This is a genomic window from Paenarthrobacter sp. NPDC056912, from assembly GCF_042786555.1.
In the GTDB taxonomy this organism is placed as follows: domain Bacteria; phylum Actinomycetota; class Actinomycetes; order Actinomycetales; family Micrococcaceae; genus Arthrobacter.
The window spans coordinates 179,302-235,882 of sequence record NZ_JBHUCD010000004.1; the positions used below are offsets into that span (position 1 = coordinate 179,302).

Below are 56,581 nucleotides of genomic sequence, written 5' to 3' on the forward strand. Positions count from 1 at the left end.
CCAAACCGTGGGGTTCCCTGCCGCTGGGCCCTTGCCCCCGTTTTTGTTTTTGGGGCAACCCCCCCCTCCGGCCTTTGGGGTGCCCCCCCCGGTGGGCCCCACCCCACAACTGCCAGCTACTTCGGGGAGTCCAGGTCCCCGGTGATGTAGCGCTGGATGGTCGGTGCCACCCAGTGGACCACCTCGTCCTGGCTGGCGGAGGCCAAGGGCTCTAGCCGGATTACGTACCGGGCAAGGATGAGGCCCACCGTCTGGGACGCCACCAGGTTGCCACGCAGTAGTACCTCGTCGCCGCTGCCGGGCACGCCCGCCATGACCCGGGACAGGATGGCCCTCGAGACGACTTCGCGCATCATCCCGCTCTTCGCCTTTGACCCGATGGTGCCTCGGGCGAACGCCACCAAACCGTGCTGCGCCGGACTCTCCCACAAGCGCAGGACAGCACGGACAATGGCTTCGGCCCTCACCGACGGATCCATGGTTTCGACGCCGGCCAGGACCTCCGCAGGGTCGGCAGGCAACTCGACGCTTGCGGCAAACAGATCGTCCTTGCCCTGGAAGAAATGGTGCACCATGGCTGGGTCCACTGAAGCCTCCCGGGCCACCTGCCGGAGGCTTGTCCCTTCGAACCCCTGCTCGGCGAACAACCTCCGGGCGGACACGAGGATGGCCTCCCGGGAATGGTCACGTGCGCTCCTGCGGCCCCGCCGCAGCGGCTCCAGGCTCACCGGGTTTGCCGCCGCAGGGTCAGGGAGGCCAGGACAAGGACCCCCACTACGATCCCGCCCATAGTCAGCGTGTTCTGCCACAAGGCCGCCGTCGCAGTGGCGTTGCCGGCGATTTCCTTCAAGGCCTCCACGGAGAACGTCAGGGGCAGGACGCCCGAGATCGCGTCGAGGACATCGTTCATGTCGTCCCTGGCAACGAACAGCCCGCACAACAGGATCTGCGGCACCACCACCACGGGCATGAACTGCACTGCCTGGAACTCTGTGCGGGCAAAGGCCGAGCACAGGAGCCCCAGGGCGACGCCCAGAACTGCGTTGATGACGGCGATCATCATGACAAGTCCGGGAGCTCCCTCGATGTCGAGGTCAAATATCCAGTACGCCACTGCGGTGGCCACCAAGGACTGCAGGGCCGCCATGATGGAGAAGGCCAGGGCGTAGCCGAACAGCAGGTCGGCTTTGTGGATGGGCGTTGTCAGGAGGCGTTCGAGCGTCCCGGAGGTTCGCTCCCGCAGCATGGTGATGGAGGTGACCAGGAACATCACCACGAAGGGGAAAATGGCCAGCATCATCAGGCCGACCCTGTCGAAGGTGCGGGGAAAACCTGGCGGCAATGTCTCGTTCTCGAAGAGGAAATAGACGGCTGCGAGCAGCAGTGCCGGGACCACGAGGATCAGCGCCACGCTACGGTGGTCGTGCCGCAATTGCTCCAGGACCCGGGTGGCGGTGGCCAGTGTCATTCGGAGGTTCATGATGCCACCGGGCTTTCGGCGTCGCCGCGATCGGCGGCTTTGATGATGGTCAGGAAGGCCCGCTCCAGATCGTCGCTGCGTCCGCGTTCTGCGAGTTCCGCGGGGGAGAGCTGTGCCAGCAACAGCCCGTCCCGCAGAAGCAGCAGCGAAGAACAATGTGACGCTTCCTCCATGACATGGCTTGAAACCAGGAGGGTCGTTCCAGCAGCCGCCATCGCGGCGAACCTGTCCCACAGTTCGGCGCGCAGTACGGGATCGAGTCCCACAGTGGGTTCGTCCAGGACCAGCAGTTGTGGACGGGCCACCAGCGCACAGGCCAAGGAGACCCGGCTGAATTGCCCACCTGAAAGGTCGGCTGCCTTCTGTCTGGCGAACGCTTTAAGCCCGACGGCGTCAATCGCCTCCGCTGTGTCCGCCGCCGTCGCGCCGTGCATGGCGCCGAAGTAGCGTACGTTTGCTTCGACGCTGAGGTCCGGGTAGACGCTGGCACCCTGGGTGACGTATCCGACGTCGTGCCGTAGCGGGGCGCTGCCAGCTGGCTTGCCCAGGACGTTGATGGTTCCTTGGGTGATCCGCTGGACGCCTACTACGGCACGCATGAGCGTTGTCTTACCGCTTCCTGATGGCCCCAGCAGCCCTGTGATCCGGCCGGCGTCCACGGTGAAGTCCAAGCCTCGAAGGATCGTGCTCCGTCCGCGGGAAATGTGAAGTCCGGTGGCCTCGATGGCCTTTGAAGGAAGGGACATATCGGCCTCCGAGGGCTCCAATAATTCACCAAGTGATGAATTAAAAATAGGACTGCCGACGGGGCCGGTCAAGGGCGCAGCGCAAATTTAGCGGGCGGCAAATCCTTGAAAACGTGTCTGCTATCACATAGGTTCTTCCCAAGCCGTGTCGTTGGGGCGCGGGTGGTTTAGGGGGAATCATGAGTACGTCCTTGATGGGTGCCAACCGCATCCGAACCATCCGTGAGCTCGGCAGTCACCATCGCTTCCCAGTCGCAGGCTGTCCCGTTCGGCTGGAGGGAACGGGGAACTAGTCCTCGGACAGAGTCTGCGGCCGGCCGGCCGCTGAGCCACGCCATCGCAGGATGACCAGCCCGTAGCGGCCAGGGGCTTCCGGACGCGACGGCGTGGCTCTTCTCTGTGGGAGCGGCTGTTGGAGTGGGTCCGTTCGAGCCGCATGGCCGCCAGCCGGTAGATTAGTAGACAGTTGTTTTAGCCACATCTGCCATAGAAACGGATACGTACCCGTGGTCCTTCGCCTTTCCCAGTTGTTCCTGCGCACCCTGCGTGAAGATCCCGTCGACGCCGAGGTCGCCAGCCACAAGCTCCTGGTGCGCGCCGGCTACATCCGCCGGGCAGCGCCCGGCATCTACACATGGCTCCCGCTGGGACTGAGCGTCCTTCGCAAGGTCGAGGAAATCATCCGCCAGGAAATGTCCGCCATCGGGGCCCAGGAAGTCCACTTCCCGGCTCTTCTTCCCCGCGAACCCTACGAGGCCACCAACCGCTGGACCGAGTACGGCGAAGGCCTGTTCCGCCTCCAAGACCGCAAGGGTGCAGATTACCTCCTTGCACCCACCCACGAGGAAATGTTCACGCTCCTGGTCAAGGACCTGTACTCGTCGTACAAGGACCTGCCGCTGAGCCTGTACCAGATCCAGAACAAGTACCGCGACGAAGCCCGTCCCCGGGCGGGTCTCCTCCGTGGCCGTGAGTTCATCATGAAGGATTCCTACTCCTTCGACGTTGATGACGCCGGACTGGACGCCAGCTACGCCGCCCACCGCGGTGCCTACCTGAGGATCTTCGAACGCCTGGGCTTGGAAGTGATTCCCGTGGCCGCGACTGCGGGCGCCATGGGCGGGTCCAAGAGCGAGGAATTCTTGTTCCCCACGGACATCGGCGAGGACACATTTGTCCGGTCTGCCGGTGGCTACTACGCCAACGTGGAAGCGGTCACCACGGTTGTTCCGGCGGACATCGACTACGCGAATGCACCGGCAGCCCAGGTACTGGACACGCCGAACACACCCACGATCGACACCTTGGTGGACGCCGCCAACCAGCTGGCTGCCCGCAGCGAGTCCGACGGCGGCGCCTGGACTGGCGCCGATACCCTCAAGAACGTGGTGCTCGCCGTAACGCTGCCCACCGGTGAGCGCCAGATCGTAGTCATTGGCGTGCCGGGCGATCGCGCCGTGGACCTCAAGCGCGTGGAAGCCAACATCGGCTCCCACCTGCCGATCGCCGGTGAAATCGGCCTCGAAGCTGCCAACGAAGAGGACCTCAAGAAGCTGCCGTGGCTGGTCAAGGGCTACATCGGCCCCGGACTGTCGCTGGACCAGCCTGTCCTTGGGCTCGAAGGATCATCCAAGCTCCTCTTCCTTGTGGATCCCCGGGTCGTTTCCGGTACCACATGGGTCACCGGCGCCAACGCTGAGGGCAAGCACGTCTTCGGGCTGGTCGCGGGCCGCGACTTCACGTGGGACGGCGTCATCGAGAGCACCGAAGTACGTGCGGGCGATCCCGCGCCGGACGGCTCCGGACCTCTCGAAACCGCACGTGGCATCGAAATGGGCCACATCTTCCAGCTGGGCCGCAAATACGCGGAAGCCTTGGACTTGAAGGTGCTGGACCAGAACGGCAAGCAGGTAGTGGTCACCATGGGCTCCTACGGTGTGGGCGTTACGCGCGCTGTCGCGGCCTTGGCCGAAGCCAACCACGATGACCGTGGCCTGGTGTGGCCCCGCACGGTTGCCCCGGCAGACGTGCATGTGGTGGCGGTGGGGCGTGGAGACGAGATTTTCGAGGCCGCCGAGAAACTGTCTGCGGAACTTGAGGCTGCCGGTCTCGATGTCATCTTCGATGACCGCCCCAAGGTCTCGCCCGGCGTCAAGTTCGGCGACGCTGAGCTCCTTGGCGTCCCCACCATCCTGGCCGTTGGCCGCGGACTCGTGGACGGCGTCGTTGAAATCAAGGACCGCCGTAGCGGTGAAGCCGAGAACATCGCGGTGGACAAGGCTGTCGATTACGTGGTCAACGCCGTCCGTAGCCGGTGATTTCCGGCTTCGAATCGATCCAGCTCACCACGCTCATCCTGATTGTGGTGACTGGGTTCGCAGCCGGTTGGGTTGACGCCGTGGTGGGGGGCGGGGGACTGATCCAGCTCCCCGCCCTGCTGCTGGTTCCGGGCATCACGCCCGTCCAGGCATTGGCCACCAACAAAATGGGTTCCATTTTTGGCACCACAACCAGCGCTGTCACGTACTACCGCCGGGTGGGGCCGGATCTCAAGACGGCCATTCCCATGGCGGTCATTGCACTGGCAGGGAGCTTCTGCGGAGCGATCCTGGCGGCTTCCCTCCCGGCGAGCGTCTTCAAACCGATCATCGTCGTGGCCTTGATTGCTGTCGCCGTTTTCACTGCCCTGCGGCCCAATGCCGGTGAGCTGACGGCCCTGCGTCATGACGGCCATAAGCACTACATAGTGGCGTGCCTCATTGGCGCGGTCATCGGCTTCTACGACGGACTCATTGGACCGGGGACGGGCTCGTTCCTGATCATCGCGTTGGTCTCTGCGATGGGCTACGCCTTCCTGGAGGCCAGCGCCAAGGCCAAGATCGTCAATATGGCTACGAACGCCGGCGCGTTGCTGTTCTTCCTTCCCCACGGATCTTTGCTGTGGGGAGTAGGACTGGTCCTGGGCGCAGCCAATATGGCCGGGGGCTACCTGGGCGCCAGAACTGCTGTGTCCAAGGGGAGCCGGTTCGTCCGCATCGTTTTCCTGATCGTGGTGGCTGCCCTGATCATCAAGCTCAGCGTGGACGTCTGGAACGACAACTTCGCTGCGTAGGACAGACTTGCGGGCAAAGCCCGGCTGCTGTTACGCCGCATCGCCGGGATCGGGGAGTTCGTGCGCCGGCGGGAGCCCGTCAAGTGTGCTTCCGGCCAGTGTGCTGGCAACCCAGAGGGAACGGGCGAGGTCCCCGCTGTGTCCGGGTTTTCCGGCATACCAGAGCGCGTTGTCCACTTCACGGGCAATGCTCCATTGCCGCGCGGCTTCAGGATCCAGATTGGCGGCAAGGCTGAAGTCATGGCAGCGCTCCCGCAGGCCAGCGGCCGGATTGTTCCGCGGCAGTTCCGTGATGCGGTTCCACAGAATCGGTGCAACGGCGAACTCGGCCTCTCCAATCTGGGGTTGGGGGTCAATGGCCAGGTAGCGGCCGCGTAGTGCTTGATCCTCACCTGAAGTGGCGAGGATGTTCATGAAATGAAGGTCGGTGTGGACCAGCACGTCCTTGCCGGAGCGGCGTCCTACCGCCCCGCGCGTTTGGCACACTTCCAAGGCAGCCTCAAGCAGCCAACGGGGGAAGGGCCGGTCTTGGCGCTCCCATTCCGCGGGCAGCTCATCGCTCCATCGCTCAGCGGTTGCGGCAACATGCTCGAACCCCCGCCACTCCGGGCGATCGTCGGGAGTGATGGAGAGTTCACGCATGATGGATCCCCACACGTCGCGTGCTTCATCCATAGGGGCATCCTGCAGCCACCGGGACGAGTCCAGGCGTTCCAGGAGCATGGAGCAACTCACGGAATCGGCGGCCAGGAGGCGGACAGCCCCACGGCCGTCCCAGAGTGTGAGGGCGTGCCGTTCAACGAGTGCTTCCTCGTGGGGGAACGCGATCTTCAGGGCGGCTGGACTGCCGTCTCGCAGGACAGGCACCACCAAGGCTCCATGACCGTTCCAGGGCTCCGCACCGGGGGCAAGGTCCACGTAGAGATCCCAGCGCTCCAAGGCTTCTGAAATGAGTCCCGGGAGGCTGGCCAACCAGTCTCGGCCCGCGGAGTCGCGGTTGTAGCGGGCATGAAGGTCGCCCGGAATGGGAATCATCGCGTGAAGGGTCACACGTTCAGCCTAACTCTGCCCCTGCGCTGGTCCCTTGGAAAACGCCGCATGCACCCAGACGGCTTCCCCTGGACAACGTTTGCGGCCAAGGCGAATGCTCCGCCGGTCATCCCGGGCCAACACTGGCAGGCGGCCTTCAGCAGGTGGACCAGGAAGGCCTACCGGGCGCTGGGTGTCGTGCTGGGTGACGGTGCAGGCATCGGCGGCAAAGCGTCGGCGTCGAGTACCAAACCGGGCAGTTCCGGCAGCGCGGCACCCCAGTCCAAGGTCCGTTGGCTCGCGGACAGCAGGCTCCCGATAGCCCAGTCGCGGGTTTCGCCGGTGGAGAGGGCAATGAGGTCGCCGAGAACCGGCAAGGAGTCCTTTTCCAGTGCACCCAAGGAAGCTGCAGGATCCTGTGCGAACTGTGCAGGAAGCCGATAGCCCGCCTCCCTGGTGGGTACGTCGCCGCAGTTCGCGCGAGTCAGCGATTCCGCCTGCAGGAGCAGCTGTTCATGGACCAGCAGGTCCTTCGCTGCAGAGGCCGCGGCGGCATCGCCCAGCCGTTTGAGCGCCACCTGGTAGACGTACACGGTTTCCTGTTCGGAGCGGACCATCGCGGCCAAGGCGGCATCTGTGGTGGCGGACATGGTTTCCGGAGTGGGGCTGACCGAAGGACAAGGGGCCGACGACGGCGTTGCTTCCGGGACTGAAGCGACCGACGACGGCGATTGGATCGGCAGCTGCCACGCCGTGGCCAGCCTCCCGGACTGCAGCAGCTGCGCGGATCCGGCTGCTGCGAGCAGGCGGGCGATCCCGCCGTCGGCCTTCCTGGCGTCGTCCAGGCGTTTCCGGCCGCTCGCCGCCAGATCGGAGACAAGCGAAGCGCGCGTCGTTTTCGCAGCGGGGGTGCGCTCCCCGGAGGAGGACGAAACGGGGCCGGAGGGGGCAGGAGTTGAACCGTCGGGCTCCACGAGGGCTCTTGCATGGGTTGTCAGCAATGTCACAGCTTCTCCGAGGGCCTGTGTGCCGGCGTCCCGGTTGGCGGCTTCTGCCAAAGCGGCAGCGGATTCGTGCAGCAGCAGGGCATCGCCAAGCGCCTCGGCTCGGGCGGTTTCGGAGAAGGGGACTGGTGCGGGATTCGCGGAATCACGCGGAATAAGCACCACTCCGGTTCCGGCTACCAGCAGCGCCACCACGGAAACCAGCAGGACCCTGCCCCATGCTGGTGTTCGCTGTTTTTCGCTTCTCTGCCCGTTCACAACACACCATGGTGTCACGTGGGCGGCGAACTCCGTGCACCAAGTTCCCGTGAAAATCGTTAGGCTAGTAGTCACAACAACATCTATCGGGAGGCGGCGGGCAACGTGAGTGACTCGGAAGCCACGACTTCATCAGACCGTACAGAATCAAACTCAACGGCCACCATCCACAACCCGGAAGAGAGCAGGCTCAAGGCGCTGCTTGAACCGGCTGTCCTTGCCAGCAGGCTTTACCTCGAGGATGTTTCCATCCACGTTGCCGGTTCACACCGCACCGTCCACGTCGTCGTGGACCTTCCGCAGGAGGAGACAGGCGGCGTTAGCCTCGACGCTATCGCGGAGGTCTCGCGGGGACTGTCCGACATCCTGGACAACGATCCCCATGACGACGGCCGTCCCTATGACCTTGAAGTTTCCTCTCCGGGGGTTGGCCGCCCCCTGACTGAACCACGCCACTGGCACCGTGCCCGCGGACGCATGGTCAGGGTCAACGTCATCCAGGGCGATAACCTGCTGGGCCGGATCGCCTCGGTCGATGATGACGCGGTCACGCTCATTCCCGAGCACGAGGTCAAGAAGGGCATGAAGCCCAAGCAAGGCGACCCCATCACTATTCCTTTCGACAGGATCCGCCAAGGAAAAGTCGAGATTGAATTCAGCCACCTCCACGAGGCTGCGCTGGAAGACGAGCACAACGGACCTTCTGAGGAGGCCTAATGGATATTGACATGAGCGCACTGAGACTCCTGGAGCGTGAGCGTGAAATCCCGCTGGATCTCCTGATTCCCACCATCGAGCAAGCTTTGCTGGTGGCCTACCACAAGACGCCCGGCGCCTTCGAGAAGGCCCGGGCAGAGCTGGACCGCAAGAGCGGGCATGTGACCATCTGGGCCACGGAAATCGACGACGACGGCGAACCCATCGGTGAGTTCGAGGACACTCCGGCCGGGTTCGGCCGCATTGCGGCCAGCACGGCACGGCAGATCATCCTTCAACGCCTCCGCGACGTCGAGGACGATAATGTCCTGGGCGAGTTCAAGGGCCGAGAAGGCGAACTGGTTGCCGGCATGATCCAGCAGGGCAACAACCCGCACATGATCCAGGTCAACCTGGGAGCGGTGGAGGCACTTTTGCCGCCGCCCGAGCAGGTTCCCGGTGAAAAGTACATCCACGGAAGCCGCTTGCGTGCATTCGTGGTGGATGTCCACCGCGGGGCCAAGGGACCGTCCATCACGCTGTCCCGATCGCACCCCGGCCTGGTCCGTAAGCTGTTCGAAATGGAAGTTCCCGAGATCGCGGATCATTCCGTCGAGATCGTCGCGTTGGCCCGCGAGGCCGGCCACCGGACCAAGATCGCTGTCAAGGCGAACACCCCGGGCGTTAACGCCAAGGGCGCCTGCATCGGTGAAATGGGTTCGCGTGTCCGTGCAGTCATGACGGAACTCAACGACGAAAAGATTGACATCGTGGACTTCAGCGATGACCCGGCGACCTTCATTGCCAACTCCCTGTCGCCGTCGCGTGTGAATTCAGTCACAATCACTGACGAGGCGACTCGTTCGGCCCGTGTCGTGGTGCCCGATTACCAGCTTTCGCTGGCCATCGGCAAGGAAGGCCAGAATGCGCGGCTCGCGGCCAAGCTGACCGGCTGGCGGATCGATATCGTCTCGGATGCCGCTCCAGCCAAGACTGACTAGGGGTTCAACCGGCGGCTCCGGCCGCCGGTTCCCGGCCGCACTGGCGGCAGACCTGGTTTCGGGAGTCCGGGGCCGGGGGGCTAGACTAGATGGAACCGGGCTTACGTCCGGTATCCGCGCGCTTTGACGTGCCCCAGCTGCATCTGCAGGACCGGGGCTGTCGGGCGCCAGTAGCGTAAGGCAGGTTGGACACATCGTGGCTGAACTGCTTGATCATGGCCATGGGCCTGTTCGCACGTGCATCGGATGCCGGAAGCAAGGCTCCCGGTCCGAGCTTGTCCGGCTGGTCGCCCAAGGCAGCGGTTCGTCCGCTGTCATTGTCGACGTTCGACGCCGGATGGCCGGCAGGGGTGCGTGGCTGCACCCCAGCGAAAAGTGCTTGGCATTGGCGATCAAGCGGCGAGCTTTCGGAAGGGCCCTTGCGGGCGCTACTGAAACAAGCGCCGTGGAACATCACCTGATGCCCGGCACGCCACTTGTGGAGGCCAAGGCCGCCACGGGAAAACCGTCCAAACCTGAAAGCGGGTCAGAAAACTGATGGAAACCCGATGAGTTCCCAGCGATGAGTGCGTAACGATGACAACTTTGTTGCGCTCTGCAATGGGCCTTTCAGCCGCGCATGCGGCAGGGGCCCGCATTAAGAAGTAGACGGTTCGTGCCTGGCTCGGTGCGGACCGAGACAGGAGAAATGTGGCCAAGGTCCGCGTACATGAGCTCGCCAAAGAGCTCGGTATTACTTCCAAAGATGCAGTAACCAAACTGCAGGAATTGGGCGAATTCGTTCGCTCCGCCTCGTCAACCATCGAGGCCCCCGTCGTGAAGAAGCTTCGCGACGCCTACCCGGGTGCCGGCGCTGCAAAGTCCGCCGCGCCCGCAGCCGTTCCCGCGGCATCCCGTCCGGCTGCCCCCGCTGCATCCCGTCCGGCCGCTCCGGCTCCCGGCCCCGCAGCGCCGAAGGCTCCGGCACCTGCAGCCCCCGCTCCGGCAGCTCCGGCTCCCGCAGCACAGGCACCGGCAGCCCCCGCTGCTGCCGCCGCATCCACGCCGGTTTCCGCGAAGCCCGGTGCCCGTCCTGCTCCCAAGGCAGAGACTCCGGCTCCTGCGCGTCAAGGCGGCCAGGCTCCGCGTCCCGGCGGCCCCCGTCCGGGCAACAACCCGTTTGCTACGTCGCAGGGGATGCCCCGCGGCCGTGGTGGCGACGGAGACCGTCCGCCGCGCCCGGGTAACAACCCGTTTGCACCGTCCCAGGGCATGCCCCGAGGCGAACGCCGCAACGACGGCGAACGTCCCGGTGGTCCCCGTCCCGCAGCTGGTGCCGGTGGTCCCCGTCCCGCAGCAGGTACCGGTGGTCCCCGTCCGGGCGCTCCGCGTCCCGGCGCACCCCGTCCGGGCGCTCCGCGTCCCGCCGGTGGTCCCGGTGGCGGAAACCGTCCTACTCCGGGCATGATGCCCAACCGCACTGAGCGTCCTGCTCCGGGTGCTGCAGGCCGTCCCGGTGGCGCAGGCCGTCCCGGCGGCGGACCGGGTCGTCCCGGTGGCGCGCCAGGTGCAGGTACCGGTGGCGGAGCTCCCGCCGGCGGTGGCTTCGGCAAGGGTGGCCGCGGTCGCGGTGGAACCCAGGGTGCCTTCGGCAAGGGCGGCGCCGGTCGTGGCAAGCAGCGCAAGTCGAAGCGTGCAAAGCGCCAGGAACTGGAGCAGATGAGTGCTCCGTCGCTGGGCGGCGTATCAGTACCCCGCGGCGATGGCGAGACCATCATCCGCTTGCGTCGCGGCTCGTCCATCACGGACTTTGCCGAGAAGATCGATGCGAACCCCGCGTCGCTCGTTACCGTGCTGTTCCACCTTGGTGAGATGGCCACGGCTACGCAGTCACTCGACGAAGACACCTTTGGTTTGCTTGGCGCCGAACTTGGCTACAAGCTCCAGGTTGTTTCGCCGGAAGACGAAGAGCGGGAACTGCTCGACCAGTTCGACATCAATATCCAGGACGAACTCGACGCCGAAGGCGATGACGTCCTTGAGCCGCGTCCGCCGGTTGTCACCGTCATGGGTCACGTTGACCACGGTAAGACCCGCCTGCTCGACGCCATCCGCAACTCCAACGTTGTGGCCGGCGAGCACGGTGGTATCACCCAGCACATCGGTGCTTACCAGATCAGCCACGTCCACGAGGACAAGGCCCGCGACATCACCTTCATTGACACCCCCGGTCACGAGGCCTTCACGGCCATGCGTGCACGTGGTGCCAAGGTCACTGACATCGCAATCCTGGTTGTTGCAGCCGACGACGGCGTTATGCCCCAGACGGTGGAAGCACTCAACCACGCACAGGCAGCCAACGTGCCGATCGTGGTCGCAGTGAACAAGATCGACAAGGAAGGCGCCAACCCTGACAAGGTCAAGGGCCAGCTGACCGAGTACGGCCTGGTTCCCGAAGAATACGGTGGCGACACCATGTTCGTTGAGGTCTCTGCACGCCAGAACCTCAACATCGACGAACTGATCGATGCCGTCCTGCTGACGGCGGACGCCGCACTGGATCTGCGCGCCAACCCGGACAAGGACGCTCGAGGCATCGCCATCGAAGCGAACCTGGACAAGGGCCGCGGTTCCGTGGCTACCGTCCTGGTGCAGTCCGGTACCTTGGCCGTGGGCGACACGATCGTGGCCGGTACGGCTCACGGCCGCGTCCGCGCCATGTTCGACGAAAACGGCGAGGCACTCGATGTCGCACTGCCGTCACGTCCGGTCCAGGTCCTCGGCCTGTCCAACGTGCCGCGTGCAGGCGACACCTTCCTGGTGACCCCTGACGAGCGTACGGCCCGCCAGATCGCTGAGAAGCGTGAAGCTGCCGACCGCAACGCCGCACTGGCCAAGCGTCGCAAGCGCATCAGCCTGGAAGACTTCGACCAGGCCGTTGCCGAAGGCAAGATCGATACCCTCAACCTCATCCTCAAGGGTGACGTGTCCGGTGCCGTGGAAGCCCTCGAAGACGCCTTGCTCAAGATCGACGTCGGAGACGACGACGTTCAGCTCCGTGTCATCCACCGCGGTGTGGGTGCCATCACGCAGAACGACGTCAACCTCGCCACGGTGGACAACGCCATCATCATTGGCTTCAACGTCAAGCCTGCTGAGCGCGTTGCTGAACTGGCTGACCGTGAAGGCGTGGACATGCGCTTTTACTCGGTCATCTACGCAGCAATCGATGACATCGAGATGGCCCTCAAGGGCATGCTCAAGCCGGAATACGAGGAAGTCCAGCTCGGTACCGCCGAGGTCCGCGAAGTCTTCCGTTCTTCCAAGTTCGGTAACATCGCCGGCTCGATCGTCCGTTCAGGCATCATCCGCCGTAACACCAAGGCACGTGTCAGCCGCGACGGCAAGGTCATCGGTGACAACCTCACCGTTGAGACGCTCAAGCGCTTCAAGGATGACGCCACCGAAGTCCGTACCGACTTCGAGTGTGGTATCGGTCTTGGCTCCTTCAATGACATCAACGAAGGCGACATCATCGAGACCTTCGAAATGCGCGAAAAGCCGCGCGTCTAGGTTCCGTTTGGAACGGGTCCGTCGGGTCACCCCGGCGGACCCGTTCCGTACCCGTTTCTACTTTCCAGGAGGAAGTCATGGCTGATCCCGCACGCGCTGCCAAGCTGGCACAGCGGATAAAGGTCGTCGTCGCTGAGGCCCTCGGACGCCGGGTCAAGGATCCGCGCGTCGAGTCCATCACGGTCACCGACGCCCGCGTCACCAACGACCTTCAGCACGCCACTATCTACTACACCGTGTTCGGTGACGAGGTAGCCCACGCAGACGCCGCCAGGGCGCTGGAGAAGGCCAAGGGTGTGCTGCGGCAGGAAGTTGGCCGCAACATCACTGTCCGGCTCACACCGACGCTCGAATTCGTGGCTGACCAGATTCCGGTCAACGCCTCGAACCTTGAGGAGCTGCTGCGTGAAGCCAAGCGTCGCGACGCCGAGGTAGCCGCATTGGCTGCCAGCGCCAAGCACGCAGGCGAGGCAGACCCCTACAAGGGGGATGCCCCGGAGGACATCGACGAAGACGACTTCGACGAAGAGGACACTGACCTCTCCGGCGACAACGAACTCGACGAAGACGCCAACCGCTAGAAGTCTCAGTACATGAAAGGCCGGTTCCCACCACGGGAACCGGCCTTTCTACTGCCTGGACTCGCTAAGATCGGAGCATGTCGGTGCACAGTGATCACCAGCGTGATGGATACCTGAACCAGGCCATACGGCTCGCCGTGCAAAACGTTGCCGACGGCGGTGGCCCCTTCGGCGCCGTCGTCGTCACACCGGACGGTACTGTCTATGAAGGCGTCAACCGGGTGACGCGGGACCACGATCCCACGGCCCACGCAGAAGTAGTGGCGATCCGCCGAGCGGCCGCGGCCATCAGGAAGTTCGACCTCTCCGGCTCCGTCCTCTATGCCAGCTGTGAGCCTTGTCCGCTGTGCCTTTCAGCCACGCTCTGGGCCAGGATCGGACGCGTCTACTTTGCCGCTGACCGGCATGGTGCCGCGAGGGCCGGATTCGACGACGCACTCTTCTACGAATATTTCAGCGGCGACAGGCCCGAATTGCTCCCCGTGGAGCACAACGAGCTGGCGGCGTCCGACGAGCCGTTCGAGGCGTGGCGCAACCACACGCGCCGGACCGCCTACTAGCAGAACCTAAGCCCGCGCCGGAAGCCGCGTGACGCCGTCGAGCAGGTCTTGTTGGCTGCCGCAAAGCGCAATCCGGATCCATCCCTCGCCGATGGACCCAAAGGCTGTGCCCGGCGCGAAGGAGACGCCTGATTCCGCCAGGAATGTCCGCACCCATGCCCGGACGTCCCCGCCGCTCAGGTGCGAGACATCCGCCCACAGGTAGAACGCACCCTGCGCCCCCAGGAACGGAATTCCCTTGCCTTCGAGGACGGCGGAGGCGGCATCCCGGTTGCTCCGGTAGTGGTCACGCGCCGTCTCCACATAGCCCTGCGGCCCTGTCAGGGCTGCCAAAGCGGCGTACTGCGACGGCGACGCAACGCAGGAAACGATCGACTCCATGACGTTGTTCATCTTCTGCTCCAACCCGGGCGGGCAAACCAGTGCTCCAATCCGCAAGCCTGTCAGGCCATAAGTTTTCGACAACGTCAGGGAGGTGAACACTCGGGCTTCGCCCGGAACGGCGCTGTCAAAACGGGCAGGGCTGACATGGGGGACGTCGAAGGTGAAGGCCTCGTAACATTCGTCGGAAATGATCCACAGATCGTGGCGCACGGCCAACTCCACCAGCTGGCGGGTGGCTTCCTCGCTGATGACGGCCCCGAGGGGATTGGAGGGCGAGTTGAGCATGAGGACCCGCGTCCGTGGCGTGACCAGGGCTTCAATGTCCTCGATGTGCGGCTGGAAGTCGTTGTGCGGATATAGCGGATATTGCACAGGAATCGCGTGGAGCAGGCGGCTGGTCATGGCGAACGTGGGATAGCCGGGGTTCGGGATCAGGATCTCGTCGCCGGGGGAGAGGAGGAGGCTCATGGCGAAGTGGAGACCTTGCTGGGCGCCGTCAACTACGTAAACCCGTTCGGCACCGATATCAACCTGCTGCTGCTCCCGGAAACGGGCGGCAAACGCTTGGCGGAGCGCCGGGAACCCGGCATTCGGTGTGTAATTGGTCTCATCCCTGTCCAAGCAGGCAATGCCGGCGTCGAGGACGTGCCGCGGCAGGGCAAAGCCCGGTTCCCCGATGCTGAGGACGATCGCTCCGGGGGTGGACCAAGCGGCTTCGGTGATTTCGCGGATCTGGTTCACAGGGACGTCGCGGACGTGCGCGGCAAGCTCAGGCATGGGAGCCATCCTAGCCACCCATATACTGGTAAGCGTGCTTTCTGGACTGGTGATCGTTGACAAACCGCAGGGATGGACCAGCCACGATGTGGTTGGCCGGATGCGGCGGCTGGCTGGTACCCGGAAAGTGGGCCACGCGGGAACGCTGGATCCCATGGCCACGGGCGTTTTGGTGCTCGGCATCAACAAGGCGACGCGCCTGTTGACCTACATTGTGGGTACGTCCAAGACGTACACCGCCACCATCAGGCTCGGCGAGACCACCATTACTGACGACGCCGAGGGTGAGGTCACCGAGGCCCGCAGCGCCTCTGAGGTCACGGACGACGCCGTCACAGCCGGTGTCGCCGCCCTGACCGGACCTATCCAGCAGGTGCCCAGCAGCGTCAGCGCCATCAAAGTCAACGGTGAACGTTCTTACGCCCGCGTCCGCTCCGGCGAGGAAGTCAAGCTCGCTGCGCGCCCAGTGACCATCCACCGTTTCGATATCCACTCCATCCAAAGGGTCGACGGCGGCACGGTAGTGGACGTCGACGTCACGGTTGAATGTTCTTCCGGCACGTACATCCGCGCCCTCGCCCGCGACCTTGGTGCCGCGTTGGGGGTCGGGGGACACCTGACGGCCCTTCGCCGGACCCAGGTGGGACCGTACTCGATTGACCAGGCCCGCACCCTGGAACAGCTGGCCGAAGAGCTTGAAGTCCTGGAAATGTCCCTGGCCGCGCGCTCACTGATGCCCAACCGGGAACTGAGCGACGAGGAAACCACCGAGATCTCCTTCGGGCGGCGGATTGCCGCAGGCCCTGGAGCCGGCACTCCGGACGCCGCTACGGCCGATAAGCCGGCCGCAGCGTTCGCGCCGTCGGGCGAACTCGTGGCCCTCTTGGCCGACACCGGGAGTTTCGCGAAGCCGGTCCTGGTCTTCGCCCCCGGCACGGGGCCAGGTACGGGTTCCGGCGCGGATACTGTACGTGGACAGGCTGAGTAGTCATGGACGGTTACTTCTACTCCATCCTGATCGTCGGGCTGGTGTCCACGATCATGTGCCTCGTTGCCGGTTTGATGAAGAAAGCCCCCAACGACCCCACCATATTCTCCGTTCTCGCTGTGGAAGTGGCGCTGCTGGTCTACTTGGTGGGATCGATCGTCCGCGTGGCCACGGGGGAGCAGATGGCCGGCGAAGCGTGGGAGTTTTGGGGATATCTGGCCACGGCATTGATGATCCCGTTGGGCGCCGTGTATTGGGCCATCCTTGAACGAACCCGCTGGAGCAACTTCGTTCTCGCGGCCGTCGGCGTTACGGTGCTTGTTATGGCTGCCCGCATGAACCAGATCTGGTACTGACCTTGAAAGAAGAACACAACGTGACTGGAACCGAGACCAACCGGCAGCTTCCGGAGTCGAACAAGGACACCAGGAACACAGGCCCGGGCCGCCTCCTGATTGCGGTGTACGCCGTGTTCGCCCTGTCGGCAACTGCCCGTGCCGGCTACCAGATTGCTACCAAGTTCGGCGAGGCACCGCTGGCGCACATACTTTCCGCGTTCGCGGCGGCCGTCTACATCGTAGCGACCATCTCGCTGGCAAAGCCCGGCCGTACCTGGTTCAAGATTTCACTGGCTGCCGTGCTCACGGAACTCGTGGGCGTCCTCGTGGTCGGGGCCATCAGCCTTTTCGATCCGGTGGCTTTCCCGCACGATACTGTTTGGTCGCTGTTCGGGCGCGGCTACGGTTTTGTCCCGCTGGTGCTGCCAATCCTTGGGCTCCTGTGGCTCAACAAGCGCCGGCCGTCCTAAGCCAGGCACCCTTGCGGGTAACCTTAGAATGTTCCGGCGCCGGGAGGTTGCCGGGCGGAACGAATATCTGCAGTAAAAGGCGAGGTTGATGGTCCACATCTGGAACGATCCCACCGAAGTCCCCAAGGACTTCGGACCAACTGTCGTTACCATCGGGAACTTTGACGGGGTCCATCGTGGACACCAGCATGTTCTGGCGCAACTGACGGATACCGCCAAGCGGCACAACATCCCGTCGGTGGCCGTAACTTTCGATCCCCACCCTGCCCAACTGCATCGCCCCGAGTCCGCGCCGGAGCTGATCATGGGCCTTGAGGACAAGCTTGACGCCTTGGGCGAGGCCGGAGTCGACGCCGTCCTGGTCATGAAGTACACGTTGGACCTGGCCGCCATGACGCCAGTGGAATATGTCCGCGACGTCCTGGTGGAGGGTCTTCACGCGGCGCACGTCGTTGTGGGCCACGACCTCCGCTTCGGTGCAGGGAACGTGGGTGACGTCGTCACCATGCAGGAATTGGGTGACCAGCTTGGTTTTGGCGTGCAGGTCGTCAACGAATACGGTGCTGGCGGCTCCCCGGTGCACGACGACGCCGACACCGACCGCCGCTGTTCCTCCACCTGGGTGCGGGAAGCTTTGTCCGAAGGCGATGTGGTGACTGCGGCCGCAGTGCTTGGCCGGCCCCACCGTATGCGCGGCGAAGTGGTGCATGGGGCTGCCCGCGGGCGGGATCTAGGGTTCCCGACCGCGAACCTGGCCCATGATTCCTCGGGCTACGTCCCGGCGGACGGTATTTACGCGGGATGGCTGATCGACCAGTCCGGGACGCGCTGGCCAGCGGCCATCTCCGTCGGTTCCAACCCCACGTTCGACGGCGTCAGCCGCCAGGTGGAGGCCCATGTGATCGACCGTCCCGAGGAAAACGTGGAGGATTTCAACCTCTACGGACAGACGGTGGCGGTGGAATTCACGCAGCGACTTCGCGGCATGGTGGCGTATCGCGGACCTGAAGCCTTGGTGGAACAGATGTGCCTGGACGTGGCCCAGGCGCATGAGCTGCTGACCAAACGCTAGGCGGCAGGCCGTCGTCGTGCGCTTGCCGGGACTGTGGCCTGAATCGCTGGTAATCGGCGCTTTCGACAACACTGCTGACCTGCCGGTAAACTGATGAGTGGATCCGGCTGCAGTCCGTGGCGGCTGGACCTGTTTTTGTGTGCGGCAACGTACCAAGGGCAACCCGTCAGCGAGGCGCTGCACCGGGAGGCACGGCACAACTCTAGGAGTTCACGTGGCACTTGACGCCGCTGTAAAGCAGTCCATCATCAAGGAATACGCAACCTCTGAAGGCGACACCGGTTCGCCCGAGGTTCAGGTTGCAGTCCTGACTCAGCGGATCAAGGATCTGACTGAGCACATGAAGGAGCACAAGCACGACTTCCACACCCAGCGCGGTCTGCTGGCCATGGTTGGTCGTCGCAAGCGCATGCTTTCCTACCTGAAGAACACTGACATCGCCCGCTACCGTGCGCTCATCGAGCGTCTCGGCCTGCGTCGCTAGTCTGCCTTTAGGGGCGGCCCGGTCCCTTTCGGAACGGGCCGCCTTCTTCACCAACAACTAAAAACAGGAATCAACCGCATCGCGCATTCGCGGTCCTCGGTAGTGATTCCCGGGAAGGTCATCTGTGGTGATGACGCCCGTGGATCTCGATCGATGACCGGGTGTCGTACAGGCCAGGAAAAAAGAAGAGGCCTGGGTTGATGCGGCGGACTTCCGCTAACAGAAACGGAGGTGACTCTCTATGGAGGGTCCCGAAATCCAGTTCTCCGAAGCCATCATCGACAACGGCCGTTTTGGCAAGCGCGTCATTCGCTTCGAAACCGGCCGCCTTGCCAAGCAGGCAGCAGGCGCCTCGATGGTCTACATCGATGAAGACACTGCACTGCTCTCGGCAACCACCGCAGGCAAGCAGCCGCGCGAAGGTTTCGACTTCTTCCCGCTGACGGTTGACGTCGAGGAGCGCATGTACGCTGCCGGCCGCATCCCGGGCTCGTTCTTCCGTCGTGAAGGCCGCCCGTCCACAGAAGCCATCCTGGCTTGCCGCCTCATGGACCGCCCGTTGCGTCCCGCCTTCGTCAAGGGCCTGCGCAACGAGGTTCAGATCGTCGTCACCGTTCTGGCGATCAACCCGGACGAGCTCTACGACGTCGTCGCGATCAACGCGTCCTCCATGTCCACGCAGCTTTCCGGCCTCCCGTTCTCCGGCCCGATCGGTGGCGTCCGCGTTGCCCTCATCGCCGACGAGCAGGGTTCGCAGTGGGTTGCTTTCCCCAAGCACTCCCAGCTTGAGAACGCCGTCTTCAACATGGTTGTGGCCGGCCGTATCGCCGGTGACGACGTCGCCATCATGATGGTTGAAGCCGAAGCCACGGACAACTCCTGGAACCTCATCAAGGAACAGGGCGCGACTGCCCCCACCGAAGAGGTTGTTTCCGAGGGCCTCGAGGCTGCCAAGCCTTTCATCAAGGCTCTCTGCGAAGCACAGGCCGACCTGGCAGCCCGCGCTGCCAAGCCCACCGTTGAGTTCCCGGTCTTCCTCGATTACCAGGACGATGTCTACGCCGCTGTTGAAGCCGCTGCCGCTGACAAGCTTGCTGCAGTCTTCCAGATCGCTGACAAGCAGGACCGCGACAACGCCTCCGACGCACTCAAGGACGAGGTCCTTGGCGCACTGGCCGGAGACTTCGAAGGCCGCGAGAAGGAACTGTCCGCAGCGTTCCGCTCGGTCACCAAGCACGTTGTCCGCCAGCGCATCCTGAAGGACCAGGTCCGCATCGACGGCCGTGGCCTGACGGACATCCGCCAGCTGACCGCTGAGGTTGAGGTTCTTCCCCGCGTTCACGGTTCCGCTATCTTCGAGCGCGGCGAGACCCAGATCATGGGTGTCACCACGCTGAACATGCTCAAGATGGAGCAGCAGATCGACTCGTTGTCGCCGGTAACGCGCAAGCGCTACATGCACAACTACAACTTCCCGCCGTACTCCACCGGTGAGACCGGCCGCGTCGGTTCCCCGAAGCGCCGCGAAATCGGCCACGGCGCCCTCGCTGAGCGCGCCCTGGTTCCGGTTCTGCCCACCCGCGAAGAGTTCCCTTACGCCATCCGCCAGGTATCCGAGGCCCTCGGTTCCAACGGTTCGACGTCCATGGGTTCGGTCTGTGCCTCCACGCTCTCCATGCTCAACGCTGGTGTGCCGCTGAAGGCAGCTGTTGCAGGTATCGCCATGGGCCTGGTCTCCGACCAGGTTGACGGCCAGACCCGCTACGCCGCACTGACCGACATCCTCGGCGCCGAAGATGCCTTCGGCGACATGGACTTCAAGGTTGCCGGTACATCCGAGTTCATCACGGCGATCCAGCTGGACACCAAGCTCGACGGCATCCCCGCTTCCGTGCTGGCAGCAGCCCTGAAGCAGGCCCGCGAAGCACGCCTCCACATCCTCGAGGTCATCAACGCGGCGATCGACACCCCGGACGAGCTCTCCGAGTTCGCTCCGCGCGTCATCGCCGTCAAGATCCCCGTGGACAAGATCGGCGAGGTCATTGGCCCCAAGGGCAAGATGATCAACCAGATCCAGGAAGACACCGGCGCGGACATCTCCATCGAAGATGACGGCACGGTCTACATTGGCGCTACCAACGGTCCGTCTGCCGACGCAGCACGTTCCGCCATCAACGCCATCGCCAACCCGCAGGTGCCGGAAATCGGTGAGCGCTACTTGGGTACGGTCGTCAAGACCACCACCTTCGGCGCTTTCGTTTCCCTCACCCCGGGCAAGGACGGCCTGCTGCACATCTCCGAACTCCGCAAGCTGGCCAATGGCAAGCGCGTGGACAACGTCGATGACGTTGTCTCGGTGGGCCAGAAGGTCCAGGTTGAGATCACCAAGATCGATGACCGCGGCAAGCTCTCCCTCTCCCCGGTTGTTGCCGAAGAAGAAGGCGCAGCTTCCGAGGACGCTCCGGCCGAGGCCGCTGAAGAGTCCGCAGAGTAGTCACTTAGCAATACCCCGGCGGGGCCGGTGGGCTTGAAAAAGCTCCACCGGCCCTTCCGGCCTTAACCCGAAAGGTCTTAATGACTGTCGTACCCTTGCCGTTGGAGCAGACCCTTCCCGGTGGCGAATTGATTCACGGCGCCGAAGGCGGTTCAGTCGTCAGGCGTTCTGTCCTGCCCGGCGGCGTGCGCGTCCTCACCGAGGCGATGCCCGGGCAGCGTTCGGCCACCATCGGGTTCTGGGTGGCGGTGGGTTCGCGTGACGAGGCGGAGGGCCAGCACGGTTCCACACACTTCCTGGAGCACCTGTTGTTCAAGGGCACCAAACGCCGCACTGCCTTGGAAATAGCCTCTGCCTTCGACGAGGTAGGCGGCGAGTCCAACGCGGCAACGGCCAAGGAAAGTACTTGCTACTTTGCCAGGGTTCTTGATACGGACCTTCCCATGGCCATAGATGTCATTGCGGACATGATCACCGGCGCCGTCCTGGATCCGGCCGAACTGGAGCAGGAGCGGGACGTCATCCTTGAGGAAATCGCCATGGACAGCGATGACCCCACGGATGTTGCCCACGAGAAGTTCGTGCAGGCAGTGCTGGGCGACCACCCGCTCGCCCGTCCTATCGGCGGGACTCCGGACGCCATCAAGGCTGTGTCCCGAGAGTCTGTCTGGGAGCACTACCAGCGCTACTACCGTCCGGAGGAGCTTGTCATCACAGCGGCCGGGGGACTGGATCACGACGTCGTCTGTGACTTGGTTCTTGACGCCTTGAAGGCAGCTGGTTGGCAGCTTGACCAAGGTGCCGCTCCCGTGAAGCGGAGGGGTACCGAACGCGCGGTCATCACCGGCACCTCGGGTCTCCATGTGGTCAAGCGTCCCGTGGAGCAGGCAAACATCATCATGGGTTGCCCCACGATCGTGGCTACGGACGACCGCCGCTTTGTCATGAGCGTGCTCAACGCTGTCCTTGGCGGGGGCATGTCCTCCCGCCTCTTCCAGGAGATACGCGAAAAGCGTGGACTCGTTTACTCCACGTACTCTTTCACCGCCGCATACGCTGATGCCGGCTACTTTGGCATGTACGCCGGTTGCACGCCCTCAAAGGTGCGCCAAGTGCTGGAACTCCTGGGCGTCGAGCTGGACAAGCTCGCCAAGGACGGCATCACCGAAGAAGAACTCAGGAAGGCCGTGGGACAGCTCAGCGGCGGAATTGTCCTTGCGCTGGAGGACACCGGCTCGCGGATGTCACGGCTGGGCCGGGCGGAACTGGTGTCTGGAGAATTCCAGGACATTGACGAGACACTGGCCCGCATCAAAGCCGTGACCGTGGAAGATGTGCAGGAACTCGCCCGAGAACTCGCCGCAGCTCCCCGGACCATCACCGTCGTGGGTCCGTTCGAGGAAACCGAGACATTCGGGTTCTGAGAATTTCCCGCCTCTTGTTCGGTCCCTAAACGCTGGACTCACGCACTGCCAACAGGGCAGCATGATCACACGGTGATGATGCTGCCCTGTTTGACATTGGAGACGTGATGGAACTGCCCTCGAGCGGCCAGGCTGCAGAGATGCTCCGGGACTTCATCGGTCACTGGCGGGGAATCACGGAGATCGCCGCATCGCCCTGGGGGTCTGCGCGGACCGCTGAGGCCGAGGTGGTGTTCACCAAGGCCGCCGGCGGTTACGCGGTGGTCCAGAGCTACCGGCACCGTGAAGCGGACGGCGCACATTTTGAAGGCCACGGCATGTTCACCGTGGATCGAGACCACGGAGAGACGCTGTGGTACTACGTGGACAGCATGGGCAGGCCACCGGCCAGTCCAGTCCGCGGAACCTGGAGTGCAGGCACGTTGACCTTGGACCGGCGAACGGGTGATGGCGTAGCCAGGCACACGTTCCGTGTTGAGGACGGCGTCCTGGTGCACACGGCTGACTTGCGGCTCGAAGGAACTGCCGGGTTCAGCCCGCTGCTGAAGAGCGTCTTCCGGAGGGCCTGACACGTTTGATTGGCCGCGACGGTGCAGAACTCCTGGCCCCGCGCTTGGTGAACAACCCACGGATTGGGCTACCGCACGCGGTGCTTAGGGCTTGGGTCTCGGTTGGTGGATCGCGGATTCGTCGTCACGTTTTGGCCTGAAAGGTCACGTCATAGGTATATGCCCATGCCCGAGTTTGTCATTTCGATGGATGAACGGGGCGGGTTTGACCTAGTGGAAGGCGATTTGGTTGGCGTACGACATTGATTCTGGCGGGGTGTTGGCCGTGGTGGCTGCAGTGAAGCAGCGCACCGGTGGGCTTGGTCCGGTGCAGGCAAAGCTCCGGCATGTCCGTGATGAGTTGAGTGGAGTTCTCCACGGGGGCCCCGTTCATGTGGCCCTCCAGCTTTATGGCGAGACGGTGCTGATGAAGGGCCTGTGGGCCTTGGCGCAGCGGACGGCCAATATCTTTGGTGGTGCGCAGGCTGCGATCACCGCGTATGTCACCGGTGATGAGCAGATGGTGGCCACGTCGCTGGCTCATTCCGGAAGCGTGGTGGCTTGGTCCGGGCTGGGTTTCCGGGTGGGCAGGTTCTGTCCGGTGCCGGTGGGTTAGGGGCCCGGTCATGTATGAGATTGATACATCGGTGGTGGAGGGGTGGCCGGATCCTGCGGCGTTGGAGGAAGCTGCGGTTCCGTTGCTGGAACACGCGCAGGGTGTTGTGAATGTGGTGCAGGCTGCGGCGTCGGAATGGTCGGGCCTGGCGGATGTGTACCGGGCTCCGGAAGCGGCGGAGCTGGTGGCTGCGTTCGGGAAGCCCGTGCAAGTGAGTGAGGCGCTCCGGACGGGTGTGGTGGTGGTGTACCGGGCGTTGCTGGGCTACGCGGACACCGTCCGGGATTTGAACCGGCGCCGTGGGTTGCTGCTGGATGAGATCGAGGTTTTTTACCGTGAGCGGGACAAGTACCTGGAGCGGGTGGCGCTCATGGAGGGTATGGGTGATGGTTCGGCCTCGATGAGCGGTACGGCGGTGGCTTACGAGGCCGACGATCTGCAACGGCGTGTCCGTTCGTTGGCGGCCGAGCATGAGCAGGCCGAGAACGATTGCGCCCGCCGGATCAACAGCGTGCCTCCGGCGGACGGTCCGGTACCGGCGTATTACGACGCCGGGATGGTGACGGACGTCGCGGTGGACCGGACCCGGTCCCGGCTGCGGTATCTGGAGAGCGCCCCAGAGGCCGGTGCCGCCGGGTCGCTGGAGATGCTGGCGCTGCTGAAGACCCTGACGCCGGGCCAGTTGCTTGACTACGGGATGGCCGAAGCCGATTTCCTTCGCTCCGGCCTCACTGTGCCTCCGCCGGTGGACCAGGTGCAGCAGTGGTGGGCGGGGTTGTCCCCGGAACAGCAGGCCGCGTTGATGGTCGCCGCACCGGGTGTAATCGGAAACCTGAACGGGATCCCCTACAAGGCCAGGGCGAAAGCGAACCGGGTCAACCTGAATGCCGTGTTCAAGGACCCCCGGACCAGGGCGGAGGACAAGGCCGCGCTGCAGGTCATCTACAAAGCGCTTAAGCCCGCTGACAAGTTGCTGGCGCCCCCGCGGAGCATCGTGTCCTTCACCCCGGACGAGAACGGCAAACCCTTGGTGGCGGTTGCGATCGGGGATCTGGACACCGCCACGAACGTGACCTGGAACGTCCCGGGCATGAAAACCACCGTGGCAGACGGGCTGGAATCATGGACAAAATCAGCCCAGGACCTCTATGACGGGCAGGTGTTTGCCGATCTAATCAGTAAGGACAAAGAGTCCAATTCCGTTGTGTCGTGGGTTGGGTATGACAGTCCGGAGGAGCCACCGAGCGGCGAGGTGTTGTCGACCGAGCTGGCCAAAGCTGGCGGGGCTAAACTCGCCGCCGCGTTGGATGGCTTCACCGACACCCGCACGACCGGGGCGGACGACCACGAGCGGCCGCGGTTGAACGTCGTGGCCCACTCCTACGGGACCACTACGGCCTCGTACGCGCTCAAGGCAACCAAGCATGAGGTGGCTACGGCGACGTTTTTCGGGTCGGCGGGTATCGAGTGGCGGGAGATCGGCTCGGCCGCGGACCTGCACGTGGCCAAAGACCCGGCCGGGCAGCCCGAGGTGTATGTGACCGCGGCCAGTGAGGACCGGGTCGCCCCGTTGGGGATCGTCGGCAGTGGGCTCAGGGGCCGGGAAGGGCGGTGGAATCCCACCGATGACTGGTTCGGGGGCAAGAACTTCTCCTCCGAAGGCGGCTACGACCCGGACACTGGCACGGTTTACACAAGAACGACCGGGCACGATGCCAAAGGATGGGCAGTACCAGACAGCGCTGACACCGTCTTCGCCGCCACCAGCGATCACGGCTACCTGGACCCGAGGACCGAGTCCGCCCATAACATCGCGTTGACCTCCACCGGGCGTGGACATTTGATCAAGGAACTGATCCCGCTCCGCCACGAAGAGAAGCCCGGCTACGGCGGCATGGACTACCCCAACGGGCCCCTGATCGAACGCGATCTCACCCCGGAAGAACTCGCCAAGGAGCGGAGCAAATGACGACGACAAAACCCAATCGCAAAACGTGGTTGGTATCGATGATAGTGGGGTGTTTGATGATGACCGGGTGCGGCATGAACTCAACGAATGATGGTCAGCAAGGCGAGCCGGGACCTGGCGAGCGAAGCGCCGAGGAGGTGTTCACGGACTTCATGGATGCTATTGACGACACAGTCCAGCACTCGGGCACGGATTGGCCTATCTGGAACCGTAATCACACGGCTGGCTTCTTCCCGCCACCGTGTTCGGTTCATAAGCGGGACGATGGCCGGGCCTACCAGACACAGATCGAAGGCGGCCCCGTTGATGATCCGGCGGCTGCTGTGGAACGAATGAAGGCCCACTGGGAGGCAAAGGAATACAAGATTGGAAACATCTTCGACAACGGCAATCCAGCAGATGGGGTCCAAATCAACGCACTAACGCCCAGGGGCATGCTGGTTCAGTTTTCACCCACTCCCGAAGGGAGCCTGATCAAGGTGGTTGGTGAATGCACTCTTGATCCGGCTGCTGAGAAGGAGACCACCTGAGTGGGTCCCTCGTCCCGACCCCGCCCATTCGACCCCAAAATCCCGCGCAACCCTGAACGCTTTTTGATCGCGCTACTCACGGCGGGGTGCTTGGTGATGACAGGATGCGGCATGAACTCAGCGAACGCTGGGCAACAAGGCGAGCCAGGACCTGGCGAGCGAAGCGCCAAGGAGGTGTTCACAGAATTTATGGACGCGATGGAGGACACAGTTCAGCGCTCTGGCACGACATGGCCCGGGTGGGACCGTAACGACACAGCGGATTACGTGTCAGAACCTTGCGGGGTACACGCACGGGCCGATGGCCGGCTGTATCAGCGCCAGATAAAGGGCGGTCCCGTCGATGATCCGCAGGCCGCTGTCGAACGAATGAAGGCCCACTGGGAGTCCAAGGGCTACAAGATTGGAAACATCTTCGACGACGGCGAGCCCGCAACAGGGGTCCAAATCAACGCACGAACACCCAGGGGCATGCTGGTGCAGTTCTCACCCACACCCAACGGGAGTCTCATCATGGTGATGGGCGAGTGCACCTTGGACCCGGCCGCTAGGAAGAAGACCACCTGAATGGCTGGCTTGTCCCGCCGCCGCCCATTCGGCCCCAAAATCCTGCTCAGCCCTGAACGTTTTTTGGTGGTGCTACTCACGGTGGGGTGTTTGGTGATGACAGGGTGTGGCAAGAACTCAGAGAATGGTGAACAGCAAGGCGAGCCGGGGTCCGGGGGAGCGGAGCGCCGAGGACGTGTTCCCGGACATCATTGATGCTGCGGGGAAGTCTTCAGCTGCCGGCCCGCGGCAACAAAGAACTCCTAGCCCCCCGCGAAAGGCGGCAGGACATCGATGACGTCCTGCGCTCCGAGCGGAGCCGTGTGATCCCGCACCGCTACCTCGTTACGGAGGAAACTGCTCCTTGCCACGATCCTGGCAAGGGTGGGGGTGCCTTCAGGCGGCAAGGGCCGTTCGACGGCGAGGGCGACATCCAGCAGCATCTTCAGGCTTGTGCCTTCTGGAAGTACATGGTGTTCCTCCTCGACACCTGCGGCGGCGCGCGCAGCAGCGAAGTAACGGACAAGCAAGGTTTCAGCCTCCGATTGCGCTCATACTGCGGTCCGGCTGGACAAAGTCCGCGGCGCCGAGACCGGTGTGGTCCATGCCATGGGCTTTGGGCTTGACCCACATGGCGTCTTGCCAGCGTTCCGCGAGTTCGGCATCGGTGGCCCCTTCGCGGAGAAGCCCCAAGAGGTCGAACTCTTCGCGGGAGAACAGGCAGCTCATGATCTTGCCCTCGGCGGTGATGCGGGTGCGGCGGCAGTCCGAGCAGAACGGCTCAGTGACTGACGCGATGATGCCTACTGTGCCCAGAACCTCACCGGAGGGTTCACCGGAAACCGCGTCCCGGCGTCGTACTTCAAATCGTTCGGCGGGGGCGCCGTCACGTTCCCGGCGATCCGCGCTCAACACGAAGTCGCGGGAGAGCAGTTCGCGGATCTCCGCGGCCGTGATCATGTTGCGCCGGGTCCATCCGTGGTCGGCATCCAGGGGCATTTGCTCGATGAAGCGGAGTTCGTAGCCGCGGCCCAACGCCCATGCGAGGAGGTCCGGCGATTCGGCATCGTTGATGCCGCGCATCAGCACCGCGTTGAGCTTGACAGGACCCAATCCAGCGGCCCACGCGGCATCCACTCCCGCGAGGACGCGGTCCAAGAAGGGGCGTCGGGTGAGTTTGGTGAAGGTTTCCTCGTGAAGGGAGTCCAGCGAAACGTTGATCCGGGTGAGGCCTGCGGCCTTCAACGCTGTAGCCTTCTTGTCCAGGCCCACGCCGTTGGTGGTCATGGAGATCGGGAGATCCCGGTGGTCTGAGCGAATGCCGGCGATGACGTCCACAAGGTCGGCGCGGACCAAGGGCTCGCCTCCCGTGAGTCGGAGTTCCCGGACGCCCAGGGCTTCCACACCGATGCGCACGATGCGGACGATCTCATCCTTGGTCATGACGGCCTGCTTGGACAGCCACTCCAGACCTTCCGCTGGCATGCAGTAAGTGCAACGCAGATTGCACTTATCCGTCAGGGAGAGGCGCATGTCAGTTGCTCGTCGACCATAGGAGTCCCACAGCCCTGTAGGCGTGCCGGCAGGGCGCGGCGGCGGTACCGAAGCGCTGCTTCCTGTGCTGCCGCCCGAAGGGGGCACGGGCATGCCCAGCTGAACAGTCATAAAATCAGGCTACGCCACCCTGGCTCGATCAGTGATACCGGATACAGTCACAGCCAGTTCTTACGGATTTCGTACGCTTACCCCGAAGGTACTGGAATTGGATGCCGCACACCGCTGGCGTACCTATGCTGAAAGCGTGACCACATCTACGGCATCCTCTGCGGAACCGGGCAACCGCCGCATCCTCCTGGTGGAGGACGAACAAACCATCGCCGATGTGGTTCGCGACTACCTCCTCAAGGCCGGATTCCAAGTAGACGTGGCCGGCGACGGTTTCTCGGCGCTGCGCGTTGCGGCGGCGCGCCAACCAGACTTGGTGATACTTGACCGCATGCTCCCGGGGCTGGACGGTGTGGAGGTGTGCCGACGACTCCGGTTGACCATGAGTGTCCCGGTCATCATGGTCACGGCGCTAGGGACCGAGGACGACCGCATCCTGGGCCTGGAGATGGGAGCGGACGACTACGTCACCAAGCCCTTCTCTCCCCGTGAACTGGTCCTCCGGGTCAAGTCCGTACTGCGCCGGAGCGTCAAGGAGTTCGCTCCGGAGCCGCCTGTGGAACTGGCGGGGTTCGCTCTTGATCCTGCCTCACGGACGGTGACCCACAGGGGAACTCCGCTGGCGCTCACGGTCCGCGAGTTCGACCTCCTGGCATTCCTGATGCGGCGGCCCAACCAGGTCTTCAGCCGCGAGGAACTCATCAAGGCCGTGTGGGGTTGGGACTTCGGGGATCTTTCCACGGTCACCGTCCATGTCCGGCGCCTCCGCGAAAAGATCGAAGTCAATCCCACCAAGCCTGAACTGCTCAAGACCGTGTGGGGCGTCGGGTACCGTTTCGAGGCGAAGGGCGAGGGGCATGCAGGGTAATGAACTGATCACCATCCTTGCTTGGGTCCTCGCTTGGGCCGTGGTCATTGGCGGTGTCACCTTGGTGCTCCTGAGGGTTCTTCGGCGGGCATCGGTGCTCACGCAGATCTGCCTGGTGGTGCTGGCGACGGTTGCCGTGCTGGTGGCGGGCATGGTCAGCGCCTTCAACGCCATGTTCATCTCTGCCCGGGACCTCGAAGTCATGTGGTACATCCTTGCCATGGCATCGGCAGTGGCAGTAGCCCTGTCCCTTATGCTCGGCGCGGGTGTCTCACGCAACGCGGCCAGGCTGGTGGATGCCGCTCGCCGGCTGGGACGTGGCGAGACTCTGGACCACAGCATCGCCACGGGGCGCGGAGCCGCTCCGGCCATGACCTCCGAACTTGCCGAACTTGCCCAGGAACTGGAATCCAGCAGCCGCAGCCTGGCTGAATCCAGGGATCGTGAAGCTGCTATTGAGACAGCCCGCCGGGAACTCGTCTCCTGGATTTCGCACGACCTCCGCACCCCGCTTGCCAGCATGCGCGCCATGACCGAAGCCCTTGAGGACGGCATGGCCGCCGACGTCCAAGGCTATTACCGGAAGATCATCGGGCAGACGGAGCAAATGACGGCCATGGTCAACGACCTCCTTGAGCTGTCCAAGATCCAAGCCGGCAGCCTGCGCATGCGCGCTGAACCGCTGGATCTTTATGACCTGGTCAGCGACGCGATCTCCGATCTGGCGCCGCTGGCGGCCAAACGCGGGATCACCCTCGACGGCGGAGGGAACCGAGAGTGCATGGCGGTGGCCGACGGTCCGAGCCTTGCGCGGGCCGTACGGAACGTGCTGCTCAACGCCGTTATCTACAGCAGCCCGGATACAGAAGTCCACATCAGCGTTGGCCGCGACAACGGCAACGCCGTGGTGGCGGTCCAGGACCAATGTGGCGGCATCGCTGAGGAGGACCTGCCGCACTTGTTTGAAACCGGTTGGCAGAAGGACCCTTCCCGCGGCAGCTCCGACGCGCTGCACGGCAGCCACAGCGGCGCAGGCATCGGCCTCAGCATGGTGGCGGGCATCGTCAAGGCGCACGGGGGAGTGGTCACCGTTCACAACGTCGACGGCGGCTGCCGCTTCGCGTTGTCGCTCCCGGCCGGATCCCTCCCGGCGGACGCCGTCCCCGCCGCCACAGTTTTTTCAGCAGACGACAGCCCTGGAGGCACCCCATGAGCACCCCGGCAAGCAGCACGACGAAGCCGCGGAGCGCCAGGAGCAGGCCTGGACAATGGGCAGCGGCTGCCGGGGTGGCCTCGGGTGCGGCGGGAATCGCGGCCGGCGAGCTCACTGCCGGCCTGCTGAGCCCCCTGGTTTCACCCGTGACGGCCCTTGGCGGCGTGGTGATCGATGCTGTTCCCCCCGGCGTGAAGGACCTTGCCGTGCAACTCTTCGGCACCGCTGACAAGATCGTGCTGGTGGCCTCCATTGGCATCGTCGCCGCGATCTTGGCGGCCCTCGCCGGTGTCTTGGAGCGTCGTCGAACCGGGGTCGGCCTGGCGCTTGCCGGACTGGCCGGCGTGGCCGGGCTGACCGCCGTCGTCACCCGGGCGCAGGCAACGCCTCAGGCGGCCTTCGCCCCGATAGTGGCGGCGGTAGTGACGATGCTGCTTCTGCGGGCGCTGATACGGCGGCTGGCAACGTGGTCTCCGGCCGGAGAAACATCCCGCCACCTGGACGGCGAACGTGCGCCGATGGCCCGGCGGAGTTTCCTGAATGCCTTGGCCGGCACTTCCATCGCGGCCGTCGTGGCCGGGGCAGTGACAACGGTCCTGACACGGGCAACCGCTGTGGCGTCCGGATTCCGGGGTTCGATGACTCTTCCGGACCCTGCAGCCCCGCCGCAAGCCATTCCCGCCGGAGCCTCCCTGTCCGTCGAAGGCATCAGCCCCTTGGTGACCCCCAACGCCGACTTTTACAGGATCGACACCGCCCTCACAGTTCCAGCGATCGACCCGCCTGCCTGGAAACTCAAGGTCACAGGGATGGTGGATCGGGAGGTCGAAATCGACTTCGCCACGCTCCTGGCAAAACCCATGACAGCACGGCACATCACCATCGCCTGCGTTTCCAACAATGTTGGTGGCGACCTCATCGGCAACGCCCTCTGGCTCGGCTGGCCCGTACGGGAGCTGCTGGCCATGGCCGGACCGAAACCCGGTGCGGACATGGTGCTCTCCACAAGCAACGACGGCTGGACCGCCAGCACGCCGCTGGAAGCCCTGACAGACGACCGGGACGCGCTGTTGGCCGTGGGCATGAACGGAGAACCGCTTCCGCTGGAACACGGATTCCCCGTGCGCATGATCGTGCCGGGACTGTACGGATTCGTCTCCGCCACCAAGTGGCTCACCGAACTGAAAGTCACACGCTTCGCCGACGACACCGCTTACTGGACGCCTCGCGGTTGGAGCGACCACGGACCCATCAAGACACAATCGCGCATCGACGTTCCCCGCAGTGGCCGGACCGTTCCGCATGGGACTGTGCAGTTCGGTGGTGTCGCCTGGGCCCAGCACAGGGGCATTGAACGCGTGGAACTTCGCGTCAACAGGGGGCCATGGCAGCGGGCCACCCTGGCGAGCGCCATCTCCACAGATACCTGGTACCAGTGGCAGCTGGGACTGGACCTCGGTGCCGGCGATTATGAGGTCCAGGTGCGGGCCACCGACTCCACGGGCAGTCCGCAGACCGAAGACCGCGCCGCGGTAGCTCCAGACGGAGCCACGGGATATCACACCGTCAACGTCAAGGTGTCTTGAGGACTTACTCTGGGTACGTCGGGAATTTCCCGGACCCCGAAAGTGTCCACAGGAGGATGCCCGTGCCCGGAACTGTTGCAGCCCACCGCCAGGCAGTCGCGGAATTATTGGCGGGCGTCGTCGCCGCCAAAGACAACGAATACTTGCCCCTGCTGGACGCGCTGGGCAGGGCGCTCGCCGTCGATGTCCGCGCACCTCGCTCGCTGCCGCCGTTCGCCAATTCGCAGATGGACGGTTTTGCCGTCCGTTCTGCGGACATCCCCGACGACGGCGCGGAGCTCAGGGTAGCGGCGCCCGTTCCGGCAGGTGCCGCTCCGGCACCGCTCAACCCCGGCATGGCCGCCCCCATCATGACCGGAGCCATGATTCCCGAGGGGGCCGACGCCGTCGTACCCATCGAGAAGGCCACCCCTGACGTGTTCCCCGACCCTGCGGCCGGTAGCGCTGTGGTCTACCTGCCGGCTGTTACAGCGGGCACCTTTGTCCGGGACGTCGGCAGCGACATTGGCCAGGGCGAGTTGGCGCTGACTGCGGGGACGCTATTGGGTCCGGCCCAGCTGGGGCTGCTGGCCGCGTTCGGCCTGACCAGCGTCGAAGTCCGCAAGGCTTTGCGCGTCCTGCTGGTCACCACGGGCGATGAAGTGGTTGAACCGGGACAAGAACTGACCGCAGGGAAGATCTACGACTCCAACGGGACGCTGCTGGAGGCCTCCATGCGCGAGGCGGGCCTCGACGTGATTCGCACTGGAATCACCGATGACAACCCGTCCAGCCTGCTTACGCTCCTGCGTCATCACACGGGGTCCCAGGACGAGCCCGTTGATTTCATTGTCACCACCGGGGGAGTGAGCAAAGGCGCGTACGAAGTAGTCCGCCAGGCCATGTCCCACCAGCCAGTGGACTTCATGCCTGTCGCCATGCAACCAGGTGGGCCGCAGGGCCTGGGCAGGTTCGATGACATACCTTTCTTCGGCTTTCCGGGAAATCCAGTCAGCTGCCTCGTTTCCTTCGAGATGTTGCTCAGGCCGGCCCTTTCTCAGGTCCTGGGGGCTCCCGCGTTGCGGCCCGTACGGCTGGCGCGCTTGGCCGAGGCCCTGACATCCCCGGCGGGCAAGCACCAAGTACGTCGAGGCACGCTGGATGCGGACGGCACAGTCAGGATGGAAGGCGGCGCAGGCTCGCACCTTGTTCATGCCCTGGCCCGGGCCAATGCCTTGGTGCAGGTCCCCGGGGACGTCACGGAACTGCCCAAGGGATCCGAAGTGGAAGTATGGACGCTGTGAACGAAACTCCCGGAACCCCAATAGACCCCGCGGGCCTGACCCACCTCCGGCAGGACGGCAGTGCCCAGATGGTTGACGTCTCAGAGAAGGCTGTCACCACGCGTGAGGCGACGGCGACGGCCACTGTCCGCAGCACGCCTGAAGTCCTGGCGCTCCTGGGCGCTGGGGGTTTGCCCAAAGGCGATGCGCTCGCCGTGTCACGCGTTGCAGGGATCATGGCGGCCAAGAAGACCCCTGAACTGATTCCGTTGTGCCACCCACTGCCGATCTCCAAGGTCACGGTGGACTTCGAGCTTGGCACTGACAGCGTGGGAGTCCTGGCCACTGTCAAGACCAGGGGAGTGACCGGCGTCGAAATGGAAGCGTTGACTGCAGCGTCGGTTGCTGCGCTCAGCGTGTACGACATGATCAAAGCTGTGGACAAGCACGCTGTGCTGACAGACATCCGAGTGCTGGCCAAAAGCGGCGGGAAGAGCGGCGACTGGGTTGCAGGCAGCGGAGTATCGTCAACGAAGGCCGGAGCATGAGCGCTTGTGAGCCGAACGGCCACGGGCCGCGGAAGGCCGGGGTGGTGATTGCGTCCACCCGTGCGGCGGCAGGAGTCTACGCGGACGAGACCGGGCCGATCATCCTTGACTGGCTCACCGAACATGGTTTCGATGCTTTTCCCACCATGGTGGTGCCGGACGGTGAGCCCGTAGGCGCTGCCTTGCGGGCGCTCCTGACGCAGGAACCCGCCGTGGTCATCACTAGTGGTGGAACCGGACTCAGCCCGGACGACCGCACTCCGGAAATGACGCTGCCGCTGCTGGACCGGGAGATTCCGGGCATCATGGAGGGCATACGTCGTGCAGGGACCGCCAAAACCCCCATGGCGATGTTGAGCCGTGGTCACGCCGGAGCGGCAGGAAAAACGTTCATCATCAATCTGCCCGGTTCCCCGAAAGGCGTCATGGACGGGTTGGCTGTCCTGGACCCGGTGATCAGCCATCTCTGCGAACAATTGGAAGGAAGCCATGGGCACTGAAACGGACTTCGAGATTGTCAGCGCTGTCCTCAGCTCCGAGCCCATCTCTGTGGACCAAGCCATCCTTGCGGTGGAGTCGGATACCGCCGGGGCCGTAGTCAGCTTCAGCGGGGTGGTTCGCAATCACGACGACGGCAAGGCTGTGGACCGGCTCAGCTACAGCGCCCATCCCACGGCCCATCAGGTCATGTCGGACGTCGTGGCACAGTTGGTCGCTGAACACTCCGGCGAAGCCGATCAGCCTGTCCGTATCTGGGCCGCCCACCGCATCGGCATGCTGGAGATCGGCGACCCTGCACTGGTCTGCGCTGTCGCGGCCGCCCACCGTGGCCAGGCCTTCGCCGTATGCTCGGAACTCGTGGACCGCATCAAGGCCCAAGTGCCGATTTGGAAGGAACAGTTCTTCGCTGACGGCACTGTTGAGTGGGTGGGTGCAGGGGAGTAACGGTTCCTGCCCGGGCCCGGCCCGGCGGTAGGGTTAATGGCATGACCGAACAACTTGCTGTTGCAGTGCTGGGCGCCCACGGGCGTATGGGAATTGAAGCCGTTAAAGCCGTTGAAGCGGCGGACGACATGAAGCTGGTTGCTGCCCTTGGCCGCGGCGATTCCCTGGAGACCCTGTTGGACACCGGTGCACAGTATGTTGTTGACCTGACTGTTCCGGACACCACCGAGGCCAACGTCCGGTTCGCTGTGGAGCACGGGATCCATGCTGTTGTGGGGACCACCGGATGGGACGCCCAGCGCTTGGGGTCACTGCGGGAACTCTTGGATCAGAAGCCGGAAACCGGTGTCCTGATTGCCCCCAATTTTGCCTTGGGTTCAGTGCTGGCGTCTGCCTTCGCGGCCAAGGCTTCGCAGTACTTCGAGTCCGTGGAAATCATCGAACTCCACCACCCGAACAAAGTGGATGCGCCCTCCGGCACGGCAGTACGCACGGCACAGCTGATCGCTGAGGCCCGGCAGGAAGCAGGCGTCCCGGCGAGTCCCGACGCCACCGAATCATCTTTGGATGGAGCGCGCGGTTGTGACGTGGACGGTGTCCGAGTCCACAGCGTGCGGCTCCGTGGCTTGGTGGCACATCAGGAAGTCCTCTTCGGCGGCCCGGGCGAGCAGTTGACCTTGCGCCACGATTCCTTCGACCGGGCTTCCTTCATGCCCGGTGTCCTGCTGGGGCTTCGTAAGGTTGCCGCGCACCCGGGGCTCACAGTAGGCCTTGACGGCTACTTGGATCTGGGGCTCTAGGATCATGGGAAATTTCTGGGCTTCATTCAAGAAGAACCGCACCAAGATCTGGGTCGGAGCGATCACCCTGCTGCTGGTGCTCTACTTGGTGGTGTCCGTGCAGCGCTCATTCCTGCTGCTTGGCGACCCCAATCTGATAGCCAAGGGCATCGGGGCCGCGTATCTGGTCCTCCCGATCGTTGGAGCGTGGGCCTTGATCCGCGAACTCCTTTTCGGGGCCCGTACCGAGCAAATGGCCAAGGTTTTGGAAGCCGAAGGCGGGCTGCCTGTGGACACCTTGCCACGAACTCCCGGGGGCCGGATTGTCCGCGCTGCCGCCGACGCGGAGTTCGAGAAATACCGCGTGGAGGCTGAGGCCGCACCGGAAGACTGGCGCTCCTGGTTCCGGCTGAGCTGTGCCTATGACGCCTCAGGGGATCGCAAACGTGCCCGCGAAGCCATGCGGGACGCCGTGAAGCTTTTCCGTTCTCAGCCCACCGCGGCCGGCCGGTAGCTGCCCAGGGTCGACGCCTGGTGCGCCAGCCACTCGAGCGGTCCTCGCCTGCGCAGGAGCGCAAAGCACACACCGATGCCCACCGCGGCGAGGGCTTGCGTCCAGTACACGCTTTCGTCCGTCCACCCGGCCGGTAGCGGCTGGTTGGTGAAGCCGGACACAACCCAAACGTGGGCTGAATAGAGGCTCAAAGTCATGGCCCCCGGGCCGCTCAGGACCAGCAGGAAGTTGACTTTGGCTTTTTCGGCCAGACGCCCCAGCAAGAGGAACAACCCCACGATTGCCGCAGCAACGCCGGAGGTGTGCAGCAGGTCCAACGTGGTGCCGGCGTGTGGCGCTGCCGTGGCAAGCCACCACCAGGAATCCACCTGCTGCAGTCCCGTGAGGTTGACTTGGAGCATGCTTTCCAGCGGATAGCCACGTGTGCCCGGGAGGGACTCAAGGGCAGCCCTGCCGCCCCACGCTTCCATTGCCAATGTTCCAGTGATCTTGGCCACTGCGGCCACGGCGGTTCCGCACGTCAGCAGCAAGAGCTGCACCTTCGCCGTCGTTAGCGCCAATCGCCCGATCGCCAGCCCGATCAAGAGGTAGGAGATCCACTGGAAGACGGGGTAGTAGCCCGTGAAGAACAGGTCCGCCACGAGGCGTCCGGGTGTCTCCAGGTCCTCCCCGCTGGGGTTGTGTCCCAACTGGAGTGGCGGAGTTGCGTCGAGAAGGAAGGGCCGGACCAGGAAAGCCACAACCGGCGACGCCACCACCCAGCCAACGGCCCAGAAACAGAGTGCTTTGAGGCGCAGGCCAAGGAATGGCAGGATGCACAGGAACAAGACGGCGTAGTGGACCAGGATCACCGCAATGTTGACGTCCAAGGCCCCCAGGGTGAGTCCGACGACGGCAATCACCAAGGCGCGCATGGACACTCCGCTCCGGGCCGCCCAGAGGTCCTTCCCGCTGCGTGGTTCCTGCTTGCCGGTGCTGAGCGCCAGTCCGATTCCGGCCAGCACAGCGAAGAGCGCGGCAGACCTCCCGGAAAACACCAGTCCCACGAACGTGGGGTCCCAACTCGGGGATGGTCCGAACGTCGGCATCAGGTGAGTGGCCATCATGCCCAGCAGTGCAGCGCCCCTGGCCGCATCGATGCCGGTCAAACGCGTGGAGACTGCGCGGCCGCCAGGCGATTTCCGGGGAGGCGCCGTCTCGTGCGAAGTCATGGTGCGATCGTCTCATGCGGGATCGGAAATGCGACTGCAGTGGTCTTGGGACAACAGACCTTGTCTTCGAATATATGTTCGAATACCATGACTGCATGAACGATGCTCCAAACACGCCGGCGGGGTTGAACGGCCCCATGAAGGCGATGAGTCCCGGTGTGGTCGACTTCCTGTTCCGCCAGCTCGTGGCAGGGGAGCCGCCCGAGGATGTCCAATGGCGCCAGGAGGGGACAGCCCTCGCTGAGCAAGCGCCCGGGCCGGAGCTGGCCAGGCGACTCTCAGAGGCGGACCTGGAAGCGTTGACACCCTTGGAGCTGTTCGAGTACGTCCGCGCATCACAGCGGCTTGTAACCTGGGCCGAGCACCTCAAGGAGCAGGCCGTCGCCCGGTACTGCGCGGAGGAACCAGCGCGAACCCGCCGGCCCGCATAGTATGGCCGGGTGACTGCCGGGTTGAACGCCACTAAGACCACTGCCGCCGACGTCGCTCCCGGGCAAACGCCATCTGTTGCCCCAACGCTGACCGTCGCTGTAATCCAATACCAAGCCGTTGGTCCTGACGCTACGGGCGACCTCGTCAGGGCCAATGTTGACGCCCACGCAAGGCTCATTCAGCAAGCGCACGCAGACGGGGCACGCCTGGTGCTGTTCCCGGAGCTCTCATTGACGGGCTATGAGCTCCAGGAGCTCAGGGGTCGCGCAGGAGCGGCAGGAGAGCCCTCGCCTTGGCTCTGTGAGGACGACCCCCGGCTTGGCCCCCTGCGGGACATCTGCGCACGCCTCGGCCTCACTGCCATCGTCGGTGCCGCCTTGCGCGAACAGGACACCACCCAGCGGCTTGCCTCCCTGATCGTTGGTCCGGATGCCTCGGTCCTCCCGGCCTTCAAAACGCATTTGCATGGACTCGAGCAGGAACTCTTCGTTGCGGGAGGCGGCCCTGAAGTACTCGTCATCGACGGATGGCGGATTGCGCTCGCCGTCTGCGCCGACGCCGCCCACCCGTCGCATGCGGCAGCCGCGGCCGGAGCGGGCGCCGACGTGTACGCGGTGTCCGCCCTCTACGTCGGTGGTGAAGAAACCCGGCTCGGCCTCCATTTGGGTGAGCGTTCCATGGACCACCGGATGTTCGGACTCTTGGCCAACCTTGGCGGGCATACGCCGTTGGGCGAGTCCTGTGGTCGCAGCGGAACCTGGGGCCCGGATGGACTTGCCGGGGCTCGTGCAGGAGGCAACGGAACCGAAATCGTTGTGTCCACGCTGGATGGAAGCAGCCTGGACGGCTACAGGCCCAATCGCGGCAGATGACGACCATCACGCGGAACCCATTCCCGTAACGAGCCCGTGACAGGGTAACGTTTTTCTTATGTCTGACTCGCGCGCCCACATTCCCGCCCTTGGTACCCTCCTGACCGCGATGGTCACCCCCTTCACCGAGGACGGCAAGGTCGACTACGACCAAGCCGCTGCGCTGGCAGAGAAGCTGGTACAGGACGGTTGCGATGGCCTCGTTGTCACCGGCACCACCGGAGAAACCTCCACCCTTACCGATGATGAAAACCTCGGCATGTTCCGGGCAGTCAAAGAAGCCGTCGGAGGCAAGGCCGCCATCATCGCCGGGACCGGCACCAATGACACCGCCCACTCTGTACACCTCTCCCAGCGCGCGGCAGAGGTAGGCGTCGATGGTCTCCTGATCGTCACCCCTTACTACAACAAGCCCAGCCAGGCAGGCGTGCGCGCGCACTTCGAAACCATCGCTTCGGCAACGGACCTGCCCGTCATGGTCTATGACATTCCGGGCCGTTCCTCCATAGCGATCGCCCCCGAAACCATGATCGGCCTTGCCAAGCACCCGAACATCGTGGCAGTCAAAGACGCAAAGGCGGACTTCGCCGCGGCCACGCGGGTCATGGCGGAGACTGACCTTGTTTTCTACTCCGGCGATGACGGACTGACCTTGCAGTGGATGGCCCTCGGCGCCGCCGGCCTGGTGGGTGTCACCACCCACGTGGCCACGCGCCGCTTCCGCGAGCTGATCGATGCCGTCAACGCCAACGACCTCGCCACCGCGCGGGCCATCAACTTTGAACTGGAACCCGTAGTGCGTGCAACCATGACGCGGGTCCAAGGCGCAGTAGCCGCCAAACAGATTCTCAAGTGGCAGGGAGTCCTGCCCAACTCGGTTGTCCGTTTGCCCCTCGTGGAGCCGGACGAGGCTGAGATCGAAATCATCCGCGGGGATTTGGCCGAAGCCGGAATGGACTTCAACGTCTAGGACGGTTCCGCCGGAAAGTAGCACAATATGACCCAAACCGCCCTTCCTGGACTGGTTACTCCGCCGAAACTGCCGAAAGGCACGCTGCGGATCGTTCCGCTTGGTGGACTGGGGGAGATTGGCCGCAACATGGCGGTCTTCGAAATCGACGGCAAGTTGCTGGTTGTTGACTGCGGCGTGCTCTTCCCCGAGGAGACGCAACCTGGCGTCGACTTGATCCTGCCGGACTTCTCTTACATCGAGAACCGACTGCAGGACGTCGTGGGCGTAGTGCTCACCCACGGCCACGAAGACCACATTGGTGCTGTTCCCTACCTGCTGCGCCTCAAGGCAGACATCCCCCTGATCGGATCCCAGCTGACCCTTGCCCTAGTGGAGGCAAAGCTGCAGGAACACCGGATCAAGCCCTACACGCTCACGGTGACCGAGGGCCAAGTGGAGCAGTTCGGTCCGTTCGAATGTGAATTCGTGGCCGTCAACCACTCCATCCCGGACGCCTTGGCTGTGTTCATCCGCACTGAGGGCGGCACCGTGCTTCACACGGGCGACTTCAAGATGGACCAGCTGCCGCTGGATGGACGTATTACCGACCTCCGGCACTTTGCCCGCTTGGGCGAAGAAGGCGTGGACCTCTTCATGGCAGACTCCACCAACGCCGACGTCCCCGGGTTCACGACGGCCGAGAAGGAAATCGGCCCCACCCTGGACCGTTTGTTCGGTCAGGCCAAGAAGCGCATCATCGTGGCGTCGTTCTCCTCCCACGTCCACCGCGTGCAGCAGGTCCTCGACGCCGCGGCCAAGCATGGCCGCAATGTTGCCTTCGTTGGCCGATCCATGGTGCGCAACATGGCCATCGCAGCCAAGCTGGGGTACCTCGACGTGCCCCCGGGCATCCTGGTGGACATCAAGAACATCGACAACATGCCAGATGACAGAGTGGTGCTCATGTCCACCGGCTCGCAGGGTGAGCCAATGGCCGCACTCTCCCGGATGGCCAACGGGGACCACCGAGTGATCGTTGGCAAGGGCGATACGGTGATTCTGGCTTCCAGCCTCATCCCGGGCAATGAGAACGCGGTGTTCCGCATCATCAACGGCCTTCTCAAGCTCGGCGCCGATGTGATCCACAAAGGCACCGCCAAGGTCCACGTGTCAGGACACGCAGCCGCCGGCGAGCTGCTCTACTGCTACAACATCCTCGAGCCTTTGAACGCCATGCCCGTGCACGGTGAAACCCGCCACCTGATCGCCAACGGCAACATTGCCCTGGAATCGGGGGTGCCTTCAGAGGGCATCATCCTGAGCGACAACGGCACGGTCATTGACCTGAAGGATCACAAGGCCAACGTCGTTGGCCAGGTGGAGGTCGGGTTCGTCTACGTTGATGGTTCCAGCGTTGGCGAAATTACCGACGCCGACCTCAAGGACCGCCGCGTCCTGGGGGATGAGGGCTTCATTTCCGTCATCACGGTCATCAGCCGCACCACCGGAAAGATCGTGTCCGGCCCGGAGATCCATGCACGCGGAGTAGCCGAGGACGACTCTGTCTTTGACGAGATCATTCCCAAAATCAACGCCGCGCTCGAAGAAGCGGTGCTGAACCACGCAGACCACACCAACCACCAATTGCAGCAGGTGGTACGCCGGATCATCGGTACGTGGGTCAACCGCAAGCTCCGTCGACGCCCCATGATCATCCCGGTGGTCCTCGAGACGTAGTCCGCCAGCAACATGAATACCCAAGGGGGCCTGAAATCCGCGGATTTCGGGCCCCCTTGGGGTAGCGTGGCACTTATGGCGACCCGTACTTCCTCCACGCCACGAGGCAGCTCCAGCAGTAAATCCGGCGGCACAGGCCGGGGCGCAGCCACAGCCAAGACCGGTCGGGGCAGCGCTGCCCGCACCAAGCAAGCTGCCGCCGTAGAGCCCCATGCTCCGTTGCCGCTGCGTATGCTTGCGGGCGCCTGGCAGGGGATCGGACACGTGGTCGGTGCCGGGGTGCGGCGCATCGGCCAGGACGTCAGCGACCTCGATCCGGCGGATCGCCGGGACGGGGCGGCCCTGTTCAATTTGGTCTTGGGCGTCGCGATAGCCACCTTCGCCTGGTGGGGGCTGACCGGTTGGCTCCCCGACGCTGTCTACAGCGTAGTCAACGGCACGTTCGGGTGGATGTCCCTGGTACTTCCCTTCATGCTTTTCGTCTGCGCCTTCCGGCTGTTCCGCAAGCCACAGGACGGCCGCGGCAACAACCGCGTGGGCATCGGCTTCATGATCATGACCCTCGCCGGCTCGGGACTTGCCCACGTCATTGGTGGACTGCCCACCGTGGCGGACGGTTTCGACGGCCTTCGCAGGGCCGGCGGCATGCTTGGTTTCCTCGCGGCCGCGCCCTTGGCAGCCATCCACGTGGCAGTCCCGGTCATCCTCTACGGAGTTTTGGCCTTCGTGTCACTGCTGATCGTCACGGCCACCCCGTTTGGCGCCATTCCTTCCCGTATCCGCGGAGCTTATGAGCACCTCATGGGCGTTGACCTCATGGACGAGTCCGGCAAGGACGCCCATGACCGCAGCTACCTTTACGGAAACCAGGCCGCCGCCAAGCCCAAGAAGAAGCGCATGCGGTTCTTCGGCAAGGACGACGACGCCGACGCCGGCTTGGAAGGCTACGTGGGGGACGAGGCGTTCGAGCACGCCATAGTCGACGACGACGAAACTCCGGCGGCGTCCGAACCGCGCGTTCCGCCTGGCGTACGTCGCCCCACACAGGCGGAGATCGCCGTCGGGAAGATCAAGGCCGCGCAGGGTTTGGGCGGTGCCACGCCCGGCATCGACAACCCCACCGAAGCCATTCCGGTACTCACTCCGGAGATGACCGCACCCACCGTGGCCCAGGTACCGGCCCGCCCGGCGACGCCGCCGCCACCGCCCACGCCCATCCCGCAGCGCACGGAACAGTTGTCGCTCGCCGGGGATGTCACCTACACCTTGCCGGCCTCGGACTACCTGACGCCGGGCTCCATTCCGAAGGAGCGCACGGAAGCGAACGACGCCGTCGTCGCTGCCCTGACTGACACCCTGACGCAGTTCAACGTGGACGCCGCCGTGACCGGCTTCAGCCGTGGTCCGACCGTGACGCGCTACGAAATCGAATTGTCTCCTGGCACCAAGGTTGAACGCGTTACCGCGTTGTCCAAGAACATCTCGTACGCTGTCGCTTCCAGCGATGTACGCATCCTGAGCCCGATTCCAGGCAAGTCCGCCATTGGAATCGAGATTCCCAATACGGACCGCGAAACGGTCTCGCTGGGCGACGTGCTGCGCAGCCAAAATGCCCGTCGTACGGACCATCCGATGGTCATGGGCGTGGGCAAGGACGTCGAGGGCGGCTACGTGGTGGCCAACCTCGCAAAGATGCCCCACCTCCTGGTGGCCGGTGCCACCGGCGCTGGTAAGTCGAGCTTCGTGAACTCCATGATCACCTCCATCCTGATGCGCGCCACTCCGGACGAGGTCCGCATGGTCATGGTGGACCCGAAACGCGTGGAACTCACGGCCTATGAGGGCGTTCCGCACCTCATCACGCCCATCATTACCAACCCCAAGAAGGCCGCAGAAGCGTTGCAATGGGTGGTCCGTGAAATGGACGCCCGTTATGACGACCTCGCCAACTACGGCTACAAGCACATTGACGACTTCAACAAGGCGGTCAGGGCCGGCAAGGTGGTTCCTCCGGTTGACTCCAAGAGGGTCATCAGGCCCTATCCCTACCTGCTGGTGATCGTGGACGAGCTCGCCGACCTCATGATGGTGGCGCCGCGCGATGTTGAAGACTCGATCGTCCGCATCACCCAGCTTGCCCGTGCGGCAGGCATCCACTTGGTCCTCGCAACGCAGCGCCCGTCCGTGGACGTTGTGACGGGCCTGATCAAAGCCAACGTGCCCTCACGCATGGCCTTCGCGACGTCATCCGTTACGGACTCGCGGGTTGTCCTCGACCAGCCCGGTGCGGAAAAGCTCATCGGCCAAGGTGATGCCCTCTTCCTGCCTATGGGTGCCTCCAAGGCGATGCGCGTCCAGGGTGCTTGGGTCACCGAGTCTGAAATCCACAAGGTAGTAGAACACGTCAAGGGACAGCTGCAGGCTGTCTACCGTGACGACGTCGCTGCCGAGGCGCCCAAGAAGCAGATCGACGACGACATCGGAGACGACCTCGAAGTCCTGCTCCAGGCGACCGAACTCGTGGTCACAACCCAATTCGGTTCAACATCAATGCTGCAACGCAAGCTCCGTGTGGGCTTCGCCAAGGCCGGGCGCCTGATGGACCTTCTGGAGTCCCGCGGCGTAGTGGGCCCATCCGAAGGGTCCAAGGCCCGGGACGTCCTGGTCAAGCCGGACGATCTCGCTGCGGTCCTGGCTGCCATGAAGGGCCAGGAATCGCCGGCCGCGCCGGACGCGCACACCGCGGCGTTGAGTGATAATGCGAACTCCAACATCGCCGTCGGCGGCTATGCCGAAGACCTCGTGGCGGCCGACCTGGACAACCGCACCCAAGCCATCGAGTACTACGACGGCTCTGACGGCCCGAACGACGACGACGGCGGCGAGGACGCTTGGTCGCTCACCGGACGGTAACCCCAAAGACGGCAACCCCAAAGACGGTAGCCTAGAGGGGTGACTACAGCCGAGGGTGACAACGCCACTTCCCGCAGTTCCGAGGTCTGGAACCTGCCCAACATCCTCACGATGCTCCGCATCGTTTTGGTTCCGTTCTTCATCTGGTTCCTGCTCGCCGACGACTCGCGGCACGGCATCTGGCGTTGGGCCGCGGTCCTGACATTCGCCATGGCGATCTACACCGACAAGCTCGACGGCGACATCGCCCGGGCGCGCGGGCTCATCACCAACTTCGGTAAGATTGCCGACCCCATCGCGGACAAGTTGCTCATCGGTTCGGCCCTTGTGCTTTTATCCGTGCTGGGAGAATTGCCGTGGTGGGTCACAATCCTCATCCTGGTGCGTGAGTGGGGCATTACGGCCCTGCGGTTCTTTGTCATCAGGTATGGGGTCATGCCGGCCTCGCGCGGCGGCAAGCTGAAGACGGTAGTCCAGACCGTGGCTATCTTCCTGTACCTGTTGCCGCTTAAGTCCCTTGCCCCCTGGCTGGGCGACGTCGCGTTCTGGGTGATGATGGTGGCCCTGGCGATCACACTGTGGACCGGCGTCGAATATGTCATCCAAGCACTTAGGCTGCGGGCCGCAGGACGCCGCGGGTGAGTACCGCCGCCGCAACCGCGACGCAGGCAGTTTCCCTGGCCATCGGCAAGAACCTCACCGTTGGTACGGCGGAGTCGCTGACCGCCGGGATGGTGGCAGCAACGCTGGCCAATACGCCGGGAGCTTCAGGGATGCTGCAGGGCGGCGTCGTTGCCTATCAGAACTCGGTAAAAGCCAGCGTCCTTGGCGTGTCAGAGTCACTGCTCGCCGCCTCCGGGTCCGTTGACGGAGGAGTCGCCGAAGCAATGGCCGACGGCGCCCGGCATGCCTGCGGTGCCGACGTCGGCGTCTCCACCACCGGGGTGGCTGGTCCGGAGCCCCACGATGGCAAAGCAGTGGGAACGGTCTATATCGGCATAGCCACCCAAGCTGGCGCCGAATCGTTTGAATACAGCTTTTCGGGGGACCGGCAGTCCATCCGCGAGCAAGCGTGCGAGGCCGCTTTGGCGCGCCTGCTTGCTGCGTTGAGTGAGGTTGGTTACCGTTCGTAAAGTAGCCGGGAACAAAAACTCATTGCCAATAGTTGTGTCATTGTGTCGCTTCGGAAGAGCCGGGGCGCCTAGGATGTAGAAACCAACCCGGTCCGCCCACCAGCGAACCGGATGAACGAGGGAGCAAGGCGATACAGATGGTAATGCAGCCCGTATCCGTGAACGGCGTTGTCCGCTGGAAGGATGTGGGCTTGGCTGATCAGGCACAGAGCGAACAGAAGGAGCGCAAAATGGTTGTACTACGCCACGAGATCGGTGATGTACTGCGCGATGTCCGCCAGCGTCAGGGCCGTACCCTTCGCGAGGTTTCGCACAGCGCCCGCGTGTCACTTGGCTACTTGAGCGAAGTTGAACGCGGCCAGAAGGAGGCTTCTTCCGAGCTCCTGTCCTCTATCTGCACAGCCCTGGATGTTCCGTTGTCCCACATGCTCCGCGAAGTCAGCGACCGCGTGGCAGTAGCGGAAGGTGTGGCCGTTCCGGACACCGTTCCGCAGGAATTCTCGCAGCGCTACGGTCGCGATCTGGACCTCACGGATGACTTCCCGCAGGGAATGCTCTCCGGGGCCCGGTAACCAACACCACGACCCACGAGAAAGGTCCCCGGCTTCAGGCCGGGGACCTTTCTTCGTTCCATATGCGGGTGAACCTTCGCTCGAGCTTGTTCAGCCCGAGTTGCTCAGATGTCAGCGGGCTTGACCGCCTCTGCCGTGCCAGGTTCCTTCATGGTGACATCCTTGAGCAGCCCGTCACCGTATACGGCATTGAGCCGGCCCATGTAGTCGGCAAGGGTTTGAACGTCTTCCAAAGGCCACTCACCGAGGCGTTCGCGGAAAACCTGCCTGCGGGCATCCTGGACCTGGTGCATCTTCTCTTCGCCCTTCTCCGTCAGACGAATGGACTGGGCCCTGCCGTCCTGGGGATCCGCTTCCTTGTAGACCAAGCCAATGTTCTCCAGGAAGGCGATCTGGCGGCTCACCGATGGCTTGCCCACTCCGATGCACGACGCAAGCTCCGTCAAGCGGATGGGTCCTTCCCTGCGGATGACCGTCAGCAGCCCGTAGGCGGCCGGTTCCATGTCGGGGTGGACCTGGCGCGACAACTGGTGGGAGATCGCGCGGGCACGCCGCCAGAGCAGGCTCAGCTGGTGTTCCACCTGCTGGAGGGCGTCGTCTACGGCGTCGCCGGACACGGCCGGAGATGGCGTGCTGGGGAGAGGATTGCTCATGGCAACCATTCTAGAGTCCATGGCCATGAGAGACTCTATGCGTGAGGGCAAGTGACTTTTGGCGATTGATGGACGACGAATTCGGGGCAGGCTATTCCCGCGTCCTGGCCAACTCCCTGGTCCTTGCAGGCGTCGGTGGCCGGACGGCTGTGGAAGCCTTGGCTGCCGGACACACCCCCCGCGATGTCTGGCTGGCCATGTGCGAAGTCCAGGACGTCCCTCCGGAACGGCGGTTGGGCAGGGATATCAAACCCGCAGCCAACTGAGCCGGGCCAAGCTGGTTCTGCCGCGCTCCAGGGGTGACACGCCGGGCCGTTGTTCGAATATCTGTTCGGATGGGGATATGCTCCTTTCAGAGGAAAATTGATCCCGAAGGACGCATTCCGGAGCATCCCGGCAGCCACGGTTATCCACATAGCCGGAGCCGGCTTCAAAAAATGTCAGGGCGCCGTAATAGCGTCTGACATGACAGGAAAGCGGCCCTTCGGGCCACTCCACAGCGAGAAAGCATCAGAGGTGTGAACCATGGCGGCAACCCCGGATCGTGAAAAGGCGCTTGAAGCAGCGCTTGCCCAGATCGACAAGCAGTTCGGCAAAGGCTCCATCATGCGTCTGGGTGATGACACCCGCGCGCCCATCGAGGTCATTCCCACGGGCTCCATTGCGTTGGACGTCGCCCTTGGCATTGGCGGGCTTCCCCGCGGCCGTGTCGTGGAAATCTACGGCCCGGAGTCCTCGGGTAAGACCACCGTTGCCCTGCATGCTGTTGCCAATGCCCAGCGCGCCGGCGGCATTGCGGCCTTTATTGACGCCGAGCACGCCCTTGACCCGGACTATGCCGCGAAGCTGGGCGTGGACACGGACGCTCTCTTGGTCTCGCAGCCGGATACCGGTGAACAGGCCCTTGAGATCATGGACATGCTGGTGGGCTCCGGCTCGCTGGACATCGTGGTGATTGACTCGGTTGCAGCGTTGGTTCCGCGCGCTGAAATCGAAGGCGAGATGGGTGATTCGCACGTTGGTCTCCAGGCACGACTCATGAGCCAGGCGCTGCGTAAGATCACAGGTCGCTTGAGCCAGACGAAAACCACAGCCATTTTCATCAACCAGCTGCGTGAAAAGATCGGCGTCTTCTTCGGATCGCCGGAAACCACCACTGGTGGCAAGGCGCTGAAGTTCTACGCTTCCGTACGTATTGACGTCCGCCGTATCCAGACCTTGAAGGAAGGTGCCGATTCCGTCGGTAACCGTACCAAGGCCAAGATCGTCAAGAACAAGATGGCTCCGCCCTTCAAGATCGCCGAATTTGACATCATCTACGGTCAAGGGATTTCCCGTGAGGGCGGCATCATTGACATGGGTGTCGAGCACGGCATCATCAAGAAGTCCGGTTCGTGGTTCACCTATGACGGCGACCAACTGGGCCAGGGCATGGAGAATTCGCGGCGATTCCTCAGGGATAACCCTGAGCTGGCCCAAGAGCTTGAGCGCCTCATCAAGGAAAAGCTCGGCGTGGGTGTCAAGCCTGAGGAGGACTCCCCGAAGCTGAAGGCCGTTGACGGCTAGGAAGGGGCCGGATCCGGATTCGTCCGTATCCGCCGATCCCGAGCCTGATCCCGAATCCGTTGCGCGTGCCATCGTCCTCAGACAGTTGACGATGGCGCCACGGAGCCGGCTGCAGCTCTCCCGCAAGCTCGCTGAGCGCAACGTTCCCCAGGATGTTGCCGAAGCGGTCCTGGATCGCTTTGAAGACGTCCAGCTGATCGACGACGCCGAGTTCGCCATGATGTGGGTCCGCAGCCGTTCGCAGACCAAGAAGCTCGCCAAAGGCGCGCTCCGTCGGGAACTGACGGAAAAGGGCATCGAGCCGGATGCAGCCGAGGAAGCGCTGTCCCAGCTCAGTGACCAGGACGAAGAATTGGCTGCGCGGGAACTCGTCCAACGCAAGCTGAGGCCCGGAGTGGATTTGTCGGATCGCGGGGAGCGGGACAAATACACGCGCCGGTTGGCGTCCATGCTGGCACGCAAGGGCTATTCCCCCTCAGTGGCGTTCCGGATTGTCGGTGAGGTGCTGGCAGAAGCCGGTACCCTTGAGTAGTGAGTTTGACCATTCCTTCCCCTGCAGCAGATACCACCACCTCGGCTGAGCCCAGGACCTACCAGGTCCGGACTTTTGGCTGCCAGATGAACGTCCATGATTCAGAACGCATGGCGGGTCTGCTCGAGGATGCCGGCTATGTGCCTGCTGAAGGCGACGTGGCCGACGTCGTGGTTTTCAACACCTGCGCCGTCAGGGAGAATGCAGACAACAAGCTCTACGGAAACCTGGGTCAGTTGCGGCAGGTCAAAGAAGCCAACCCCGGCATGCAGATTGCCGTTGGTGGTTGCCTTGCCCAAAAGGACCGCGAAACCATTGTGAAGAAGGCGCCGTGGGTTGACGCCGTGTTCGGAACGCACAATGTGGGGGCCCTCCCTGCCTTGCTGAAACGGGCCCGGCACAACAACGAGGCACAACTCGAAATTCTCGAGTCGTTGGATGTCTTCCCGTCAACGCTGCCCACCAAGAGGGACTCGGTCTATTCCGGCTGGGTTTCGATTTCCGTGGGCTGCAACAACACGTGTACCTTCTGCATCGTGCCTTCGCTTCGCGGCAAGGAGAAGGACCGCCGGCCGGGGGAAATCCTGGCGGAAATCCAGGCACTCGTTGATGACGGAGCAGTGGAAGTCACCCTGCTGGGGCAGAACGTGAACTCATACGGTGTGGAGTTTGGTGACCGGCAGGCCTTCTCCAAGCTCCTGAGGGCCTGCGGAGAGATCAAAGGCCTTGAGCGGGTCCGTTTCACGAGCCCGCACCCCGCAGCTTTCACCGACGACGTCATTGATGCCATGGCGGAGACACCCAACGTGATGCCCCAGCTGCACATGCCTCTCCAATCAGGCTCGGACAAAGTCCTCAAGGACATGCGTCGTTCCTACCGGTCCAGCAGATTCCTCGGAATCCTCGACAAGGTACGGGAACGTATCCCGGGTGCGGCGATCACCACTGACATTATTGTTGGGTTCCCTGGCGAGACCGAGGAAGACTTCCAAGCAACCCTGGACGTCGTGGAGAAGTCGCGCTTCGCTTCGGCATTCACGTTCCAGTACTCCAAACGGCCCGGTACACCGGCCGCTGAATTGCCGGAGCAACTGCCCAAGTCTGTGGTGCAGGAACGCTATGAAAGGCTGACTGCGCTCCAGGACCGCATCGCCGCGGAGGAGAACGCGAGGCAGCTGGGACGCAAGGTTGAGGTACTTGTCACTGCCCAGTCCGGACGCAAGGCTGACGAGACCCACCGTTTGTCCGGCCGATCAAAGGACCAGAGACTGGTGCACTTCTCTGTTCCGGCCGGAGCCGAGTCCCCCCGTCCCGGTGATTTCGTGACTGTAACCATCACCGAGGCCGCCGCATTCCACCTAGTCGCCGATCCCGCCAGTGCTGCAGATTACACTCTCCGGCGGTCCATGGCTGGCGATGCCTGGGACCGTTCGCAGGCCGATTCCTGTGGCGTCCCTTCGCCCGGCGGCGGTTCGGGCAAGGCCGGTGTGTCTTTGGGCATGCCGTCGTTGCCGGTTCGTCGCGCATAGCAAGGCACGTACCCACCACATGCCGTTTCCTCCTGGTGAAGCAACCCCTCCTGTCATTGCCGTCGTGGGTCCCACGGGCTCCGGCAAGTCCGATCTCGGTGTAAATCTGGCGCTGGCGCTGGATGGCGAGGTCATTAACGCTGACGCCATGCAGTTCTATCGCGGCATGGATATTGGAACAGCCAAAATCAGCGTCGATGAGCGCAGGGGTGTCCCACACCACCTTCTGGACACCATGGACGTCACGCAGGAGGCCAGCGTGGCGGACTTCCAGGAGGAATGCCGGGCCGTCATCGGTGACGTTCACTCGCGGGGCAAACGCGCCATCCTCGTGGGCGGTTCAGGGCTCTACTTGCGGGCGGCCCTTGATGTCCTGGAATTCCCAGGCACTGATCCTGTACTCCGGAAGCGCCTCGAGGATGAGTGCGAAGCCCACGGCCTTGCACTGCTGCGCGCCCGCCTTGAGCTCGTCGATCCTGTTTCTGCCGCCCGTGTTGGCGATGCCCGCCGCGTGATCCGTGCCCTTGAGGTGCATGGGCTCACCGGCCGTCCGTTCAGTTCTTTCATGCCGCAACGCGAGTACTTCCAACCGGCCGTGCAAATAGGCCTGTCCGTGGACCGGGAAGAGCTGAGGGAACGCCTGGCAGTTCGTGTTCATCGCATGGTGGGCGACGACCTGCTCGGAGAGGTCGAGCGGTTGGATGGCCAAGGGTTGAGGCGCGGCAAAACAGCCTCCCGCGCCCTGGGGTACGCCCAATTCCTGAAGGTCCTGGACGGCGAAAGCCAGGTGGCTGCTGCTGCTGAGGAAACCATAGTTGCCACCAGGCAGTTCGCGCGTCGCCAGCTGACCTGGTTCCGGGCCGACCCCCGTATCGGTTGGCTTGACTGGCGCGACCCCGATCTCGTGGCCAAAGCGTTGGCCTTGGCCTAGGCCGCAGCAATTTCTGACCAAACATCCGTGACAGGTAGCCTAGTTCCATGGATGAAACCGCCGCAGTTCCCGCCCAGCAGCCATCAGCTGCCGGAGCCCCCGTGCCCGCTGCCAGCCTTGCAGGTCTGGAGTTCTCCAAGGGCCATGGAACAGGCAACGACTTCGTCCTCATCGCTGACCCCGGCGACGCCCACGAGATCACGCCTGAACAGGTGGTTCAGTTGTGTGACCGCCATGTGGGGATAGGCGGAGATGGCCTCATCCGGGCAGTGCCGTCCCGGTTCCTTCCAGAAGGCCGTGATGTGCTGGAGCAGGACCCCTCCGCGGAGTGGTTCATGGACTATCGCAACGGCGATGGCTCGTTGTCCGAAATGTGCGGAAACGGTGTCCGCGTCTTTGTACATTTCCTCATCGCACAGGGCCTCGTGGACCTCGGCCCGGGCCAAACCCTCACCATTGGTACCCGCGGTGGCATCAAGAAGATCGTCCGTACAGCCAACGCCTACGCAGTGGACATGGGCCCGTGGGAGTTCATCTTCCCGCAAGAAGCCACCAGCAAAGCCATGGACGCACTGGTCAGCGCCGACGGCCTGGAGGTGGCCCGGCCCGGTCTTTCCGTGAGCATGGGCAACCCGCACACCGTGGTGGCGCTTGCTGAGCTCAGCGAGCTTTCGGCCACACAGTTGTTCAAGGCTCCGGTGGTTGATCCCAAACCCGCCAACGGTACCAATGTGGAATTCGTTGTCCCCGCAGAGCCGCTGGTCGAAGACGGTGTGGGAACCATCACCATGCGTGTCCATGAGCGAGGAGTGGGGGAGACCCAGTCGTGCGGCACCGGGGCTTGTGCCGCCGCCGTCGCCATCCGCCACTGGGCGGGCAGCACCGCCCCGAACGATTGGCACGTCAACGTACCGGGCGGCGTCGTGGGTGTTAAATTCTTCCCGGGGGCCGGCGGCCGCGAGCACGTGGAGCTTAGCGGGCCCGCAGTCATCGTTGCTACTGGGACGCTTTCCTGACCCGTAGGATCCTGAAGGACTTGGACGTACTTTCACGGGAGACCGTGAAAGTACCGTCCAATTCAGAGGCCAGCCAGCGCTGGAGCGAGTCCGAGCCCAGGTTCTTCTGAACCACCAACCAGGCGTTTCCGCCTGGGGCAAGGCGAGGCAGCCAGGTCAGCAACAGCGAATGAAGTTCGTCCTTGCCGATGCGGATGGGCGGGTTGGACCAGATGGTGTCGAATTCGACGGCGGGGTCCACCTCGTGCGGAAGGCTGGCCTTGACGTTGGTCAAGCCAAGCGACTCCGCATTCTCGTTCGTCAGTGTGATGCAACGTTCGTTGACGTCAACGGCGTGGACCTGCGCGTGGGGCGCCATCAGTCCCAGGGTCAGGGCGATGGGACCCCAGCCGCAGCCGATATCCAGGAGGTTGCCCCTCGGCGAAGGCGGCGGGACGTCTGCGAAAAGAACGGCTGTTCCCTTGTCCACGCCGTCCGGACTGAAGATTCCCGAGGAAGTCTGCAAGTGGCGCGGAGCTCCGGCGAGTTCCACTGTGAGGGGCTTGCGGGTGAACGGTCCGGCCGGTTGGGCGCTGAAATAGTGTGCAGACTCCATAATTTGCCAGATTAGTTGGCTATCGGCGCCTTGGGAAACTGTCAGCTCGCAAGGGCGGTTTGACACCGGGTGCTAACGTGGAGTGCATGTTCTTGATCTTCGAGTAATCGGCCGAAACCCGCCTGAAGCATAGGCGCTACACGGCACCGCCCGCGATGCAGGCCCGGCTCGGCTCTATTGCCCCGCCCATGGCCTTTCCGCTGGCAGGTCCATCCGGCATAGTCCATTGACTCCCTTTGGAGACGGACGCTCTGAAGATCACACTCACCCACGCATCGTTTGTGGACCGCCATTCTTGCGGTACGCAAGGCGTAGTGGCAGTGCGCTCTCCTGCTGGCCAGGACCTTCCCGCGGATCCAACCCGCTCGATCACAGCAGCCAGAGCTCCCACGGGACAATGGCGTTCACCACACAGGAGGCCTCTTTGGCCCAAGCCCGTCAGCCCAGCGCGAATAGCGCCCCATCGAACAGCAAACAGCACTATTCTGGAATAGCCGAACAGTCTAAGGAGACCATGACCACCCAGAAGCACTCCGGATCCGATTCCGACGCCCAGGACATGAGTCCTGAACAAATCCAGGCCGTCATCGACCGGATTCTTTCCAAGGATGTACCTGTCCAAGCATCCGATGACAATGATGCCAGCGGCGTGTTCGGCAAGGCCCAAGCGATCTCCACGCTTGACCAGGAACACAGCATTTACGACGGCGACCAGGAAGACCTGGCCGAACGCCGTGCGCTTCGCCGTACCGCAGGACTGTCCACGGAACTCGAGGATGTCACTGAGGTTGAATACCGGCAGTTGCGCCTCGAACGCGTAGTTTTGGCGGGATTGTGGACCGAGGGGACCCTGGCCGACGCCGAGAACTCGCTCCGCGAACTGGCAGCCCTGGCTGAGACCGCAGGGTCGGAAGTACTCGATGGCTTGGTGCAGCGGCGCATGAAGCCGGACCCCGGTACCTTCCTGGGATCGGGCAAGGCGCAGGAACTCAAGGACATCGTTGCCGCCACCGGTGCCGACACCGTGGTGGTGGACACGGAGCTTGCACCATCGCAGCGCCGCGGCCTTGAAGACATCGTGAAGGTCAAGGTTGTGGACCGCACCACGCTGATCCTGGACATCTTTGCCCAGCACGCCAAGAGCCGTGAAGGCAAGGCCCAGGTTGAACTTGCGCAGCTCGAGTACCTGCTCCCGCGTCTGCGTGGTTGGGGTGACTCAATGTCCCGCCAGGCTGGTGGACAGGTGGGTGGTGCCGGTGCCGGAATGGGTTCGCGTGGCCCGGGTGAAACCAAGATCGAACTCGATCGCAGGCGCATCCGTACCCGCATGGCGAAGCTTCGTCGTGAAATCGCCGCGATGAAGCCGGCGCGTGAGACCAAACGTGCCAACCGCCGTCGTAATTCTGTACCTTCTGTTGCTATCGCCGGGTATACCAACGCTGGAAAGTCGTCACTGTTGAACCGCCTTACGGACGCCGGTGTACTTGTGGAGAACGCGCTGTTCGCCACGTTGGACCCCACGGTTCGCAAGGCGCAGACTCCAGATGGCATCGGCTACACGCTTGCTGACACTGTCGGGTTCGTCCGTTCCCTGCCCACCCAACTGATCGAGGCCTTCCGGTCTACGTTGGAGGAAGTAGCGGACGCGGACCTCATCCTGCACGTCGTGGATGCTTCGCACCCGGACCCGGAGGGGCAGATCGCGGCCGTGCGGTCCGTCTTCACGGAGGTGGATGCGCGTAAGGTTCCCGAGATCATTGTCCTGAACAAGGTGGACGTGGCGGATCCGTTCGTCGTCGAACGCCTGAAGCAGAAGGAGCCCCGCCACGCGGTGGTTTCCACCCGCACCGGACAGGGAATCGCGGAACTCCTGGAAGACATCAGCCAGTCCATACCCCGGCCGGGGGTGCGCCTTGAGCTGCTGATTCCTTACGACCGTGGCGAAATGATCAACAAGCTGCATAGCTCCGACTCGGAAATCTTGAGCCTGGACCACCAGGAGAACGGGACCCGCGTCGTGGCGATGGTCCGTGAAGGACTGGCCGCCGAACTGGAGTCATTCGTCAGCAATGGTTGAGAAGGTGGCGGCGGACGTCGTCGAGTCGGTGGGGGAAAAGTTCACCCTTGAGTTGTTGGACCGGGCTGTTGCCGGGATGGGCGGTCAAAGCCGTGCCGGCCAGCACGAAATGGCCAAGCATGTAACCCGGGCCATCGATACCGGGGAGCACCTGCTGGTCCAAGCGGGAACGGGGACAGGTAAGTCGTTGGCATACCTGATTCCGTTGATCGCGCATTCGATGGACAGCAATAAACCGACGCTCGTGTCCACCGCCACCTTGGCATTGCAGACCCAGATTGTTGGCCGCGATCTTCCGCGCCTGCTGGAGACCATCAACCCTGCCCTTGAACGGCCCGTGTCAGTGGCTCTCGTCAAAGGCCGGGCCAACTACGTCTGCCGTCAAAAACTTGAGGGCGGCTTCCCCAGCGAAGAACCGTCGGAAGGGCAGCTGTTCTCCCTCGGTGAGGACACCAGCGTTCCACACTTCGCCGCGTCCATGGGCGGACCGTCGTCGCAACTTGGCAAGGAAGTGGTGCGGCTCCGGGAATGGGCAGAAAAGACTGCCACTGGAGACCGCGACGAACTCATGCCCGGCGTTACTGACAGGGCATGGCGGCAGGTATCGGTGACCTCCATGGAGTGCCTCGGTGCGCAGAAATGCCCCGTGGCCGAGGATTGCTTCAGCGAGCTGGCACGGTCCCGGGCGGCGGAAGCGGACGTCGTCGTCACCAACCATGCAATGCTGGCCGTCAGCGCCTTTGAAGGGCTGGCCGTGCTGCCCGAATACGACGTCGTGGTGGTTGACGAGGCCCACGAGCTCCAGGACCGGGTGACAGGCGCCGTATCAGGTCAATTGTCGGTAGCCATGGTCCACGCCGCGGCCTCAAGCGCACGCAAGCACACCGCCATTACCGTCGATGCTCTCAACGCTGCGGCCGAGCGCTTGGATATGGCCATAGCCGGCGTGCCCAATGGGTTGTTGCCCAGTGGGCTCAACGACGAACAGCTCGATTGCCTGGACCAGTTGCGGGACGCTACGCGCGCGGCACTCTCCGATTCGAAGACGGACTCTTCAAACGCGGTGGACGGCGGCAGGCAGCTCGCGCGGTCCCGCCTCATGCTCATCCTGGAATTGTGTGAGCGGATGCTCGCCGCCAAGGAGAACCGGGAAGTGGTCTGGTTCTCGCGAAACAGCACCTTCGACCCCCAGCAAGGCTACTCGCAGCCTGACGAGACAAGCCCGGCACTTATCAACATCGCCCCGCTCAGTGTTGCGGGAAGGCTGCGCGAAGGCCTGTTTGCCGGACACACTGTAGTCCTCACTTCGGCGACCCTCGCCATAGGTTCAGCCTTTGAACCGGCAGCGGGCGGCCTTGGGCTGATTGGCGACGGCGCGCCAAGCTGGACCGGAATCGATGTTGGCTCGCCTTTTGACTACCCCAAACAGGGGGTGCTGTACGTGGCGAAACACTTGCCCAAACCGGGCCGTGGGACTTCCTTGGAAGCGCTGGACGAACTTGAAGACCTCATCAGGGCGTCCGGTGGGGGAGCGCTGTGCCTGTTTTCGTCACGGCGGGCGGCCGAGGAAGCCGCCGATGCCATGCGGCTCCGGCTGGACGTGGACATCCTTTGCCAAGGTGAATCCACCATGGCGGCCCTGGTGAAGCAATTCGCGGACGAACCAGATACCTGCCTGTTCGGAACGATGTCCCTCTGGCAAGGTGTGGACGTTCCCGGAGTTTCCTGCCGCCTCGTGGTCATCGACCGCATACCGTTCCCGCGACCCGACGACCCCCTGATGACCGCCCGCTCCCGGGCCGTCGCTCAATCCGGTGGCAA

Annotated in this window: 56 protein-coding genes (1 of these 56 cut by a window edge); 45 read left to right on the plus strand and 11 right to left on the minus strand. The window is 63.6% G+C overall.

The features are described from left to right. Window positions 1–116: 116 nt before the first annotated feature. Genes ACFRJ9_RS06250 through ACFRJ9_RS06260 form a run of 3 tightly spaced genes read right to left on the minus strand, consistent with a single transcriptional unit; the run spans window position 117 to window position 2,226 of the window. Window positions 117–728, minus strand: coding sequence for a TetR/AcrR family transcriptional regulator (locus ACFRJ9_RS06250; protein ID WP_377665545.1), 612 nt, complete (start codon window positions 726–728; stop codon window positions 117–119). Continuing rightward, window positions 725–1,468: an ABC transporter permease gene (locus tag ACFRJ9_RS06255; RefSeq protein ID WP_377665547.1), complete on the minus strand. Its 744-nt coding sequence runs from the start codon at window positions 1,466–1,468 to the stop codon at window positions 725–727. Before ACFRJ9_RS06255 ends, ACFRJ9_RS06250 begins: the two co-directional genes overlap by 4 nt. A gap of 8 nt (window positions 1,469–1,476) precedes the next feature. Next, window positions 1,477–2,226 carry an ABC transporter ATP-binding protein gene (locus ACFRJ9_RS06260; protein WP_377665549.1) on the minus strand — a complete coding sequence of 250 codons (750 nt, stop codon included), beginning with the start codon at window positions 2,224–2,226 and terminating at the stop codon, window positions 1,477–1,479. A gap of 506 nt (window positions 2,227–2,732) precedes the next feature. On the opposite strand from ACFRJ9_RS06260, the gene ACFRJ9_RS06265 reads away from it, so the two are divergent. Both ACFRJ9_RS06265 and ACFRJ9_RS06270 read left to right on the plus strand, forming a co-directional pair. Then, entirely contained in the window at window positions 2,733–4,544 is a 1,812-nt protein-coding gene (locus ACFRJ9_RS06265) for a proline--tRNA ligase (protein ID WP_377665551.1), read from the plus strand. Next, window positions 4,541–5,338 (plus strand): sulfite exporter TauE/SafE family protein, encoded by a 798-nt coding sequence (locus tag ACFRJ9_RS06270; protein WP_377665553.1) that lies wholly within the window; start codon window positions 4,541–4,543, stop codon window positions 5,336–5,338. Before ACFRJ9_RS06265 ends, ACFRJ9_RS06270 begins: the two co-directional genes overlap by 4 nt. A gap of 30 nt (window positions 5,339–5,368) precedes the next feature. On the opposite strand, the gene ACFRJ9_RS06275 is transcribed toward ACFRJ9_RS06270, so the two are convergent. After that, window positions 5,369–6,373, minus strand: a complete 1,005-nt coding sequence (locus ACFRJ9_RS06275; RefSeq protein ID WP_377665752.1) for an aminoglycoside phosphotransferase family protein — start codon at window positions 6,371–6,373, stop codon at window positions 5,369–5,371. A 173-nt stretch (window positions 6,374–6,546) separates the two neighbouring features. Further along, entirely contained in the window at window positions 6,547–7,629 is a 1,083-nt protein-coding gene (locus tag ACFRJ9_RS06280; protein ID WP_377665555.1) for a DUF4439 domain-containing protein, read from the minus strand. A gap of 105 nt (window positions 7,630–7,734) precedes the next feature. Between ACFRJ9_RS06280 and rimP the strand changes: the two genes are divergently transcribed. From rimP to ACFRJ9_RS06310, 6 genes are all read left to right on the plus strand, one after another. Next, entirely contained in the window at window positions 7,735–8,346 is a 612-nt protein-coding gene (gene rimP / locus ACFRJ9_RS06285) for a ribosome maturation factor RimP (RefSeq protein ID WP_377665557.1), read from the plus strand. Continuing rightward, entirely contained in the window at window positions 8,346–9,326 is a 981-nt protein-coding gene (nusA, locus tag ACFRJ9_RS06290; RefSeq protein WP_377665559.1) for a transcription termination factor NusA, read from the plus strand. Before rimP ends, nusA begins: the two co-directional genes overlap by 1 nt. A gap of 196 nt (window positions 9,327–9,522) precedes the next feature. After that, complete coding sequence (locus ACFRJ9_RS06295; RefSeq protein ID WP_377665561.1) at window positions 9,523–9,864, plus strand: YlxR family protein; 342 nt, start codon at window positions 9,523–9,525, stop codon at window positions 9,862–9,864. Window positions 9,865–10,016: 152 nt separating this feature from the next. Further along, entirely contained in the window at window positions 10,017–12,878 is a 2,862-nt protein-coding gene (gene infB / locus ACFRJ9_RS06300; RefSeq protein ID WP_377665563.1) for a translation initiation factor IF-2, read from the plus strand. A 77-nt stretch (window positions 12,879–12,955) separates the two neighbouring features. Further along, window positions 12,956–13,459 carry a 30S ribosome-binding factor RbfA gene (gene rbfA / locus ACFRJ9_RS06305; protein ID WP_231339130.1) on the plus strand — a complete coding sequence of 168 codons (504 nt, stop codon included), beginning with the start codon at window positions 12,956–12,958 and terminating at the stop codon, window positions 13,457–13,459. Window positions 13,460–13,536: 77 nt separating this feature from the next. Continuing rightward, window positions 13,537–14,019, plus strand: a complete 483-nt coding sequence (locus ACFRJ9_RS06310) for a nucleoside deaminase (protein ID WP_377665565.1) — start codon at window positions 13,537–13,539, stop codon at window positions 14,017–14,019. Between the two features lie 6 nt (window positions 14,020–14,025). On the opposite strand, the gene ACFRJ9_RS06315 is transcribed toward ACFRJ9_RS06310, so the two are convergent. Further along, window positions 14,026–15,180, minus strand: coding sequence for a pyridoxal phosphate-dependent aminotransferase (locus tag ACFRJ9_RS06315; RefSeq protein ID WP_377665567.1), 1,155 nt, complete (start codon window positions 15,178–15,180; stop codon window positions 14,026–14,028). 34 nt (window positions 15,181–15,214) lie between these two features. Here ACFRJ9_RS06315 and truB point away from each other — a divergent pair, with 34 nt between their 5' ends. From truB to ACFRJ9_RS06375, 12 genes are all read left to right on the plus strand, one after another. Next, a complete protein-coding gene (truB, locus tag ACFRJ9_RS06320) occupies window positions 15,215–16,168 on the plus strand; it encodes a tRNA pseudouridine(55) synthase TruB (RefSeq protein WP_377665569.1) in 954 nt (317 codons plus the stop codon). 2 nt (window positions 16,169–16,170) lie between these two features. Then, window positions 16,171–16,524: a hypothetical protein gene (locus tag ACFRJ9_RS06325; RefSeq protein ID WP_377665571.1), complete on the plus strand. Its 354-nt coding sequence runs from the start codon at window positions 16,171–16,173 to the stop codon at window positions 16,522–16,524. Window positions 16,525–16,526: 2 nt separating this feature from the next. Next, a complete protein-coding gene (locus ACFRJ9_RS06330) occupies window positions 16,527–16,976 on the plus strand; it encodes a hypothetical protein (protein ID WP_377665573.1) in 450 nt (149 codons plus the stop codon). Between the two features lie 88 nt (window positions 16,977–17,064). Continuing rightward, window positions 17,065–18,048: a bifunctional riboflavin kinase/FAD synthetase gene (locus tag ACFRJ9_RS06335; RefSeq protein ID WP_377665575.1), complete on the plus strand. Its 984-nt coding sequence runs from the start codon at window positions 17,065–17,067 to the stop codon at window positions 18,046–18,048. 214 nt (window positions 18,049–18,262) lie between these two features. Next, window positions 18,263–18,532, plus strand: a complete 270-nt coding sequence (rpsO, locus tag ACFRJ9_RS06340) for a 30S ribosomal protein S15 (protein ID WP_017198030.1) — start codon at window positions 18,263–18,265, stop codon at window positions 18,530–18,532. A 241-nt stretch (window positions 18,533–18,773) separates the two neighbouring features. Beyond that, complete coding sequence (locus tag ACFRJ9_RS06345; RefSeq protein ID WP_377665577.1) at window positions 18,774–21,026, plus strand: polyribonucleotide nucleotidyltransferase; 2,253 nt, start codon at window positions 18,774–18,776, stop codon at window positions 21,024–21,026. 80 nt (window positions 21,027–21,106) lie between these two features. Further along, window positions 21,107–22,450 (plus strand): M16 family metallopeptidase, encoded by a 1,344-nt coding sequence (locus ACFRJ9_RS06350; RefSeq protein ID WP_377665579.1) that lies wholly within the window; start codon window positions 21,107–21,109, stop codon window positions 22,448–22,450. A 107-nt stretch (window positions 22,451–22,557) separates the two neighbouring features. Next, the gene (locus tag ACFRJ9_RS06355) at window positions 22,558–23,019 is read left to right on the plus strand and encodes a DUF1579 family protein (protein ID WP_377665581.1); all 462 of its coding nucleotides are present in this window, start codon (window positions 22,558–22,560) and stop codon (window positions 23,017–23,019) included. 229 nt (window positions 23,020–23,248) lie between these two features. Next, window positions 23,249–23,614: a DUF6507 family protein gene (locus ACFRJ9_RS06360; RefSeq protein ID WP_377665583.1), complete on the plus strand. Its 366-nt coding sequence runs from the start codon at window positions 23,249–23,251 to the stop codon at window positions 23,612–23,614. A 10-nt stretch (window positions 23,615–23,624) separates the two neighbouring features. Then, entirely contained in the window at window positions 23,625–25,583 is a 1,959-nt protein-coding gene (locus ACFRJ9_RS06365; protein WP_377665585.1) for an alpha/beta hydrolase, read from the plus strand. After that, window positions 25,580–26,113, plus strand: a complete 534-nt coding sequence (locus ACFRJ9_RS06370) for a hypothetical protein (RefSeq protein WP_377665587.1) — start codon at window positions 25,580–25,582, stop codon at window positions 26,111–26,113. Before ACFRJ9_RS06365 ends, ACFRJ9_RS06370 begins: the two co-directional genes overlap by 4 nt. Window positions 26,114–26,224: 111 nt before the next feature. Continuing rightward, window positions 26,225–26,680 carry a hypothetical protein gene (locus ACFRJ9_RS06375; protein ID WP_377665589.1) on the plus strand — a complete coding sequence of 152 codons (456 nt, stop codon included), beginning with the start codon at window positions 26,225–26,227 and terminating at the stop codon, window positions 26,678–26,680. Between the two features lie 242 nt (window positions 26,681–26,922). On the opposite strand, the gene ACFRJ9_RS06380 is transcribed toward ACFRJ9_RS06375, so the two are convergent. Together ACFRJ9_RS06380 and moaA are read right to left on the minus strand one after the other, a co-directional pair. Beyond that, the gene (locus tag ACFRJ9_RS06380; protein ID WP_377665591.1) at window positions 26,923–27,189 is read right to left on the minus strand and encodes a MoaD/ThiS family protein; all 267 of its coding nucleotides are present in this window, start codon (window positions 27,187–27,189) and stop codon (window positions 26,923–26,925) included. A gap of 4 nt (window positions 27,190–27,193) precedes the next feature. After that, complete coding sequence (gene moaA / locus ACFRJ9_RS06385) at window positions 27,194–28,324, minus strand: GTP 3',8-cyclase MoaA (RefSeq protein ID WP_377665593.1); 1,131 nt, start codon at window positions 28,322–28,324, stop codon at window positions 27,194–27,196. A 136-nt stretch (window positions 28,325–28,460) separates the two neighbouring features. Between moaA and ACFRJ9_RS06390 the strand changes: the two genes are divergently transcribed. Genes ACFRJ9_RS06390 through ACFRJ9_RS06430 form a run of 9 tightly spaced genes read left to right on the plus strand, consistent with a single transcriptional unit; the run spans window position 28,461 to window position 36,039 of the window. Then, window positions 28,461–29,192 (plus strand): response regulator transcription factor, encoded by a 732-nt coding sequence (locus ACFRJ9_RS06390; RefSeq protein ID WP_377665595.1) that lies wholly within the window; start codon window positions 28,461–28,463, stop codon window positions 29,190–29,192. Further along, window positions 29,182–30,405 (plus strand): sensor histidine kinase, encoded by a 1,224-nt coding sequence (locus ACFRJ9_RS06395; protein WP_377665597.1) that lies wholly within the window; start codon window positions 29,182–29,184, stop codon window positions 30,403–30,405. The genes ACFRJ9_RS06390 and ACFRJ9_RS06395 overlap by 11 nt, the downstream gene beginning before the upstream one ends. Beyond that, complete coding sequence (locus ACFRJ9_RS06400) at window positions 30,402–31,991, plus strand: molybdopterin-dependent oxidoreductase (protein ID WP_377665599.1); 1,590 nt, start codon at window positions 30,402–30,404, stop codon at window positions 31,989–31,991. Before ACFRJ9_RS06395 ends, ACFRJ9_RS06400 begins: the two co-directional genes overlap by 4 nt. A gap of 56 nt (window positions 31,992–32,047) precedes the next feature. Beyond that, window positions 32,048–33,274 carry a gephyrin-like molybdotransferase Glp gene (glp, locus tag ACFRJ9_RS06405; RefSeq protein ID WP_377665601.1) on the plus strand — a complete coding sequence of 409 codons (1,227 nt, stop codon included), beginning with the start codon at window positions 32,048–32,050 and terminating at the stop codon, window positions 33,272–33,274. Then, on the plus strand, window positions 33,262–33,801 hold the full coding sequence (moaC, locus tag ACFRJ9_RS06410) for a cyclic pyranopterin monophosphate synthase MoaC (RefSeq protein ID WP_377665603.1): 540 nt from the start codon (window positions 33,262–33,264) through the stop codon (window positions 33,799–33,801). Before glp ends, moaC begins: the two co-directional genes overlap by 13 nt. After that, window positions 33,798–34,301, plus strand: a complete 504-nt coding sequence (locus tag ACFRJ9_RS06415; RefSeq protein WP_377665605.1) for a MogA/MoaB family molybdenum cofactor biosynthesis protein — start codon at window positions 33,798–33,800, stop codon at window positions 34,299–34,301. The genes moaC and ACFRJ9_RS06415 overlap by 4 nt, the downstream gene beginning before the upstream one ends. Next, window positions 34,291–34,746: a molybdenum cofactor biosynthesis protein MoaE gene (locus tag ACFRJ9_RS06420; protein ID WP_377665607.1), complete on the plus strand. Its 456-nt coding sequence runs from the start codon at window positions 34,291–34,293 to the stop codon at window positions 34,744–34,746. Before ACFRJ9_RS06415 ends, ACFRJ9_RS06420 begins: the two co-directional genes overlap by 11 nt. A gap of 41 nt (window positions 34,747–34,787) precedes the next feature. Beyond that, window positions 34,788–35,546 (plus strand): 4-hydroxy-tetrahydrodipicolinate reductase, encoded by a 759-nt coding sequence (dapB, locus tag ACFRJ9_RS06425; protein ID WP_377665609.1) that lies wholly within the window; start codon window positions 34,788–34,790, stop codon window positions 35,544–35,546. A gap of 4 nt (window positions 35,547–35,550) precedes the next feature. Further along, the gene (locus ACFRJ9_RS06430; protein WP_377665611.1) at window positions 35,551–36,039 is read left to right on the plus strand and encodes a tetratricopeptide repeat protein; all 489 of its coding nucleotides are present in this window, start codon (window positions 35,551–35,553) and stop codon (window positions 36,037–36,039) included. On the opposite strand, the gene ACFRJ9_RS06435 is transcribed toward ACFRJ9_RS06430, so the two are convergent. Further along, on the minus strand, window positions 36,015–37,250 hold the full coding sequence (locus ACFRJ9_RS06435; protein WP_377665613.1) for a heparan-alpha-glucosaminide N-acetyltransferase domain-containing protein: 1,236 nt from the start codon (window positions 37,248–37,250) through the stop codon (window positions 36,015–36,017). The two genes, ACFRJ9_RS06430 and ACFRJ9_RS06435, sit on opposite strands and share 25 nt — an antisense overlap. Before the next feature lie 95 nt (window positions 37,251–37,345). Between ACFRJ9_RS06435 and ACFRJ9_RS06440 the strand changes: the two genes are divergently transcribed. From ACFRJ9_RS06440 to ACFRJ9_RS06475, 8 genes are all read left to right on the plus strand, one after another. After that, window positions 37,346–37,681, plus strand: a complete 336-nt coding sequence (locus ACFRJ9_RS06440) for a hypothetical protein (protein ID WP_377665615.1) — start codon at window positions 37,346–37,348, stop codon at window positions 37,679–37,681. Window positions 37,682–37,690: 9 nt separating this feature from the next. Next, window positions 37,691–38,554, plus strand: a complete 864-nt coding sequence (locus ACFRJ9_RS06445) for a carbon-nitrogen hydrolase family protein (protein WP_377665617.1) — start codon at window positions 37,691–37,693, stop codon at window positions 38,552–38,554. Between the two features lie 58 nt (window positions 38,555–38,612). Further along, window positions 38,613–39,524 carry a 4-hydroxy-tetrahydrodipicolinate synthase gene (dapA, locus tag ACFRJ9_RS06450; protein ID WP_377665619.1) on the plus strand — a complete coding sequence of 304 codons (912 nt, stop codon included), beginning with the start codon at window positions 38,613–38,615 and terminating at the stop codon, window positions 39,522–39,524. 27 nt (window positions 39,525–39,551) lie between these two features. Continuing rightward, window positions 39,552–41,243, plus strand: a complete 1,692-nt coding sequence (locus tag ACFRJ9_RS06455; RefSeq protein ID WP_377665621.1) for a ribonuclease J — start codon at window positions 39,552–39,554, stop codon at window positions 41,241–41,243. Window positions 41,244–41,318: 75 nt separating this feature from the next. Next, on the plus strand, window positions 41,319–44,156 hold the full coding sequence (locus ACFRJ9_RS06460) for a DNA translocase FtsK (protein ID WP_377665623.1): 2,838 nt from the start codon (window positions 41,319–41,321) through the stop codon (window positions 44,154–44,156). 39 nt (window positions 44,157–44,195) lie between these two features. Continuing rightward, a complete protein-coding gene (gene pgsA, locus ACFRJ9_RS06465) occupies window positions 44,196–44,798 on the plus strand; it encodes a CDP-diacylglycerol--glycerol-3-phosphate 3-phosphatidyltransferase (protein ID WP_377665625.1) in 603 nt (200 codons plus the stop codon). Then, entirely contained in the window at window positions 44,795–45,289 is a 495-nt protein-coding gene (locus ACFRJ9_RS06470) for a CinA family protein (protein WP_377665628.1), read from the plus strand. Before pgsA ends, ACFRJ9_RS06470 begins: the two co-directional genes overlap by 4 nt. Window positions 45,290–45,426: 137 nt before the next feature. Beyond that, on the plus strand, window positions 45,427–45,861 hold the full coding sequence (locus ACFRJ9_RS06475) for a helix-turn-helix domain-containing protein (protein WP_377665630.1): 435 nt from the start codon (window positions 45,427–45,429) through the stop codon (window positions 45,859–45,861). Window positions 45,862–45,965: 104 nt separating this feature from the next. On the opposite strand, the gene ACFRJ9_RS06480 is transcribed toward ACFRJ9_RS06475, so the two are convergent. After that, the gene (locus ACFRJ9_RS06480; protein WP_377665632.1) at window positions 45,966–46,514 is read right to left on the minus strand and encodes a MarR family winged helix-turn-helix transcriptional regulator; all 549 of its coding nucleotides are present in this window, start codon (window positions 46,512–46,514) and stop codon (window positions 45,966–45,968) included. Window positions 46,515–46,582: 68 nt separating this feature from the next. Here ACFRJ9_RS06480 and ACFRJ9_RS06485 point away from each other — a divergent pair, with 68 nt between their 5' ends. From ACFRJ9_RS06485 to dapF, 6 genes are all read left to right on the plus strand, one after another. Beyond that, on the plus strand, window positions 46,583–46,780 hold the full coding sequence (locus ACFRJ9_RS06485; protein WP_377665754.1) for a DUF3046 domain-containing protein: 198 nt from the start codon (window positions 46,583–46,585) through the stop codon (window positions 46,778–46,780). Between the two features lie 259 nt (window positions 46,781–47,039). After that, window positions 47,040–48,080, plus strand: a complete 1,041-nt coding sequence (gene recA, locus ACFRJ9_RS06490; protein WP_090822488.1) for a recombinase RecA — start codon at window positions 47,040–47,042, stop codon at window positions 48,078–48,080. Beyond that, window positions 48,070–48,612, plus strand: a complete 543-nt coding sequence (locus ACFRJ9_RS06495) for a regulatory protein RecX (protein ID WP_377665635.1) — start codon at window positions 48,070–48,072, stop codon at window positions 48,610–48,612. The genes recA and ACFRJ9_RS06495 overlap by 11 nt, the downstream gene beginning before the upstream one ends. After that, entirely contained in the window at window positions 48,612–50,141 is a 1,530-nt protein-coding gene (miaB, locus tag ACFRJ9_RS06500; protein ID WP_377665638.1) for a tRNA (N6-isopentenyl adenosine(37)-C2)-methylthiotransferase MiaB, read from the plus strand. Before ACFRJ9_RS06495 ends, miaB begins: the two co-directional genes overlap by 1 nt. Before the next feature lie 19 nt (window positions 50,142–50,160). Beyond that, on the plus strand, window positions 50,161–51,072 hold the full coding sequence (miaA, locus tag ACFRJ9_RS06505; RefSeq protein ID WP_377665640.1) for a tRNA (adenosine(37)-N6)-dimethylallyltransferase MiaA: 912 nt from the start codon (window positions 50,161–50,163) through the stop codon (window positions 51,070–51,072). A 47-nt stretch (window positions 51,073–51,119) separates the two neighbouring features. Beyond that, window positions 51,120–52,088, plus strand: coding sequence for a diaminopimelate epimerase (gene dapF, locus ACFRJ9_RS06510; RefSeq protein ID WP_377665642.1), 969 nt, complete (start codon window positions 51,120–51,122; stop codon window positions 52,086–52,088). Here the strand turns inward: dapF and ACFRJ9_RS06515 are convergent. Beyond that, window positions 52,069–52,683, minus strand: coding sequence for a class I SAM-dependent methyltransferase (locus ACFRJ9_RS06515; RefSeq protein ID WP_377665644.1), 615 nt, complete (start codon window positions 52,681–52,683; stop codon window positions 52,069–52,071). The two genes, dapF and ACFRJ9_RS06515, sit on opposite strands and share 20 nt — an antisense overlap. Window positions 52,684–53,197: 514 nt before the next feature. Between ACFRJ9_RS06515 and hflX the strand changes: the two genes are divergently transcribed. Beyond that, window positions 53,198–54,760, plus strand: a complete 1,563-nt coding sequence (gene hflX / locus ACFRJ9_RS06520; protein WP_377665646.1) for a GTPase HflX — start codon at window positions 53,198–53,200, stop codon at window positions 54,758–54,760. Next, window positions 54,753–56,581, plus strand: the 5' portion of a protein-coding gene (locus tag ACFRJ9_RS06525; protein ID WP_377665648.1) for an ATP-dependent DNA helicase. The gene runs 232 nt beyond the window's last position; the window shows 1,829 of its 2,061 coding nt (coding positions 1–1,829); it begins with the start codon at window positions 54,753–54,755; its stop codon lies beyond the right edge, outside the window. The genes hflX and ACFRJ9_RS06525 overlap by 8 nt, the downstream gene beginning before the upstream one ends.

Excerpts from the sequence above, each read along its gene's own strand:
- ACFRJ9_RS06255 (WP_377665547.1), bottom strand. The coding sequence starts at position 1,468 with ATGACACTGGCCACCGCCACCCGGGTCCTGGAGCAATTGCGGCACGAC.
- ACFRJ9_RS06260 (WP_377665549.1), bottom strand. The coding sequence starts at position 2,226 with ATGTCCCTTCCTTCAAAGGCCATCGAGGCCACCGGACTTCACATTTCC.
- ACFRJ9_RS06275 (WP_377665752.1), bottom strand. The coding sequence starts at position 6,373 with ATGATTCCCATTCCGGGCGACCTTCATGCCCGCTACAACCGCGACTCC.
- nusA (WP_377665559.1), top strand. The coding sequence starts at position 8,346 with ATGGATATTGACATGAGCGCACTGAGACTCCTGGAGCGTGAGCGTGAA.
- rbfA (WP_231339130.1), top strand. The coding sequence starts at position 12,956 with ATGGCTGATCCCGCACGCGCTGCCAAGCTGGCACAGCGGATAAAGGTC.
- ACFRJ9_RS06310 (WP_377665565.1), top strand. The coding sequence starts at position 13,537 with ATGTCGGTGCACAGTGATCACCAGCGTGATGGATACCTGAACCAGGCC.
- ACFRJ9_RS06315 (WP_377665567.1), bottom strand. The coding sequence starts at position 15,180 with ATGCCTGAGCTTGCCGCGCACGTCCGCGACGTCCCTGTGAACCAGATC.
- ACFRJ9_RS06325 (WP_377665571.1), top strand. The coding sequence starts at position 16,171 with ATGGACGGTTACTTCTACTCCATCCTGATCGTCGGGCTGGTGTCCACG.
- ACFRJ9_RS06335 (WP_377665575.1), top strand. The coding sequence starts at position 17,065 with ATGGTCCACATCTGGAACGATCCCACCGAAGTCCCCAAGGACTTCGGA.
- ACFRJ9_RS06345 (WP_377665577.1), top strand. The coding sequence starts at position 18,774 with ATGGAGGGTCCCGAAATCCAGTTCTCCGAAGCCATCATCGACAACGGC.
- ACFRJ9_RS06350 (WP_377665579.1), top strand. The coding sequence starts at position 21,107 with ATGACTGTCGTACCCTTGCCGTTGGAGCAGACCCTTCCCGGTGGCGAA.
- ACFRJ9_RS06355 (WP_377665581.1), top strand. The coding sequence starts at position 22,558 with ATGGAACTGCCCTCGAGCGGCCAGGCTGCAGAGATGCTCCGGGACTTC.
- ACFRJ9_RS06365 (WP_377665585.1), top strand. The coding sequence starts at position 23,625 with ATGTATGAGATTGATACATCGGTGGTGGAGGGGTGGCCGGATCCTGCG.
- ACFRJ9_RS06370 (WP_377665587.1), top strand. The coding sequence starts at position 25,580 with ATGACGACGACAAAACCCAATCGCAAAACGTGGTTGGTATCGATGATA.
- ACFRJ9_RS06375 (WP_377665589.1), top strand. The coding sequence starts at position 26,225 with ATGAACTCAGCGAACGCTGGGCAACAAGGCGAGCCAGGACCTGGCGAG.
- moaA (WP_377665593.1), bottom strand. The coding sequence starts at position 28,324 with ATGACTGTTCAGCTGGGCATGCCCGTGCCCCCTTCGGGCGGCAGCACA.
- ACFRJ9_RS06395 (WP_377665597.1), top strand. The coding sequence starts at position 29,182 with ATGCAGGGTAATGAACTGATCACCATCCTTGCTTGGGTCCTCGCTTGG.
- ACFRJ9_RS06400 (WP_377665599.1), top strand. The coding sequence starts at position 30,402 with ATGAGCACCCCGGCAAGCAGCACGACGAAGCCGCGGAGCGCCAGGAGC.
- glp (WP_377665601.1), top strand. The coding sequence starts at position 32,048 with ATGCCCGTGCCCGGAACTGTTGCAGCCCACCGCCAGGCAGTCGCGGAA.
- moaC (WP_377665603.1), top strand. The coding sequence starts at position 33,262 with ATGGACGCTGTGAACGAAACTCCCGGAACCCCAATAGACCCCGCGGGC.
- ACFRJ9_RS06415 (WP_377665605.1), top strand. The coding sequence starts at position 33,798 with ATGAGCGCTTGTGAGCCGAACGGCCACGGGCCGCGGAAGGCCGGGGTG.
- ACFRJ9_RS06420 (WP_377665607.1), top strand. The coding sequence starts at position 34,291 with ATGGGCACTGAAACGGACTTCGAGATTGTCAGCGCTGTCCTCAGCTCC.
- dapB (WP_377665609.1), top strand. The coding sequence starts at position 34,788 with ATGACCGAACAACTTGCTGTTGCAGTGCTGGGCGCCCACGGGCGTATG.
- ACFRJ9_RS06430 (WP_377665611.1), top strand. The coding sequence starts at position 35,551 with ATGGGAAATTTCTGGGCTTCATTCAAGAAGAACCGCACCAAGATCTGG.
- ACFRJ9_RS06435 (WP_377665613.1), bottom strand. The coding sequence starts at position 37,250 with ATGACTTCGCACGAGACGGCGCCTCCCCGGAAATCGCCTGGCGGCCGC.
- ACFRJ9_RS06440 (WP_377665615.1), top strand. The coding sequence starts at position 37,346 with ATGAACGATGCTCCAAACACGCCGGCGGGGTTGAACGGCCCCATGAAG.
- dapA (WP_377665619.1), top strand. The coding sequence starts at position 38,613 with ATGTCTGACTCGCGCGCCCACATTCCCGCCCTTGGTACCCTCCTGACC.
- ACFRJ9_RS06455 (WP_377665621.1), top strand. The coding sequence starts at position 39,552 with ATGACCCAAACCGCCCTTCCTGGACTGGTTACTCCGCCGAAACTGCCG.
- ACFRJ9_RS06460 (WP_377665623.1), top strand. The coding sequence starts at position 41,319 with ATGGCGACCCGTACTTCCTCCACGCCACGAGGCAGCTCCAGCAGTAAA.
- ACFRJ9_RS06475 (WP_377665630.1), top strand. The coding sequence starts at position 45,427 with ATGGTAATGCAGCCCGTATCCGTGAACGGCGTTGTCCGCTGGAAGGAT.
- ACFRJ9_RS06480 (WP_377665632.1), bottom strand. The coding sequence starts at position 46,514 with ATGAGCAATCCTCTCCCCAGCACGCCATCTCCGGCCGTGTCCGGCGAC.
- ACFRJ9_RS06485 (WP_377665754.1), top strand. The coding sequence starts at position 46,583 with ATGGACGACGAATTCGGGGCAGGCTATTCCCGCGTCCTGGCCAACTCC.
- recA (WP_090822488.1), top strand. The coding sequence starts at position 47,040 with ATGGCGGCAACCCCGGATCGTGAAAAGGCGCTTGAAGCAGCGCTTGCC.
- miaA (WP_377665640.1), top strand. The coding sequence starts at position 50,161 with ATGCCGTTTCCTCCTGGTGAAGCAACCCCTCCTGTCATTGCCGTCGTG.
- dapF (WP_377665642.1), top strand. The coding sequence starts at position 51,120 with ATGGATGAAACCGCCGCAGTTCCCGCCCAGCAGCCATCAGCTGCCGGA.
- ACFRJ9_RS06515 (WP_377665644.1), bottom strand. The coding sequence starts at position 52,683 with ATGGAGTCTGCACACTATTTCAGCGCCCAACCGGCCGGACCGTTCACC.
- hflX (WP_377665646.1), top strand. The coding sequence starts at position 53,198 with ATGACCACCCAGAAGCACTCCGGATCCGATTCCGACGCCCAGGACATG.